The organism is Ruegeria sp. HKCCD6604 (assembly GCF_013110635.1).
Taxonomy (GTDB): domain Bacteria; phylum Pseudomonadota; class Alphaproteobacteria; order Rhodobacterales; family Rhodobacteraceae; genus Ruegeria.
Window position 1 is genome coordinate 1 of the sequence record NZ_WVQW01000005.1, and the last position, 56,889, is coordinate 56,889.

54 protein-coding genes (1 of these 54 only partly in view) are annotated in these 56,889 nt (G+C 59.1%); 18 read left to right on the plus strand and 36 right to left on the minus strand.

The features are described 5' to 3' along the window. The first annotated feature begins 246 nt into the window (after positions 1-246). Complete coding sequence (locus GS614_RS13030) at positions 247-1,008, plus strand: NAD kinase (protein ID WP_253285366.1); 762 nt, start codon at positions 247-249, stop codon at positions 1,006-1,008. A gap of 240 nt (positions 1,009-1,248) precedes the next feature. On the opposite strand, the gene GS614_RS13035 is transcribed toward GS614_RS13030, so the two are convergent. The 3 genes from GS614_RS13035 to GS614_RS13045 all read right to left on the minus strand — a co-directional run bounded on the left by GS614_RS13035 (position 1,249) and on the right by GS614_RS13045 (position 7,320). Continuing rightward, positions 1,249-2,700: an amidase family protein gene (locus GS614_RS13035; RefSeq protein ID WP_171726526.1), complete on the minus strand. Its 1,452-nt coding sequence runs from the start codon at positions 2,698-2,700 to the stop codon at positions 1,249-1,251. A 90-nt stretch (positions 2,701-2,790) separates the two neighbouring features. Then, a complete protein-coding gene (prpE, locus tag GS614_RS13040; RefSeq protein ID WP_171363076.1) occupies positions 2,791-4,680 on the minus strand; it encodes a propionate-CoA ligase PrpE in 1,890 nt (629 codons plus the stop codon). Between the two features lie 366 nt (positions 4,681-5,046). Next, positions 5,047-7,320, minus strand: a complete 2,274-nt coding sequence (locus tag GS614_RS13045; protein ID WP_171726527.1) for an NADP-dependent malic enzyme — start codon at positions 7,318-7,320, stop codon at positions 5,047-5,049. A gap of 185 nt (positions 7,321-7,505) precedes the next feature. Between GS614_RS13045 and GS614_RS13050 the strand changes: the two genes are divergently transcribed. The 7 genes from GS614_RS13050 (at position 7,506) to upp (ending at position 13,894) form a co-directional block, all read left to right on the plus strand. Beyond that, positions 7,506-8,210 (plus strand): hypothetical protein, encoded by a 705-nt coding sequence (locus GS614_RS13050; protein ID WP_171726528.1) that lies wholly within the window; start codon positions 7,506-7,508, stop codon positions 8,208-8,210. Then, entirely contained in the window at positions 8,173-9,276 is a 1,104-nt protein-coding gene (locus GS614_RS13055; protein ID WP_171726529.1) for a cupin domain-containing protein, read from the plus strand. The genes GS614_RS13050 and GS614_RS13055 overlap by 38 nt, the downstream gene beginning before the upstream one ends. Before the next feature lie 93 nt (positions 9,277-9,369). Continuing rightward, positions 9,370-9,762 carry a cytidine deaminase gene (locus tag GS614_RS13060; RefSeq protein ID WP_171329021.1) on the plus strand — a complete coding sequence of 131 codons (393 nt, stop codon included), beginning with the start codon at positions 9,370-9,372 and terminating at the stop codon, positions 9,760-9,762. A 4-nt stretch (positions 9,763-9,766) separates the two neighbouring features. Continuing rightward, entirely contained in the window at positions 9,767-11,074 is a 1,308-nt protein-coding gene (locus GS614_RS13065; RefSeq protein ID WP_171726620.1) for a thymidine phosphorylase, read from the plus strand. Beyond that, complete coding sequence (locus GS614_RS13070) at positions 11,071-12,282, plus strand: phosphopentomutase (RefSeq protein ID WP_171726530.1); 1,212 nt, start codon at positions 11,071-11,073, stop codon at positions 12,280-12,282. Before GS614_RS13065 ends, GS614_RS13070 begins: the two co-directional genes overlap by 4 nt. After that, positions 12,279-13,265: an adenosine deaminase gene (locus GS614_RS13075; RefSeq protein ID WP_171231995.1), complete on the plus strand. Its 987-nt coding sequence runs from the start codon at positions 12,279-12,281 to the stop codon at positions 13,263-13,265. The genes GS614_RS13070 and GS614_RS13075 overlap by 4 nt, the downstream gene beginning before the upstream one ends. Next, positions 13,262-13,894: a uracil phosphoribosyltransferase gene (gene upp, locus GS614_RS13080; RefSeq protein ID WP_152457415.1), complete on the plus strand. Its 633-nt coding sequence runs from the start codon at positions 13,262-13,264 to the stop codon at positions 13,892-13,894. The genes GS614_RS13075 and upp overlap by 4 nt, the downstream gene beginning before the upstream one ends. Before the next feature lie 6 nt (positions 13,895-13,900). On the opposite strand, the gene GS614_RS13085 is transcribed toward upp, so the two are convergent. Next, the gene (locus tag GS614_RS13085) at positions 13,901-14,914 is read right to left on the minus strand and encodes a hypothetical protein (protein WP_171613461.1); all 1,014 of its coding nucleotides are present in this window, start codon (positions 14,912-14,914) and stop codon (positions 13,901-13,903) included. Between the two features lie 147 nt (positions 14,915-15,061). On the opposite strand from GS614_RS13085, the gene GS614_RS13090 reads away from it, so the two are divergent. Further along, a complete protein-coding gene (locus GS614_RS13090; protein ID WP_171329013.1) occupies positions 15,062-15,997 on the plus strand; it encodes a DMT family transporter in 936 nt (311 codons plus the stop codon). 282 nt (positions 15,998-16,279) lie between these two features. After that, positions 16,280-17,053, plus strand: coding sequence for a Hint domain-containing protein (locus tag GS614_RS13095; RefSeq protein ID WP_367396931.1), 774 nt, complete (start codon positions 16,280-16,282; stop codon positions 17,051-17,053). 56 nt (positions 17,054-17,109) lie between these two features. Here GS614_RS13095 and GS614_RS13100 read toward each other — a convergent pair whose 3' ends face one another. The 8 genes from GS614_RS13100 to GS614_RS13135 all read right to left on the minus strand — a co-directional run bounded on the left by GS614_RS13100 (position 17,110) and on the right by GS614_RS13135 (position 24,841). Then, positions 17,110-19,311 (minus strand): 3-hydroxyacyl-CoA dehydrogenase NAD-binding domain-containing protein, encoded by a 2,202-nt coding sequence (locus GS614_RS13100; protein WP_171639854.1) that lies wholly within the window; start codon positions 19,309-19,311, stop codon positions 17,110-17,112. Continuing rightward, entirely contained in the window at positions 19,304-19,792 is a 489-nt protein-coding gene (locus GS614_RS13105; protein WP_171231990.1) for a cupin domain-containing protein, read from the minus strand. Before GS614_RS13105 ends, GS614_RS13100 begins: the two co-directional genes overlap by 8 nt. Then, positions 19,792-21,003: an acetyl-CoA C-acetyltransferase gene (locus GS614_RS13110; protein ID WP_171726531.1), complete on the minus strand. Its 1,212-nt coding sequence runs from the start codon at positions 21,001-21,003 to the stop codon at positions 19,792-19,794. Before GS614_RS13110 ends, GS614_RS13105 begins: the two co-directional genes overlap by 1 nt. Before the next feature lie 11 nt (positions 21,004-21,014). Further along, positions 21,015-21,653: a glutathione S-transferase family protein gene (locus GS614_RS13115; protein ID WP_171170346.1), complete on the minus strand. Its 639-nt coding sequence runs from the start codon at positions 21,651-21,653 to the stop codon at positions 21,015-21,017. A gap of 60 nt (positions 21,654-21,713) precedes the next feature. Next, a complete protein-coding gene (locus tag GS614_RS13120) occupies positions 21,714-21,926 on the minus strand; it encodes a hypothetical protein (RefSeq protein WP_152457422.1) in 213 nt (70 codons plus the stop codon). 53 nt (positions 21,927-21,979) lie between these two features. After that, on the minus strand, positions 21,980-23,761 hold the full coding sequence (locus GS614_RS13125; RefSeq protein WP_171726532.1) for an acyl-CoA dehydrogenase C-terminal domain-containing protein: 1,782 nt from the start codon (positions 23,759-23,761) through the stop codon (positions 21,980-21,982). A gap of 42 nt (positions 23,762-23,803) precedes the next feature. Next, on the minus strand, positions 23,804-24,205 hold the full coding sequence (locus GS614_RS13130) for a MerR family DNA-binding transcriptional regulator (RefSeq protein WP_152457424.1): 402 nt from the start codon (positions 24,203-24,205) through the stop codon (positions 23,804-23,806). 267 nt (positions 24,206-24,472) lie between these two features. Then, the gene (locus tag GS614_RS13135; protein WP_152457425.1) at positions 24,473-24,841 is read right to left on the minus strand and encodes a MerR family DNA-binding transcriptional regulator; all 369 of its coding nucleotides are present in this window, start codon (positions 24,839-24,841) and stop codon (positions 24,473-24,475) included. Between the two features lie 115 nt (positions 24,842-24,956). Between GS614_RS13135 and GS614_RS13140 the strand changes: the two genes are divergently transcribed. From GS614_RS13140 to GS614_RS13150, 3 genes are read left to right on the plus strand one after another with little or no spacing between them, the layout of a single operon-like run. After that, positions 24,957-25,376 carry a PaaI family thioesterase gene (locus tag GS614_RS13140; RefSeq protein ID WP_171119426.1) on the plus strand — a complete coding sequence of 140 codons (420 nt, stop codon included), beginning with the start codon at positions 24,957-24,959 and terminating at the stop codon, positions 25,374-25,376. 1 nt (position 25,377) lies between these two features. Then, positions 25,378-25,896 (plus strand): PaaI family thioesterase, encoded by a 519-nt coding sequence (locus GS614_RS13145; RefSeq protein ID WP_152457427.1) that lies wholly within the window; start codon positions 25,378-25,380, stop codon positions 25,894-25,896. Positions 25,897-25,898: 2 nt separating this feature from the next. Further along, positions 25,899-27,215, plus strand: a complete 1,317-nt coding sequence (locus tag GS614_RS13150; RefSeq protein ID WP_171119427.1) for an MATE family efflux transporter — start codon at positions 25,899-25,901, stop codon at positions 27,213-27,215. Here GS614_RS13150 and arsC read toward each other — a convergent pair. The 4 genes from arsC to GS614_RS13170 are packed head-to-tail and all read right to left on the minus strand — an operon-like array spanning position 27,212 to position 29,371. Beyond that, positions 27,212-27,553, minus strand: coding sequence for an arsenate reductase (glutaredoxin) (arsC, locus tag GS614_RS13155; protein ID WP_171206642.1), 342 nt, complete (start codon positions 27,551-27,553; stop codon positions 27,212-27,214). The two genes, GS614_RS13150 and arsC, sit on opposite strands and share 4 nt — an antisense overlap. Next, positions 27,550-28,608 carry a quinone-dependent dihydroorotate dehydrogenase gene (locus tag GS614_RS13160; RefSeq protein ID WP_171726534.1) on the minus strand — a complete coding sequence of 353 codons (1,059 nt, stop codon included), beginning with the start codon at positions 28,606-28,608 and terminating at the stop codon, positions 27,550-27,552. Before GS614_RS13160 ends, arsC begins: the two co-directional genes overlap by 4 nt. Continuing rightward, the gene (locus GS614_RS13165; protein WP_171726535.1) at positions 28,605-29,036 is read right to left on the minus strand and encodes a DUF1330 domain-containing protein; all 432 of its coding nucleotides are present in this window, start codon (positions 29,034-29,036) and stop codon (positions 28,605-28,607) included. The genes GS614_RS13160 and GS614_RS13165 overlap by 4 nt, the downstream gene beginning before the upstream one ends. Further along, a complete protein-coding gene (locus tag GS614_RS13170; RefSeq protein WP_171726536.1) occupies positions 29,033-29,371 on the minus strand; it encodes a DUF952 domain-containing protein in 339 nt (112 codons plus the stop codon). The genes GS614_RS13165 and GS614_RS13170 overlap by 4 nt, the downstream gene beginning before the upstream one ends. A gap of 107 nt (positions 29,372-29,478) precedes the next feature. On the opposite strand from GS614_RS13170, the gene GS614_RS13175 reads away from it, so the two are divergent. Then, positions 29,479-31,056, plus strand: coding sequence for a bifunctional UDP-sugar hydrolase/5'-nucleotidase (locus GS614_RS13175; RefSeq protein ID WP_171726537.1), 1,578 nt, complete (start codon positions 29,479-29,481; stop codon positions 31,054-31,056). Positions 31,057-31,118: 62 nt separating this feature from the next. Here GS614_RS13175 and GS614_RS22180 read toward each other — a convergent pair whose 3' ends face one another. Further along, positions 31,119-32,132, minus strand: coding sequence for a sulfotransferase (locus GS614_RS22180; RefSeq protein ID WP_253285367.1), 1,014 nt, complete (start codon positions 32,130-32,132; stop codon positions 31,119-31,121). Beyond that, positions 32,114-32,731, minus strand: coding sequence for a tetratricopeptide repeat protein (locus GS614_RS22185; protein ID WP_253285369.1), 618 nt, complete (start codon positions 32,729-32,731; stop codon positions 32,114-32,116). Before GS614_RS22185 ends, GS614_RS22180 begins: the two co-directional genes overlap by 19 nt. A gap of 94 nt (positions 32,732-32,825) precedes the next feature. Between GS614_RS22185 and GS614_RS13185 the strand changes: the two genes are divergently transcribed. Together GS614_RS13185 and mnmH are read left to right on the plus strand one after the other, a co-directional pair. Then, positions 32,826-33,491: an SOS response-associated peptidase gene (locus GS614_RS13185; RefSeq protein ID WP_171119432.1), complete on the plus strand. Its 666-nt coding sequence runs from the start codon at positions 32,826-32,828 to the stop codon at positions 33,489-33,491. Positions 33,492-33,538: 47 nt separating this feature from the next. After that, the gene (mnmH, locus tag GS614_RS13190) at positions 33,539-34,591 is read left to right on the plus strand and encodes a tRNA 2-selenouridine(34) synthase MnmH (protein ID WP_171726538.1); all 1,053 of its coding nucleotides are present in this window, start codon (positions 33,539-33,541) and stop codon (positions 34,589-34,591) included. Here mnmH and selD read toward each other — a convergent pair. From selD to GS614_RS13225, 7 genes are read right to left on the minus strand one after another with little or no spacing between them, the layout of a single operon-like run. Beyond that, positions 34,582-36,741: a selenide, water dikinase SelD gene (selD, locus tag GS614_RS13195; RefSeq protein WP_171726539.1), complete on the minus strand. Its 2,160-nt coding sequence runs from the start codon at positions 36,739-36,741 to the stop codon at positions 34,582-34,584. The genes mnmH and selD overlap by 10 nt on opposite strands. 5 nt (positions 36,742-36,746) lie before the next feature. Further along, the gene (locus GS614_RS13200; protein WP_152457438.1) at positions 36,747-37,133 is read right to left on the minus strand and encodes a Na+/H+ antiporter subunit G; all 387 of its coding nucleotides are present in this window, start codon (positions 37,131-37,133) and stop codon (positions 36,747-36,749) included. A gap of 7 nt (positions 37,134-37,140) precedes the next feature. Next, on the minus strand, positions 37,141-37,410 hold the full coding sequence (locus tag GS614_RS13205) for a K+/H+ antiporter subunit F (RefSeq protein ID WP_152457439.1): 270 nt from the start codon (positions 37,408-37,410) through the stop codon (positions 37,141-37,143). Continuing rightward, on the minus strand, positions 37,407-37,904 hold the full coding sequence (locus GS614_RS13210; protein WP_171119435.1) for a Na+/H+ antiporter subunit E: 498 nt from the start codon (positions 37,902-37,904) through the stop codon (positions 37,407-37,409). The genes GS614_RS13205 and GS614_RS13210 overlap by 4 nt, the downstream gene beginning before the upstream one ends. Then, positions 37,904-39,448 (minus strand): monovalent cation/H+ antiporter subunit D, encoded by a 1,545-nt coding sequence (locus GS614_RS13215; RefSeq protein ID WP_171726540.1) that lies wholly within the window; start codon positions 39,446-39,448, stop codon positions 37,904-37,906. Before GS614_RS13215 ends, GS614_RS13210 begins: the two co-directional genes overlap by 1 nt. After that, positions 39,445-39,804 (minus strand): Na+/H+ antiporter subunit C, encoded by a 360-nt coding sequence (locus tag GS614_RS13220; protein WP_152457442.1) that lies wholly within the window; start codon positions 39,802-39,804, stop codon positions 39,445-39,447. Before GS614_RS13220 ends, GS614_RS13215 begins: the two co-directional genes overlap by 4 nt. Then, positions 39,804-42,674: a monovalent cation/H+ antiporter subunit A gene (locus GS614_RS13225; protein ID WP_171726541.1), complete on the minus strand. Its 2,871-nt coding sequence runs from the start codon at positions 42,672-42,674 to the stop codon at positions 39,804-39,806. Before GS614_RS13225 ends, GS614_RS13220 begins: the two co-directional genes overlap by 1 nt. Positions 42,675-42,930: 256 nt before the next feature. On the opposite strand from GS614_RS13225, the gene GS614_RS13230 reads away from it, so the two are divergent. Beyond that, positions 42,931-43,371, plus strand: a complete 441-nt coding sequence (locus GS614_RS13230) for a rhodanese-like domain-containing protein (RefSeq protein WP_171614465.1) — start codon at positions 42,931-42,933, stop codon at positions 43,369-43,371. Continuing rightward, on the plus strand, positions 43,368-44,192 hold the full coding sequence (locus GS614_RS13235) for a PHB depolymerase family esterase (RefSeq protein ID WP_171613487.1): 825 nt from the start codon (positions 43,368-43,370) through the stop codon (positions 44,190-44,192). The genes GS614_RS13230 and GS614_RS13235 overlap by 4 nt, the downstream gene beginning before the upstream one ends. On the opposite strand, the gene mdoH is transcribed toward GS614_RS13235, so the two are convergent. The 11 genes from mdoH to cobM all read right to left on the minus strand — a co-directional run. Then, entirely contained in the window at positions 44,193-46,064 is a 1,872-nt protein-coding gene (gene mdoH / locus GS614_RS13240) for a glucans biosynthesis glucosyltransferase MdoH (protein WP_171726542.1), read from the minus strand. Then, the gene (locus GS614_RS13245) at positions 46,061-47,560 is read right to left on the minus strand and encodes a glucan biosynthesis protein (RefSeq protein ID WP_171726543.1); all 1,500 of its coding nucleotides are present in this window, start codon (positions 47,558-47,560) and stop codon (positions 46,061-46,063) included. The genes mdoH and GS614_RS13245 overlap by 4 nt, the downstream gene beginning before the upstream one ends. Further along, entirely contained in the window at positions 47,557-48,774 is a 1,218-nt protein-coding gene (locus tag GS614_RS13250) for an OpgC family protein (RefSeq protein WP_152457447.1), read from the minus strand. Before GS614_RS13250 ends, GS614_RS13245 begins: the two co-directional genes overlap by 4 nt. A 28-nt stretch (positions 48,775-48,802) precedes the next feature. Continuing rightward, entirely contained in the window at positions 48,803-50,173 is a 1,371-nt protein-coding gene (locus GS614_RS13255) for a tetratricopeptide repeat protein (RefSeq protein WP_171170373.1), read from the minus strand. A gap of 179 nt (positions 50,174-50,352) precedes the next feature. Then, positions 50,353-51,537, minus strand: coding sequence for a CaiB/BaiF CoA-transferase family protein (locus GS614_RS13260; RefSeq protein WP_171170375.1), 1,185 nt, complete (start codon positions 51,535-51,537; stop codon positions 50,353-50,355). Then, on the minus strand, positions 51,524-53,143 hold the full coding sequence (locus GS614_RS13265; RefSeq protein ID WP_171726544.1) for a thiamine pyrophosphate-binding protein: 1,620 nt from the start codon (positions 53,141-53,143) through the stop codon (positions 51,524-51,526). Before GS614_RS13265 ends, GS614_RS13260 begins: the two co-directional genes overlap by 14 nt. A 79-nt stretch (positions 53,144-53,222) precedes the next feature. Further along, a complete protein-coding gene (locus GS614_RS13270) occupies positions 53,223-53,681 on the minus strand; it encodes a DUF302 domain-containing protein (RefSeq protein WP_171206616.1) in 459 nt (152 codons plus the stop codon). A gap of 58 nt (positions 53,682-53,739) precedes the next feature. After that, positions 53,740-54,510 (minus strand): precorrin-6A synthase (deacetylating), encoded by a 771-nt coding sequence (gene cobF / locus GS614_RS13275; protein ID WP_171206615.1) that lies wholly within the window; start codon positions 54,508-54,510, stop codon positions 53,740-53,742. Then, positions 54,503-55,231: a uroporphyrinogen-III C-methyltransferase gene (gene cobA / locus GS614_RS13280; RefSeq protein WP_171206614.1), complete on the minus strand. Its 729-nt coding sequence runs from the start codon at positions 55,229-55,231 to the stop codon at positions 54,503-54,505. The genes cobF and cobA overlap by 8 nt, the downstream gene beginning before the upstream one ends. Beyond that, positions 55,228-56,550 (minus strand): cobyrinate a,c-diamide synthase, encoded by a 1,323-nt coding sequence (locus GS614_RS13285; protein ID WP_171726545.1) that lies wholly within the window; start codon positions 56,548-56,550, stop codon positions 55,228-55,230. Before GS614_RS13285 ends, cobA begins: the two co-directional genes overlap by 4 nt. Continuing rightward, a protein-coding gene (gene cobM / locus GS614_RS13290; RefSeq protein WP_171206612.1) for a precorrin-4 C(11)-methyltransferase crosses the window boundary here: on the minus strand, positions 56,537-56,889 show its 3' portion. Its footprint extends 442 nt past the window's final position; the window shows 353 of its 795 coding nt (coding positions 443-795); its start codon lies beyond the right edge, outside the window; it ends in the stop codon at positions 56,537-56,539. Before cobM ends, GS614_RS13285 begins: the two co-directional genes overlap by 14 nt.

Below are 56,889 nucleotides of genomic sequence, written 5' to 3' on the forward strand. Positions count from 1 at the left end.
GATCGAGCCAAAAAGCTCGGGATCACGATCAGAAAGGGACTGGGTGAAAAATCCGGTATCACGAAGATTGGCGTTCATGGGCGCTCCACATGGCTGGGTAAAAATCTTGCGGATTTCCTATCGGAAACGCCACATTTGCAAAAGGCTTAAAGCGACGATTTGGCCCGCTGCGGCGTCAAGACTGGCCTATCGGGGAAAGGTATGTTTGTTTCGGAACCAAATGTGCAGCACCGGAAACCGGAAAACATGAAAAAAAGAATCGCCTTTCTTGCCAGTGAGGTCAAAGTGGCGCAAACGGCCCGGGATGCTCTGGTGTCCAAACACGGTAATGCGGCGCCCCGCGATGCAGATGTTGTGGTTGCTCTTGGGGGGGATGGCTTCATGTTGCATACCCTTCACAACATGCAGCATCTTGATACACCGGTATACGGGATGAACCGTGGCACAATCGGGTTTCTGATGAACGCGTATCACGAAGACGACCTGATGGCCCGCCTGGAGGATGCCGAGGAAGAGGTCATCAATCCGCTGGCGATGCGGGCGATGGATCAGTCCGGAAAGCTGCACGAGGCGTTGGCGATCAACGAAGTGTCATTGTTGCGGGCAGGCCCTCAGGCCGCGCGGCTTAAGATCAGCGTTGATGGCCGCGAGCGAATGGATGAACTTGTATGCGATGGAGCGCTGCTGTCCACAGCGGCGGGGTCCACGGCGTATAACTACTCGGCACACGGGCCTATTCTGCCGATTGGCTCGGACGTTCTCGCGTTGACGCCGATCGCCGCATTCCGCCCCCGCCGATGGCGTGGTGCCTTGCTGCCAAAAATCGCGAAGGTACGGTTCGATGTGCTGGATGCGGACAAGCGACCCGTTATCGTTGCCGCTGATTCGGTAGCTTTCCCAGACATTGATTGGGTCGAAATCCGTTCCGAGCCTACGATTTCACATCGCATTCTTTTCGACCCCGGGCACGGTTTGGAAGAACGACTGATTTCCGAGCAATTCACATAAAATTGCGTCTCTGCGAGGATTTTTTGAAACTGTGTGAAGCAGTTCACAGGGAATCTATTGGCAATTGGCTAATGTGAAATTGCCCGGAGAACACGCCAAGGTGGGAGTGAGTGGCCACCTGAACGGCGTATTCGAATGATTGCGCAGATTTTGCGCTGGCGAGGGTGGGTGGTGCTACGCTCGTCATCAGAAATCCGGGCTTATTTTAGCAGTCGGGCCCCGGGTACAATGTCCCGGGGTCTATTTTTTGCAGCCGCCCTGCAACTCTGATTTTTCCCAAAGCGGCAAGCACATTTGCCCCACGCGTGCCTCGATTGCCGCGGCCGCATCCACCGCCAGATCTTCGCGCCAACGCTGTGCCGCAATCTGAACACTGATCGGCTGTGGGCCCTTAGGCAATTCAGCCAGCCGGGCCGGGACACATGCCGCAGGCAGGCCCAGAAAGTTCATCGCATAGGAATAAACGGCGCACCCCAGAACCTCATGCACTCCATCGGCGCCTTCGGTGTCCCGGTCAGGTTTGAAGAACGGTTGTGGCAGGAAAGGCGACAGCACCAAAGGGTAATCCTGCAAAAACAGGGACCATTCCCGCGCATAGTGGCTTCGTTTGGCCAGCATCTGAACCATCTCGGTTTCGACAATAGGCGGGAATTCCTGGAAATAGACCGCAAAGATGTTCTGAATGGTTTTCGAACCGGCCGCTTCGATATCTGACTGCAAGAGCGTGAGTACCTCGCCCATCAGCGTACGGTAACCGATCCGACCGCATTCAAATACATCGGGCGGGTCAATCTCTTGCACCACATAACCCGCATCGGTCAGTGCGTCCCGTGCCGTGTCGAGCGCTTTTTCCACCTCGGGGTGCAGGGCATAGCCGAATGTGTTCTTGGTGAAGGCTACCTTGACGGGCGCGTCGGGATCAGGACCACGCCAGGGCATCGGCACGTGAAACGGGTCACGCGCGTCGGCGGTGATCAGGCTGGGCATGGACAGATGCAGGTCAGCGGCCGACCGGGTAATCAGGCCCTGAACTGACATCGACTGCGCCAGCAAACCGCGTTCGACCTTCTGGCTTGGGTTCCATGCCGGGACACGCCCCAGCCCGGGTTTCACCGTCACGGCTCCGTTGGCCGCCGCGGGAAAGCGCAGGCTGCCGCCGATATCGTTGCCGTGGGCCAGCGCGCCGATTCCGGCCATGACCGCAGCGCCAGCCCCACCGGAAGAGCCGCCGGGCGAGATATGCCGCCCCCAGGGGTTGTGCGTACGGCCATACAACGGATTGTCCGTCTCGGCGCGGAAAGAGAACTCGGGCGTGTTGGTCCGCCCGACAACAACAGCCCCGGCCTTTAGCAGATTGCTCACAACCGGGGCGTCATCCGGTGCAATCACATCCTTCAATGCGACGACACCGTTGGTTGTGGCGTGGCCTTTTTGGTCAACGTTCACCTTGATCGTGACCGGCACGCCATGCAGCGGACCCGTCGGTTTGCCGCCAGCCCGCGCATTGTCCAGCGCTTCGGCACGTTCCAATGCTTGCTCGCGCAGGTCTTCCACAACCGCATTCAAATCCGGGTTGACCTCATCCATTCGCTCGATCGAGGCCCGAACCGCCTCGGTCGCACTCAGGTCGCCGCGTCTTGTCAGGGTGGTCAGGTCTGTGGCGCTGAGACGCCAGATATCGGTTTGTGTCATGGGTCCTCACTGTCTTAACGTGACAGTAGAGGGGCTGCTTCCGGTTGCAAGAGAAGACAAAAAAATGGGCGGCTAATGCCGCCCCTCGGGTTACTTGGCGTAACCGATTGTCTGCAAGGCCTCTTTGATCTCGTCAAGAATGGCTGGATCATCGATCGTTGCAGGCATTTTGTAGTCTTGACCGTCTGCAATCGACACCATCGTACCCCGCAGGATTTTACCCGAACGTGTCTTGGGCAACCTGTCGACGACGACGGCCAGTTTAAAGGCCGCCACCGGGCCTATCTTTTCCCGCACCATCTTGACGACTTCCTGAACCACGTCGCCATGATCCCGATCAGCGCCGGCATTCAGGCACAGGAACCCAACGGGCATCTGACCCTTTAGCTGATCCGATACACCGATCACCGCGCATTCGGCCACATCCGGGTGAGCGGCAAGCACTTCTTCCATCCCCCCGGTCGACAGACGGTGGCCCGCGACGTTGATGACATCATCGGTGCGGGCCATGATGTAAAGATATCCGTCCTCGTCGATCATACCGGCATCGCCGGTTTCATAATACCCGGGGAAATGTTCAAGATAGGATTTCCTGAACCGCTCCTCGGCGTTCCACAAGGTCGGCAGGGTGCCCGGAGGCAAAGGCAGTTTGACCGCGATGGCCCCCAGTTCGCCGGCTTTCATCGGGTGGCCGCCTTCGTCGAGAATTTGCACGTCATAGCCGGGCATCGGTTTCGCGGGCGAACCCAGCTTGATCGGAAGCTCTTCGATGCCCAGCGGATTTCCGGCGATGGCCCATCCGGTTTCGGTCTGCCACCAATGGTCGATCACCGGAACCTTCAGCGCATCCTGCGCCCAGATGATGGTGTCGGGGTCAGCCCGTTCCCCCGCCAGATACAGTGCCCGCAGATGAGACAGATCGTACTTGGCGATCAATTCGCCTTTGGGGTCTTCTCGTTTCACGGCACGGATCGCCGTAGGGGCGGTGAAGAAGCTTTTCACCTTATGTTCAGAGATCACGCGCCAGAAGGTTCCCGCATCAGGGGTGCCGACCGGTTTGCCTTCGAACACAATCGTCGTGTTGCCGTGGATCAGGGGGGCATAGCAGATATAGGAATGTCCAACGACCCAACCCACATCGGATGCCGCCCAGAATACATCACCGGGATCAACGTCATAGATGTTCTTCATGGTCCAGTTCAGCGCCACCAGATGCCCGGCAGTGGGGCGCACGACGCCCTTGGGCGCCCCCGTGGTGCCCGAAGTGTACAGGATGTACGCCGGATCGTTTCCGTCGACGGGAACACATTCCGCCGGTTCGACACCGTACTGGAACCCGTGCCAGTTGTAGTCGCGCCCTTCGATCAACTGAGCAACTTCCTGTTCGCGCTGAAAGATGACGCAGAAATCCGGCTTGTGCTCGGCAAGTTCGATGGCGCCGTCCAGAAGCGGCTTGTAGTGCACGACCCGGCCAGGTTCCAAACCGCAGGACGCCGCAATGACGGCTTTGGGTTTGGCGTCGTCGATACGGACCGCCAGTTCGTTGCTGGCAAATCCGCCGAACACAACGGAATGCACAGCGCCCAGACGAGCGCAGGCCAGCATCGCCTCAAGCGCCTCGGGGATCATTGGCATGTAGATGATGACGCGGTCACCTTTCTCGATGCCTTTCGCCCGCAGCGCGCCGGCAAGATTGGCCACGCGGTTGCGCAGCTCGACATATGAAATCTCGCGCTTGGTATGGGTGATCGGGCTGTCATAGATGATGGCGGTCTGCTCGCCGCGCCCGTTTACCACGTGGCGGTCCACGGCGTTCCAGCAGGTATTGACTCGTGCGTCGCTGAACCATTCATACAAAGGCGCGTTGTCGTCGAACAGAGCTTTGCTGGGTTCTTTGACCCAATCGATCCCCTTGGCGGCGCTCATCCAGAACGCCTCGGGGTCTTTCTTCCAACTGTCATAAACGTCCTGATACGCCATCTCGTCCTCCTCACAACGACTTGGTCTTTGTGTTAGGACCCAGAAAACTATCGGGCAAGCGAGTCAAATGACGACGCGTCAGTTTATCGCAAAATATTTGCAGTAATTCGCGCAACGACTTGCAAATTTTTGCAAACTTCTTTCTCACCATTGGATTTTCTGCGCCGAAGAGGCCATTTTGCAAACTTGCAAACTCGACCATGCAAAAGATCACGTCCAAGGCGAGTCGGCACAATGCCAATTCGCCATTCTTCCGCGTGCCCCAGGGTTCCCACGGAGATGCCACGACATATAGCCGTCAAAGTGTGAGAATTGTGTTAACCGCACCCCCGCGGGGGATGCGGTTCATGGTGTCGGGCAGCCGGTTTACCCGTAATGTGCCACCGGCGTCCCCGCGATGGCAGCCATGTTCAGCAATCCGCGTGCGGTAATGGATGGGGTGACGATATGTGCCTTGTTGCCCATTCCCATCAGAATGGGGCCGACTTCGATCCCGTCCGCTTTCATTTTCAGGATATTGCGCACGCCGCTGGCCGCATCCGCATGGGCAAAGATCAGCACATTTGCCGCGCCCTGTAGGCGTGAACCCGGAAAAATCCGCGCCCGAAGATCCGCATCAAGGGCCGCATCCAGGTTCATTTCGCCTTCATAGACAAAGTCGCGCGGTTTCTGGTCCAGGATGTCCAATGCGGCGCGCAGGCGTTTTCCCGATCCTTCCGCCTGATTGCCGAATTGCGACTGCGAGCAGAACGCGATCTTGGGTTCGATCCCGAATCGGCGAACATGCCGCGCGGCGCCAATGGTCGATTCGGCCAACTCCTCCGGCGTCGGCAATTGCCGGACATGCGTATCGGCGATGAACAGGGGGCCGTCTTCCAATATCATCAGCGACAACGCGCCGTGCGGGCGCAGGTCGCCGTCGGCCAGCACCTGTTCAACATAGTTCAGATGCCAGCGATATTCGCCGAACGTGCCGCAGATCATACTGTCAGCCTCGCCCCGATGCACCATGATCGCGCCAATGGCGGTTGTATTTGTGCGCATGATCGCCTTGGCCAGATCCGGGGTCACACCTCGGCGCTGCATGATCTGATGATACGAGCTCCAGTAATCGTAATAACGCGGATCGTTTTCCGGGTTCACGATCTGGCAGTCCGTGCCCGGGCGAATGGTCAGGCCCAGTTTTTCGCATCGGGATTCGATGACTTCGGGACGTCCGATCAGAATCGGTGTTTCCGTCGTTTCCTCAAGAATAGCCTGTGCAGCCCGCAGCACCCTTTCATCTTCGCCTTCGGCAAATACGATGCGACGGGATGCGACGGCTGCGGCCTCGAATACGGGGCGCATCAAAAGCGCCGACTTGAAAACAGACTGGTTGAGTTTTTCCTTATAGGCCTCAAGATCTTTAATGGGGCGCTTAGCGACGCCGCTTTCCATGGCTGCCTTGGCAACGGAAGATGAGACGACACCCACCAAACGCGGATCAAAAGGTTTCGGAATCAGGTAATCCGGCCCAAAGGTCAGTTGCTCGCCCTTGTAGGCGGCTGCCGCCTCGGCGCTTGTCGTCGCGCGAGCCATTTCCGCAATGCCGTCAACGCAGGCGATCTGCATTGCGTCATTGATCTCGGTCGCGCCCACATCCAGAGCACCCCGGAAGATAAACGGAAAGCACAATACGTTGTTGACCTGATTGGGAAAATCGCTGCGCCCCGTGGCGATGATCGCGTCCGGTGCAACCTCACGCGCGGCCTGAGGCAGAATTTCTGGCGTTGGGTTGGCCAGTGCGAAGATGATCGGACGATCGGCCATTTTCTGAACCATTTCAGGCTTCAGGACATTCGGGCCACTAAGGCCCAGAAACAGATCCGCATCGCCGATTACATCATCCAGAGTCCGCAATTCCGTTTTCTGCGCAAACTGCGACTTGTGCGGGTTCATATCCTCGGCGCGCCCCTCGTAGACGAGCCCGTGAATATCGCACAGCCAGATGTTTTCCTGTTTCACACCCAGTTTCACCAGCATGTTCAGGCAGGCAATCCCAGCAGCCCCGCCGCCGGTTGATACGACTTTGATGTCCGCAAAGGATTTCCCCGCCACATGCAAAGCGTTCTTGGCCGCGGCCCCGACGACAATGGCGGTTCCGTGCTGATCGTCGTGAAAAACGGGAATGTTCATACGCTCGCGGCACAGCTTTTCGACAATGAAACAATCCGGTGCCTTGATGTCTTCCAAGTTGATGGCCCCGAATGTCGGTTCCAGCGAGCAGACGATATCCGCCAGCTTTTCCGGATCAGGCTGGTCTACTTCGATATCAAAACAGTCAATGCCAGCGAATTTCTTGAACAGGACGGCTTTGCCCTCCATCACCGGTTTCGAGGCCAGCGCCCCGATATTGCCCAGACCAAGAACCGCGGTGCCGTTGGATACCACGGCGACAAGGTTGCCGCGCGCCGTGTACTTTTCCGCGTTTGCGGCGTCGGCTTTGATTTCAAGGCTGGCCTCGGCCACGCCGGGCGAATAGGCGCGCGCCAGATCGCGACCGTTGGCCATCGGTTTCGTGGCCTTGATCTCAAGTTTTCCGGGTTTCGGATGGGCGTGATAGTCAAGCGCGGCCTGTCGCAGGCTGGGGGTGTCAGACATTGAAGTTTCAGTTCCCTCTTAGAATTTGATTTAACATTAAACTATTCGTCCAAGCTTGGCTACGTTGCGTAATTTTGCCGACGTGGCGCAGTCGCACACCCGAAATGGGTTGAATTTTGACATATTTTTTTTACATCTAGGCAACTTTGCGAAACGAACAAACACTCAGGCAAGACGAAGCAGTAATGACTTTCAAGGCAAATGATCAGGTCGATGGCCTGTTCTCCGGTTCTGTGGCGGATACCGGAGTTGTGCGGCTAACCCTTTGGTTTGCGGTGCTGTCAAGTGTTGTGCTTCTTGGTGCTGTTGGCATCTGGCCAGAACAGGCACTGGTTTTCAATCAGGAAGGCGGGTTGTTTGAAACAATTTCCGCGGCGTGTTTGTTTGCAGCGGGTGTGGCCGCTTTGTGGCGATATCCGGGTGTCACCCGGCTGTATATCGGGCTGACATTACTGTTGTTGGGCGAGCGAGAGCTGGAAGCAGGCGTTTATCCTGAAGGCAGCTTGCCGTTCATGATCCTTGACGGGCTGGATTCGGTGCTGGACGTCACTCTGGTCAGGGTCTTGCTGGCCTGCGTTGTCCTGGGCGGTGTCATGTGGCATGGGATCCCGACGGGATGGCGTGCTGTCAAGCGGCGCGCGCCTTTTATGATCGTGTTCATTGCGGCCGGCTGTCTTGCCGTCATCGCTCAGCTTCTTGAAGAATTCACCGGGCTGCACGGCGAAGCTTTGTCGTCAGTTATGAAGGCGCGGCTTTTCGTGATGGAAGAAACGCTCGAGATGTTCTTTTCGATTGGCATTTTGGCCTCTGTTCTGATCGGATGGTCAAAATCGAGTTCTGACGAGACATCTCATGACAAAGACATCCGAGCCTTCCCGGACCCAAGCTGAATTTCGTTTGCCTACCCAGGAAATTCGAAACGACATCCCCTTTTATACCAAGGTGTTGGGGATGCAGATGGACATGATCTATCCCGCGGACGATCCGCGCGTCGCAGTGTTTTCAGGGCACGGTCTTCGGCTGCGGATTGAAAAAGACGCGCCCGAAGGTCCGGGAACATTGCGCATCCTGACAGATGACCCGGAAAGCTTTGCAGATGGCCAACGCGTTCTTGTCGCGCCGAATGGGACCCGGATCGAAATCGAAGAGCGTAACCCGCCGCTGGTGATGCCTGAAACAGTTCATTCCTTCGTGGTGCGCAGGCTCAAGGATCAGGCGCCATGGATCATCGGTCGGGCGGGGATGCACTATCGCGATCTGGTGCCGGATCGTCTGGGCGGATCGATCATCGCCAGCCATATCCGCATCCCGGACGGGGGGCCGGTGCCCGATATGGTGCATTTTCACAAAGTCGGGTTCCAGCTGATATTCTGCATTCATGGCTGGGTGGATGTCGTCTACGAGGATCAGGGAGAAAAAATGCGCCTGACCGCAGGGGATTGCTTTATCCAGCCGCCGGAAATTCGTCACCGCGTGCTCGAGGCGTCAGACAATGTTCAGGTTGTCGAGATAGGTGTGCCAGCGGAGCATGTCACGGAAATCGACCATGACATGCAGCTTCCCACGCCGCATTTTCGCCCGGACCGTGAATGGCAAGGGCAACGCTTTGTCTACAACCAGGCCAAGGATGCTGAATGGGTGCCATTCCGTCTTCCGGGTTACATCTGCCGCGATACGACAATTGCCGAGAACACCAAAGGGGTCGCTGGCGTCCAGGTCGTCCGCAAAGGGCAGGGCGATACCGAATGGGCCATTCACGATACGGACATTCACTTTACCTTCGTGATGGGCGGGGCGGTCACGCTGGAAGGCGAGGGGCGCGAGCCCTACCGGCTGGAGCAAGGAGACGCCTTTGTCATCCCGCCCGGGATGCGCACGCGTTTGTCCTCGCCCTCGGACAACATCGAGTTGCTGGAAGTCACCTTGCCCGGTACGTTCACGACAACACTGGGCTGACTGAAAAAAACTGGCTGGGGGCTTCAATTCCTCGGCCTTTTTACGTAACGATCCAAATTTCTGACCAGATGATCAAAAAAACGGGGAATCGCCATGTCGCTCAAAGACGCTGCCTTGTCAGTCCGCGAAAACGCCTATGCGCCTTATTCGAATTTCAAGGTTGGCGCAGCGCTTCGGGCTTCGACGGGTCAGATCTTTTCCGGGTGCAACGTTGAAAACGTGGCCTATCCCGAAGGCACTTGTGCCGAGGCCGGCGCAATCGCCGCGATGGTCGCCGCAGGAGAGCAGGAACTGACCGAGGTCTATGTGGTCGCCTCCAGCCCTCAGCCCGTGCCGCCTTGCGGTGGGTGTCGCCAGAAACTGGCCGAGTTTGGCAAGCGCGACGTGAAGGTTACCCTGGCAACCGTGGACGGTTCCGAATTCGAGACAACCATCGGGGATTTGTTGCCGGGCGCATTCGACGCGTCACACATGGAGGATGTCTGAACGCATGGATGCCCGCTCGATCATAGCAAAACTGCGCAGGCAGGAGGTGCCCGGTCGCGAGGAACTGATCTGGTTTGCGCAGGGGCTTGCGGATGGAAGCGTCAGCGACGCGCAGGCCGGGGCATTCGCCATGGCTGTCTGCATGGGCGGATTGGGCCCTCGGGGGCGTGCGGATCTGACGATTGCGATGCGCGACAGCGGTGACGTTCTGACCTGGGACGTGGATGGGCCGGTGATCGACAAGCACTCGACCGGAGGGGTCGGGGACAGCGTCAGCCTGGTTCTTGCTCCGGCGTTGGCGGAATGTGGGGCGTATGTCCCAATGATCTCGGGCCGGGGTCTTGGGCATACCGGCGGAACGCTGGACAAGCTTGAGGCGATACCGGGGGTCAGCACTCAGATCGGGCAGGACCGTCTTGCGCAGATTTTACGCGATACCGGCGCGGCCATCGTCGGGGCGACGGGCCAGATCGCGCCGGCAGACAAGCGCCTTTATGCAGTGCGGGATGTGACCGCGACGGTCGAGAGCCTGGATCTGATCACAGCGTCGATCCTGTCCAAGAAACTGGCCGCCAGCCCGGATGCACTGGTTCTGGATGTCAAAACCGGCAGCGGTGCTTTCATGAAAACGATGGAAGATGCCCGCAAATTGGCCACCGCATTGACCCAGACCGCAAACGCAGCAGGATGCCGCACGTCGGCGGTGATCACGGATATGAACCAACCATTGGCCCCGGCGTTGGGCAATGCCTTGGAAGTCGCGGAAGTGATGAAGGTTCTGACCATGTCGAATGCGTCCCCTTTGGCAGACATTTCCGCCGAGCTGGGGGGGGTCCTGCTGACCGATGCAGGAATGTGCGGAACGGTCGAGGAAGGGCGTGAGAAGATCTTTGAAATCATCCGTGACGGCCGCGCTGCCGAACGGTTCGGGCGCATGATGGCAGCGGTCGGTGGCCCGGTTCAGTTTGTCGATACCTGGGCCCGGTTCCTGCCTGAGGCGAATGTCATCCAAGAGGTTCCGGCCCCGCGGGACGGCTTCATCTCGGCCGCTGACGGAGAAGCTCTGGGTCTTGCCGTGGTTGCGCTGGGCGGTGGCCGTCAGGTCGAAAGTGATGAGATCGACCCCGCCGTCGGGATATCCAGTATTCTTCGGCTTGGGGATCGCGTGCCAAAAGGCACGCCGATTGCAGTGATCCATGCTGCTCGGGAAGATGCCGCGCGCCGAGCCGCGGAAACCGTGCTGAGCGCGATTGAGATCAGCGATACGGCTCCGACGCTTCCGGATCTGATCCACGAAAGGATCAGCGTATGAGCCGTGCATTTCTCGTCGTCATGGATTCCGTTGGAATAGGCGGTGCGCCTGATGCCGATCGTTTTTTCAATGGCGACGTCCCGGATAGTGGAGCAAATACGCTGGCCCATATCGCGCAGGCCTGTGCCGAAGGGCGGGCCGAAGACGGGCGCTCGGGCCCCTTGAACCTGCCGAACCTCGACGCGCTGGGTTTGGGTGCGGCTGCGCGGTTGGCGTCTGGGGACGCAATCCCCGGATTGAACGCGAAACCCAATGGGCTGTGGGGCTGCGCGCGCGAGCATTCGCCCGGCAAAGACACGCCCTCGGGCCACTGGGAACTGGCAGGTCTGCCGGTGCCGTGGGATTGGCACTATTTCCCGGATACGGTTCCGGTTTTTCCTGCGGACCTGAGCCGCGCAGCGGCCCAGGCCGCCGGGACCGAAGGCATCCTTGGCGATTGCCATGCCTCGGGCACGGCGATCATCGCCGAACTGGGTGCCGAGCATATGCGAACCGGCTGGCCGATTTGCTACACCTCAGCTGACAGTGTGTTTCAGATCGCAGCCCATGAGGAGAGTTTCGGACTGGACCGTTTGCTGGACATGTGCCGCGCACTTGCACCGCGCTTGCACGAGATGAAAGTGGGCCGTGTCATTGCGCGCCCCTTTGTCGGCTCGCCAGAGGCGGGTTTTGAACGGACTGCCAACCGCAAGGATTTCGCCATTCTGCCGCCCGCACCGGTTCTGACCAATTGGGTGCAGGATGCCGGGCGGAAGGTGCACGCGGTGGGCAAGATCGGCGACATCTTTTCCATGCAGGGTATCGACACGCTGCGCAAAGGGTCGGACGCTGAACTCATGCGGCACCTTTCAGATCTGGTGGATGACGCCGAACAGGGCAGCCTGACTTTTGCCAACTTTGTTGAATTCGACAGTCTTTACGGCCACCGCCGCGATATCAGCGGTTATGCCCGAGCATTGGAATGGTTCGATCACGAGATCGGCAAGTTTCTGGCCAGGCTGCGCCCCGGCGACTTGTTGGTGTTGACCGCCGATCATGGCAATGATCCCAGCTGGACCGGGACGGATCACACACGTGAACAAGTGCCGGTTCTGATTTCCGGGTCGGGCACGGGGCAGATCGGCCAGGTAGACTTTGCCGATATTGCCGCCAGCATCGCCCATCACCTGAACATTCCGGCGCAAGGGCCGGGAAGGAACTTTCTATGAGCGTCGCCGATCTGCCGAAAATAGAACTGCACCTGCATCACGAAGGCGCCGCGCCACCGGCATTCATACGTCAGCTTGCGCATGAAAAACGGGTGGACCTGAGCGGTATCTTCAAGCCGGACGGATCCTATGATTTCCGCGATTTCGCGCATTTCCTGAATGTGTATGAAGCTGCTTGCGAAGTCCTGAAGACGCCCGAAGACTTTCGGCGGCTGACATTGGCCATTCTCGAAGAAAGCGCCGAAAACGGTGTCGTCTATTCTGAGACTTTTCTGAGCCCTGATTTTTGTGGTGGCGGCGACCTGCACGCCTGGCGGGACTATCTGAACGCCATTCAGGACGCGGCGGACGAGGCCGAGCGCAAGTTTGACATCACCCTGCGCGGCGTCATTACCTGTGTGCGCCATTTCGGCCCCGATCAAGCCAAGCGCAGCGCCTATTGCGCGGCAGAGACTGCGGGCGACTGGATCACCGGTTTTGGCATGGGTGGAAACGAATCCGTTGGCACTCAGGGCGATTTCAAATGGGCGTTCGATTGCGCGCGCGAGGCCGGGTTGCGGCTGACGACCCATGCCGGAGAGTTCGGCGGCCCTGAAAGCGTGCGCGATGCCGTGCGCGATCTGGGGGTCGAGCGCATCGGACACGGTGTTCGCGCCCTCGAGGATCCGGACCTTGTTCGCGAACTGGTCGACCGGGACATCACTCTTGAGGTCTGTCCGGGATCGAATGTGGTTCTGGGGCTTTTCCCGGATTTTGCGACACATCCAATCGCGGCCTTGCGTGATGCGGGCGTGAAAGTCACCGTCTCAACGGATGACCCGCCATTTTTTCACACGACCATGCGGCGGGAATATGAAATGCTGAACGCAGCTTTCGGCTGGGAGGCCGAAGATTTTGCGGCCCTGAACGAAACCGCCCTAGAAGCGGCCTTTTGCGATGACGCCACCCGTGCGCGGGTCAAGAAAAGACTGGAGAAAACATGAGCGAACATCTGACCATCGTCGATCACCCTCTGGTGCAACACAAACTGACGCTCATGCGGGACAAGGGCACCTCGACCGCCGTGTTCCGGCAGTTGCTGCGCGAAATAACGCTTCTGCTGGCCTATGAGGTCACGCGCGAAATTCCGTTGACCACGCGCCATATCGAAACACCGATGGAAGAAATGGATGCACCCATTCTGGCGGGCAAGAAAATGGCGCTGGTGTCGATCCTGCGTGCTGGAAACGGGATGCTGGACGGTGTGCTGGAGCTTGTTCCTTCTGCGCGCGTCGGCTTTGTCGGTCTGTATCGCGACGAAGAAACGCTGAAGCCCGTGCAGTATTACTTCAAGGCACCCGAGAGCCTGAAAGACCGTTTGGTTATCGCGGTGGATCCGATGCTGGCCACCGGCAACAGCTCGGCCGCGGCGATTGACCTGCTGAAAGAGGCGGGGGCGACGGATATCCGCTTTCTGTGCCTGTTGGCCGCGCCGGAAGGTGTGGCGCGTATGAAAGAGGCGCACCCGGATGTGCACATCGTCACCGCCGCACTGGACCGCGAGCTGAACTCGAAAGGCTATATCATGCCGGGTCTGGGCGACGCGGGCGACCGGATGTTTGGAACCAAGTAAACCGGCTTACTCACCACATATGTTTTGCAGCCGGACCCAATCACGGTCCGGCAACACCTGTTCCAGTGTCCGGCCGGCCATGGGATCAGCCTCGATCAGGCCCAGTACTGATTCTCCGGTAATATCCTGAGCATAGGCGTAAGGGGTGGAAGGCAGGGCGCTTTGCGAGAACATCGCCAGCAAGTCTTCGTCCGGAAGGGAAGGTCGGGGCTGCGAGAGGACCTGTTCGGTATAGGTGTCGATGATCTCAGGTGTCAGTTCCCCGGTCGTCAACAGCCGGAAGGCCGAGGCCGCCCCGGTTCTGTCCAGCAGATCATCCAGCGGGTCGTTGAGCGCCGCCCGCGCGCGCTCTGCAACAACATAGCCTGCTGCGACAGCAGGGTCTTCGTGGTCTTCAACCAGCGCCCGGTTCAACAGAACGGTGCCACCCGGCAAGCTGAGGCTGTCCTGAACGCCGGCGGGCAGTATAACGATCTGCCGTACGCCCGTACGACTGGCCAAGCGATCCAGTGAAGCCTGCGCATCCACGGAAGAACAGGCCGGTCCCGAGACGCGCTCGATCCGACGCAGGATCGTGTCTCCGATTTCCTGTCGTTTGATTTCGGGCACGACCGAGACAACATGGTTTTGCAACGCACCGGGCAGCCAAAACAACAATACGGCCAGAACCGCAGCCGCGACGCCGCCGACGCTCATCCAGCGCAAACGGCCGGGATGGGGGCGCGAACGTTCGATGGCACGTTGCAGCCGATCGATCGCTTCAAGCATCGTGGTTTCGGATTCTCCCAGTTCCAGTGTCTCATCCGGATCACCGTCGGGGCAAAAAACAGCCGGAAAGGCACCGGGGTTCTGCCGTTCAAGCGCCGCCAAAGACCAATGCGTCAAAGCCCTGTCATTGAAATCGGAAATGGTTAGGGTCGCCTCGCCAATCGATACCACGACTTCGCGCCGCTGTTCATCGGGCGAAGGGCGCCACAGACCGGTGGCTTCGATCCGCTGGTACTGTTTCAGGGCCGTCATCTGGTTGGGGTCTGCTCGAAATTGTTTTGCAGCAGCTTAGCATGGTGAAAACGCCGTGCGCAAACCTGTTGCGCAGGTATTCCGATTTGTGCTGGATACCCGTCAGGAAAAAGATCGCCGATCTTTGATCGCAACAAGGGCACGGACATGCAGGCAGACACGACCACCTCTCCGGTGCTGGCTTCAGCCCTTATGGTAGCAGCAATGGCAATTATCGGCGTGATCGACAATGTTGTGATCCTGCTGGCCGAGACGGTCGGGCTGTGGCAATTCCATTTCATGCGGGCATTGCTGATGCTGCCGCTGATTGTCGGCCTGTCCCTTATGGGGCTGGGCAGGCTGAGGCCGCAACGGTGGGGGGCGGTCACCTTGCGCAGCCTTCTGATTACGACGGCCATGTTTTTCTATTTTGCGTCGCTGTCGATGATGCCGATTGCGCAAGCCCTGGCAGGGTTGTTCACCTCGCCGATTTTCGTGCTGCTGATTTCGTCCTTTGCGCTTGGGCAAAAGATCGGGCCCTGGCGCATTCTGGCTGTGCTGGTCGGTTTTTCGGGCACCCTTCTGGTATTGCAACCCAACCCGGTCGAATTTGACATGCGTTCGGTTTTTCCAATTGCCGCAGGTTTTTTCTATGCCTTGAGTTCGATCATGACGCGGACATATTGCGCGCGTGAAAGCACGGTTGCGATGCTGGCAGCCATGGTTATTACCCTTGGGCTGTCAGGGGCCGTGGGCGCCGCCTTGTTCACGGTTGCACCCGTTGCCACGCTGGACGGGCCGGATGGCTTTGTTACACGGGGTTGGGTCTGGGAAGTGGGGCCCGCGCTGCCATGGATTGTTGTTCAGGCCGTCGGGTCGACGATTGCGGTCTTCATGCTCATCAAAGCCTATCAGGTAGGCGAGACCTCTTACGTGGCCGTGTTCGAGTATTCGGTGATGATCTTCGGGCCGCTCTTTGCATTCGTCGCACTGGGTCAGACCCTCGATTTGATGCAGGTGTCCGGGATTGTCCTGATCGCGACGGCAGGGGTTTTGCTGGGCTGGCGGGCCAGGCGGTCATCCACCCAGCAGGAACTTGCCTGACACATACAACAGCGCATTGCCAACGGATTTTGCACGCTGAAACCTCAATAAGCAGGTTCATTTCAACGGATCAGGTGCAGATGGATTCGTAAGTTCCATGCATGCTGACCGTTTCGAAAATTGCACAAAAGCCTGTTCAAGCCTTGTGAGTGTTTACCAAATCGCCCTGGGAGCGCGCTGAGACGGCCCAAATTGGGCATAAATATGTCCGAAATAAGACAGTCCCGGTTTTTGATGCTAGCTGTTTTGCATAGTGAGTTTGTGCCAAAGGGGGTTAGGCACGTGTCTGAAGTTACGAGTATTTCTGTTTATCTTGATCAATCGTCCGATACTGATCCATCCGGTTTGAACCACGCGGTGAACGCGCGCCGTGGTGGTTTTTTGAACGGCACGAAGGTTGCGACAACAAGCGGGTGGAAACCGGTTGAGCGCATTGCAGTCGGCGATCTTGTCCGAACTCTGGATCACGGGTTCAAAGAGGTGCGCCGCATCTCGACCAGCGTCGTGGTCATTCCTGCCGAAGAGCGCCGTTCCGAGTATTTGCCGGTTTTCGTACCGGCACGCGCCGCGTATAACGGGCGCCCCGTTTGGCTGATGCCCGAACAGGGCATTGCTCTGAACCTGTCGCAGATTGATGCCGATGTCAGCGGATGTTCCGTCGTATCCGCAAGACTGCTGAATGGCGTGGGTCGGTTTATGTCGCAGGCACCGGGATCGTCGTTTGAGGTCCGTTCCCTGTTTTTCGACGAAGATCAGGTGATTTTTGTCGAGGGCGGCCTGCAAGCTTACTGCCCTTCCGGCCTGTTCAACATGCGCGGCAGGGTCAGCGGGGCTGGTTACGATGTCGCCGATGAAGAGACCGGCACAAAGCTGGTCAACCTGATTGCAAGCAGGGGAGATATGTCAGCCCTTGCCAACCCATTGGGTGCCCTGCCTGCACCCATTCCGCAGGAACCGATATTTCCGATCCGTCCGCCCTCTGGGGTCAGGCGGCCGGGTCGACCGGGGCGTCCAAACGCGCCGGTGCTGTTTCTGCGGCCCGAATGGCAGATCTAACCAAACACTGACAAAAACGATGCAGGCGCGTGATTTCACGCGCCTGCGTCACTGATTCAGGCAGCTTTTGCTTCTGGGTTGAAACGCCCGTAGAAGGTTTGACCCTTTTCTGCCATCTCACGCAGCAGCGGCGGGCAGGCAAAGCGTTCGCCATATTTCTCGGCCAGCTGATCACATCTTTCGGCTGCGTAGGGCGTGCCGATGATGTCGAGCCAGCTGAGCGGACCACCGGACCACGGCGCAAAGCCCCAGCCCAGAATGGCGCCCACGTCGCCTTCACGAATGTCTTCCAGCACACCTTCTTCCAGCGCCCGAACCGCTTCCAGAACCTGAGCGAACATCAGGCGCTCCTGTACCTCGATCAGGTCGGGCTGGTCTTTGGCAAGCGGATACTTATCCTGAAGACCCTTCCAGTATTCGACGCGCTTGCCTTTTTCGTCATAGTCGAAGAAGCCGGCGTTTGCCTTGCGGCCCAGACGGCCCTGTTCTTCCATCCAGAAGATCAGATCGTCCGAGGGGCTTTCCGGATAGGCATTGCCCATGGCGGCCTTGGTCGCACGGGCGATCTTGGCGCCCAGATCAATCGAGGTTTCATCGGTCAGCTGGATCGGACCAACCGGAAAGCCCAACTGACGTGCGGCGTTGTCGATCAGCACGGGGCTCACGCCTTCGGTGATCATCCGTGCGCCTTCGTTGATGTACGGAATGATGCAGCGATTGGCGTAGAAGAAGCGCGCATCGTTGACCACGATCGGCGTCTTGCGGATCTGGCGCACGTAGTCGAGCGCCTTGGCAACGGCGCGATCACCGGTTTCCTTGCCCTTGATGATCTCGACCAGCAACATCTTCTCGACCGGTGAGAAGAAGTGGATGCCGATGAATTGGTCGGGACGCACGCTTGCCTTGGCCAGATCGGTGATCGGCAGGGTCGAGGTGTTCGAGGCAAAGATGCAGTCCTCGGGGATGATTGCTTCGACCTTTTTTGTCATCTCGGCCTTTACGCCCATGTCTTCAAACACGGCTTCGATGATCAAGTCACACCCTTTCAGATGGTCCAGATCCGGTGTCGCCGTGATGCGGGCCAGCATGGCCTCTTTCTTTTCGGCCGTGACCTTGCCGCGCTTGATACCCTTGTCCAGATAGGTTTCGGTATAAGCTTTGCCTTTGTCGGCCGCCTCCTGATCGCGGTCGACCAGAACGACTTCCATGCCAGATTGGGCCGAAACCAGCGCGATACCGGCCCCCATCATGCCAGCGCCCAGAACGCCGATCTTCTTGACACGCTGATCGGGCACACCTTTCGGACGGACCGCGCCTTTTTCAAGCGCTTCCTTGTTGAGGAAAAGTGACCGGATCATCGCCGACGAGGACGGGTTCATAAGAACGTTGGTGAACCAGCGGGCTTCAATTTTCAAAGCGGTGTCAAAGTCGACCAGCGCGCCTTCATAGATCGCGCTCAGAAGGGCTTTGGCCGCGGGGAAGGCGCCTTGCGTTTTCCCATGAACCATGGCGCTCGCGCCCACGAAGGTCATGAAACCGGCAGGGTGGTAGGGCGCACCACCGGGCATCTTGTAGCCCTTCGCGTCCCACGGTTTCACCAGGTCGGCGTCCTTGGCATTCAGAACCCATTCCTTGGCCGCAGCGACCGGATCGTCGGCAACTGCGTCGATCAACTGCGCGCCCTTGGCCTTGGCCGGGTCCATCATCTTGCCTTCAAGCAGCACCGGGGCCGCCGCCATGGCGCCCACCATGCGGCTGTAACGGATGGTGCCGCCGCCGCCGGGGAAGATGCCCAGCAGGATTTCGGGCAGCCCGATCTTGGACTTTGGATTGCTTGTCATGACGCGGTGATGGCAGGCCAGTGCGATCTCGGTCCCGATCCCGGCGCAGGTTCCGTTGATCGCACAGGCGATGGGCTTGCCACCTTTCTTGGTCTTGGGGTCCATGCCCGCCAATTCCAGCTTGCGCAGGATGTGATGTCCGCCCATGACGAAATCAAACAACGCCTGCGCAGGTTCGTCCCCGGCTTCCTGACGGATGGTGGCCAATGTGTTCAGGTCCATTCCGCCGGCAAACGAGCCTTCCTTGCCCGAGGTAATGACAATACCTTTGATCTCGTCGTCGCTCAGGGCCTGATCAACCAGTTGGCTGACTTCTTGAAAAGCCTCGCGGGTCAGCACGTTCATGGATTTTCCCTGGGCGTCCCAGGTCACAAAGGCGACGCCGTCCGCGTCTTTGGTCAGAGTGAAATCAGTCATTGTCATCTCCAATCTGGTCAGCCGTCAGCGGGCCGCCGTCTTTCCGGGTGAAAGAGAATCCGTTCTCATCATCCTTCACCATCATGTCTATGTCGCTGTAATAGCCGGTCTCGGTCGGGGTCCGTGTGCCCACTACCAGAAAGGTCGCGGGCGCATCGGTCTTGTTCACAAGGTGGTGGCCATTGGCCTCACCAGCGGGCCAAGCGGCGCAGTCACCGGGCAGCATCTCATGCTCACCATCGTCATCGATCAGCACGCATTTACCGCTGAGCATGATGGCAAACTCGTCCTGCTCCATATGGTAGTGGCGCAGCGACGAGAGGCCCTGAGGCTCCAGCCGCACGATGTTGACCCCGTACTGGGTCAGCCCGCCCGCATCCCCGACGCGCTGCACGAAACGACCAGCGGTCGCCTCGGCCAGCTTGCCCGGATAGGACGAGCCCCCCTTGAACGGGATCTGAGAGAGATCCAGCTTGGGCATCAGACCCGCTCGATAATCGTTGCCGCACCCATGCCGGACGCAATGCAAAGCGTGGCCAGACCGGTTTCCTTGTCCTGACGCTCCAGTTCATCCAGCAAGGCGCCGATGATGATCGCACCGGTTGCACCCAGCGGGTGGCCCATCGCGATTGATCCGCCGTTGACGTTGACCAGCGCCGGATCGACGTCAAAGGCCTGCTGGAACCGCAGCACGACCGAAGCAAAGGCTTCGTTGACTTCGAACAGGTCCAGATCGCTGATCTTCATGCCGTTGTCGGCCAGGATCTTCTCGGTCACAGGAACCGGGCCGGTCAGCATGATGGTCGGGTCGGTACCGATCTTGGAGGTGGCCTTGATGCGGGCGCGCGGTTTCAGGCCGTATTTCTCGCCGAATTCCTTGTTTCCGATCAGCACGGCCGCAGCCCCATCCACGATGCCCGAGCTGTTGCCCGCATGGTGGATGTGATTGATCCGCTCAAGATGTGGGTATTTCAGCATCGCCACCTTGTCGAAACCGGGCATCTGCTCGCCCATCATCTGGAAGGACGGGTTCAACGCGCCAAGGCTTTGCATGTCGGTGCCCGGCCGCATGTACTCGTCGCGGTCCAGAATGGGCAGGCCGTTCTGGTCTTTGACCGTGATGATCGACTTTTCGAACCGGTTTTCCGCCCAGGCTTCCGCCGCGCGCTTTTGCGACTCAACGGCCAGAGCGTCCGCGTCATCGCGGCTGAACCCGTATTCCGTGGCAATGATGTCGGCCGAGATGCCCTGCGGCACAAAGTAGGTCTCCATCGCCAGAGAGGGGTCAACGGCAATCGCCGCCCCGTCGCTGCCCATGGGAACACGGCCCATCATCTCGACGCCACCTGCGATGTAGGCGTCGCCCGCGCCGCCCTTGACCTGGTTTGCGGCCAGGTTCACGGCTTCCATCCCGCTCGCGCAGAAGCGGTTGATCGCCAGGCCGGGGATCGACTGGTCCAGATCCGAGGCCAGAACCGCCGAACGTGCCAGACAGCCGCCTTGCTCCATCACCTGCGTGACGTTGCCCCAGATCACGTCCTCGACGGCGTGGCCTTCCAGGTTGTTGCGTTCCTTCATCGCGTTCAGGGTCAGGGCGGACAGACGTACCGAGGTCACCTCGTGCAGGCTGCCATCCTTGCGGCCCTTGCCGCGCGGGGTGCGCAGGGCGTCATAAATATAAGCTTCGGTCATGGGTCTTCTCCTCAAGCTCGATCCGACGGGTTGCCGGGCATCAGGTCATATGGGTGTTTCCAGCCGGGCTGTTCGGACAGGCGAGTCAGCCAGGCGTCGATATGGGGCCAGTCGGCGCGGTCAAAGCCGAATGGTTCAGGGTAATACAGATAGCCGCAGCAGCTGAGATCGGCGTTGGTCACGCCGTCGCCGACGATCCAGTCGCGGCCTTCCAAATGCGCGTTCAGCACCTGGTAGGCGGCCTTCAGGCGGCCCTGGTTGAAGGCGATCACATCCGGGTTGCGGTGCTGTTCGGGCAGAAAGTTGATCAGGAACCGGGTCAGGCCCGCCATCGAGCTGAGCTTGTGATTGTCCCACAGCACCCAGCGCAGGATGTCATAGTTCTCTTCCCGCGTTTTGCCGCCGAACTTGCCGGATTTTTCAGTCACGTAGGCCTGAATGGCACCGGATTGGGAGGTTTGAAAATCACCATCGACCATGAAGGGCGCTTCGCCCATCACGTTGATTTCCGAACGGAACTCGGGGCTTCGGGTGACGCCGTTGAAGAAATCGACAAAGACCGGTTCCCAATCGAGGCCAGACATTTCCAACGCCAGAGCGGCCTTGTAGGAATTGCCGCTTTCTCCGAAGCAGTGCAGTTTAATGGTCATGCAATCGCCCCTCCCGTGGCGTTTTGTGCGTCTTTTACCCTAGCTTGGCGGTTTTGGTGCCTAGCGCTTGCGCGCCTCCAACTCGGAATTGAAAAGACGCAATCGATGGGTAAGGTTGTCTTCATCAATGACGCTGTTGAAATTTTCGAACAGAAAAGACAGCGCTTCGCCTTCATCTAATCCTGCCTCACGGGCAAAAGCCCTGAGCTTTCGATAGCCGTCCTCGGTCATGGCGACCGGGAATCGGCGGGTCAGGCGAAATCGTTTTGGCATTGTATCTCCTCCGAAAACCGGCTCCGGGGCGGGACCCCGGAACCGGAGAAAGATCAGAAGTTTGCAGCCTCCAGCGCCATGACCGTATCTGCGCCGGTTTGAATGCGCGACAGATGCAACGCCGTGGCGGGCAGACGGCGGGCCATGTAGAAGCGGCCGGTGTTGATCTTGGTCTCGTAGAACTCTTTGTCCGACGTGCCACTGTCCAGCGCTTCTTGTGCGGCCTTGGCCATACGGGCCCACATCAGGCCCAGGCAGACATGACCGAACATGTGCATGAAATCGTAGGAACCGGACAGCGCGTTGTTCGGATTTTTCATGCCTTCCTGCATGAAATACATACCAGCCGCCTGCAGATCCTTGGACGCAGCCTTCAGCGGTTCGATGAAGGCTTTGTCATAAGCCTCGTTCTGGCCTGCGTTTTCCTTACAGAAGGTTTTGACCATGTCGAAGAAGGCCATGACGTGCTTACCGCCATCCTGCGCCAGTTTGCGGCCAACAAGGTCCAACGCCTGTACGCCGTTGGCGCCTTCATAGATCATGGCGATCCGGGCATCGCGGGTGTATTGCGACATGCCCCATTCTTCGATGTAGCCGTGCCCACCATAGACCTGCTGCGCCTGAACGGTCATGTCGTAACCTTCATCTGTCAGGAAGCCCTTGATGACCGGGGTCAGAAGCGAGATCAGCCCGTCCGCGTCTTTGTCACCCGATCGGTGGGCTTTATCGATCATGGTCGCGCCCCAAAGGATGAACGCGCGTGCGCCTTCGGTGAAGCTTTTCTGATCCATCAGATTGCGACGGATGTCAGGGTGAACGATCAGCGGATCAGCCGGGCCATCGGGGTTCTTTACACCGGTTACATCGCGGCCCTGCAGGCGGTCTTTGGCGTATTCCAGAGCGTTCTGATACGCCGCTTCGGCCTGCGACAGGCCTTGCATGCCCACACCCAGACGCGCTTCGTTCATCATGGTGAACATAGCACGCATACCTTTGTGCTCTTCGCCCAGCAGCCAGCCGGTGGCCTCGTCATAGTTCATGACGCAGGTCGAGTTGCCGTGGATGCCCATCTTTTCTTCGATCTTGCCGACCGAGACGCCGTTGCGTTCGCCCTGCGAACCGTCCTCGTTCACGATGAACTTGGGGACGATGAACAACGAAACACCTTTGATTCCCTCGGGGCCGCCGGGGATTTTCGCCAACACCAGGTGGATGATGTTATCGGCCATGTCGTGATCGCCAGCCGAGATAAAGATCTTCTGGCCCGAGATTTTATAGCTGCCGTCGCCCTGCGGTTCCGCTTTGGTGCGCATCAGGCCCAGATCGGTGCCGCAATGCGGTTCGGTCAGGTTCATGGTACCGGTCCATTCACAGCTGACCATTTTGGGCAGGTACTTGTTCTTCTGCTCGTCGGTTCCGTGCGCCAGAATCGCCGAGGCCGCGCCGTGCGTCAGGCCCTGGTACATGGTGAAAGCCTGGTTTGAGCCCGAGAACATCTCACCCACAGCAGTGCCCAACACATAGGGCATGTTTTGGCCGCCATACTCTTCCGGCATGTCGAGGCCAGTCCAGCCGCCTTCCTTCATCTGCTCGAAGGCTTCCTTGAACCCGGTCGGGGTGTACACAATACCGTTTTCCAACCGGCATCCTTCGGTGTCGCCGACAACGTTCAGCGGATGCAGAACATTTGTGGCAACTTTGCCGGCTTCTTCCAGAACCGCGCCGGTAAACTCGGCTTCCAGTTCGTTATAGCCGGGTATGTCCGACTCTGAGACATTCAGCACGTCGTGCAGGATGAACTGCATGTCTTTGGTTGGCGCGTTGTAAACGGGCATGTGAAGCTCCCTTAATTCATATGTCCGGATGACAGGTCGAGGTTACTCGGCTGCCTTCTTTTCCTGTTTCATCGAGGCGATGACTTTCTCGCCCCAGCGCAACTGCTCTTTCAGATCGTCGATGGCCTGCGTCAGCTCTTCGCGGCGCGCTTCCATGTCCTCCAGACGCTCGCACGCGATTTCATAGGTGCGGGTCATCTGTGTGACCTGCTGGTCGCCTACATGGTACAAATCCAGCAGTTGTCGAATTTCTTCCAGGCTGAACCCAAATCGTTTGCCGCGCAGGATCAGTTTGAGCCGCGCCCGATCACGCTTGGTGAACAGACGTTTCTGGCCTTCACGGATCGGGAACAGAAGTTCCTTGGCCTCATAGAACCGCAAGGTGCGTGGCGTGACATCATAAGTCTCGCACATCTCACGGATGGTCATCACATCTTCGGTCATTCGTCATACTCTCGTCACTGGCGTCATGAGATATGAGTTGCGCAGTTGGTACGCGCTTTACAACATGAGAGTGACGTTTACGTAATCCAGACGCTGCGTCATTTCAAAGTTGACGTAACATCCGGTCACGTAAGCACGGTCTGACGCAATTTTCTTTCCGTAGCGTCATGCGGAATTTCCCGCCAAAGCTGTCGCAATTGCGGAAACACCGCGCATCTGCTTGCGCAGATTCAGGGTGATCAATTCGATTTTTCGGATGGGGGGCGGCTATCCCAAGGACTTGGCCGTCTGGTCGCGCAGACGCTTGAGTTCGTCCATGGCTTCGTCCAGTTGCTGGCGCTGCTGCTGAAGCTCGTTCATCTGGCGATCCGCCATCTCGACGAAGGTGGCCATTTGCGCCTCATTGCCCTGATCTTCGTAGATCAAAAGCCATTGGCGGATCTCTTCCAGGGGGAAACCGAACTTGCGGCCGCGCATGATCAGCTTCATCCGCGCGCATTCGCGCGGGCCGTAAAACCGGGACCTACCTTCACGGTCCGGTTGCAAAAGTTCGATGTATTCGTAATAGCGCAGAGTGCGCGGGGTCACGTCGAACTCGGCGCACATCTCTTTGAATGACAAACGGTTGTTGGACATTCCCGATCTCCTTGTCAGCAACCTAGGCGGTCCCGATCCCAAGCGCAACAGGTGGGCTTGCCCTTTGCGGAAACAGCGGCTCATAAAGGACGGGCAGAGAACAGGACGCAAACCAATGGTCGACAAGACAGTTTTAGCCCGCCAGTTTATCGAGGCGATACCCCATGCGCGGGCATTGAACCTCAAGCTCACGCAGATCGGTGAGGGCGAGGCAGAGATCACGTTGCCCTACAATGAGGATCTGATCGGGGATCCGCGCACAGGGGTGATTCACGGTGGGGCGATTTCCACAATTCTCGACACATGCTGCGGTGCTGCTGTGATGAGCCACCCCTCGGCCCCCGGCGGGACAGCCACGATCGATCTGCGCATTGACTACATGCGCGCAGCGACACCGGGTCAGACGGTGACAGCGCATGCCGTCTGCTATCACATCACGCGGAACGTGGCGTTTGTACGAGCGACGGCTATGGACCATGACCAAGACCTGCCGGTGGCCACGGCCTCGGGGTCCTTTACGGTTGAGGGGAAATAACATGGCAAGACCTCGTCCCGAACCAATGCAGGTGGTCAAGCAGCGACGCGACGCAGCGTTGCGTGCGCTGGTTGACGGTGTCCCTTATATCCGATTTCTCAATATCAGCTTCGACCGGCGCGGGGATGAACTGACCGGCGTTCTGAACTTCGATGACAAGTTGATTGGCAACCCGTTCCTGCCTGCGATTCACGGCGGTGTAACCGCGGCATTCCTCGAAGTGACCGCTGTCATCACCCTCAGTTGGGAACATATGTTCCCGCGTATCGAAAGTGGCGAGATCGACGGAGAGGCCATTGTGACCGACCCGAATATCCGCTTTCCCAAGACCATCGACTTTACCGTCGACTATCTGCGCTCGGGCCTTCCACGGGACGCATATGCACGGGCCTTCATCAGCAGATCCGGGCGGCGGTACGCCTCGGTCCGGGTCGAAGCCTGGCAGGATAACCATGCGAAACTGTTTGCGCAGGCTTCCGGACATTTTCTGATGCCGCAACCTCCCAGAGACAAGAGCTGACCGTGCAGGACGCCTCGGCGCCCATCACGCACAGGCGGGTGCTGAAGATCGCGGTGCCCATAGTCCTGTCGAATGCCACCGTGCCGATACTGGGTGCGGTGGATACGGGCGTTGTCGGTCAGATGGGCGAGGCGGCCCCGATCGGGGCGGTCGGCATCGGGGCTGTGATCCTGTCCACAATCTATTGGATCTTCGGTTTCCTGCGGATGGGCACAACCGGGATGGCGGCGCAGGCACGCGGGGCAGGCGACACCGTTGAAACCCGGGCGCTGCTGATGCGCGGCCTGATCCTGGGAGGCGCGGCAGGACTGTTCTTTATCCTTGCGCAGGTGGCCGTGTTTGCGGGTGCATTCGCGCTTTCCCCGGCAAGCCCCGAAGTCGAAGCCCTGACCCGATCCTATCTGGAAATCCGCATCTGGGGGGCGCCTGCAACCATCGCGTTATATGCCGTTACCGGCTGGCTGATCGCCGTCGAGCGTACGCGCGGCGTGTTCATCCTTCAGGTCTGGATGAATGGGTTGAATATCGGTCTCGACCTGTGGTTCGTTCTGGGCCTTGGCTGGGGGGTCGAAGGGGTTGCCATTGCCACCCTGATCGCAGAATGGACCGGTTTGGCCTTGGGGGTGTGGCTTTGCCGGGATGGGTTCGCTGATGGAATCTGGCGCGATTGGGCTCGGGTTTTCGATGCCGCCCGGCTGCGGCGTATGTTGCAGGTCAACGGTGATATCATGCTGCGATCGGTTCTGTTGACCGGATCGTTCACGACATTCCTTTTTGTTGGTTCGGATCTGGGTGACGTGAATCTGGCGGCCAATCAAGTCTTGCTTCAGTTTCTTGAAATCACCGCCTTTGCGCTTGATGGGTTTGCCTTTTCCGCCGAAGCGCTGGTCGGAGGCGCAGTCGGTGCCAGAGACAGGTATCAGGTGCGTCGCGCCTCTGTCATGGCCTCGCAATGGGGTGTTGGGGGCGCGCTGTTGCTGGCTGCGGTTTTCTTTGTCGCCGGCCCGGCGCTGATCGACCTGATGTCAACTTCACCGCAAGTGCGTGAAGCCGGGCGCGAATACCTGTTCTGGGCCGCAATCGCCCCGGTGATCGGAGTGGCAAGCTGGATGTTCGACGGTATCTACATCGGTGCCACCTGGACCCGCGCCATGCGAAACGCGATGATTCAGTCGGTGGCGATCTATGTGGTCGCTTTGTTCATGCTGGTGCCTGTCTTCGGCAATCACGGCCTGTGGGCCGCGCTGATGGTTCTCAATATCGCACGTGGTGTGACAATGGGCTGGCGCTATCCCAAGCTTGAAGCCCAGGTGGCCTAGAGCAACGTCAACAGGTTTTCCGGCGGACGTCCGATGGCGGCTTTGTCTCCGGCAATTGCAAGAGGGCGCTCGATCAGGATCGGGTTTTCGGCCATGGCACGGATCAGGTCTTCGTCGGGCGAGGTTTTGGCCAGCCCCAGTTCCTTGAACCGTTTTTCTCCTGTGCGCATCATTTCGATGGGCGACAGCCCAAGCGCGGATTGCGCAGCGCGCAACTCGTCGATTGACGGCGCGTCTTCTAGGTACTTTCGAACGAAGACCTGCGCACCGTTTTCTTCCAAAAGCGCCAGACCGGCGCGGGATTTGGAACAGCGGGGGTTGTGCCAGTATTCGATCACAGCCAATCCTCTCGTTTGCTGCCGACGGCTTGCGATACGGTGTCAAAACCGTCACGCGCCAACAAGTCATCCAGCCCTTTGGCGATGTCGGCCGCCAGGGAAATGCCGCCATAAACCATTGCAGTATAGAACTGCACGGCCGATGCCCCGGCACAGATCTTGGCATAGGCCTGCTCGGCAGTGCTGATGCCGCCCACGCCGATCAGGGGGATATCCCCTTCCGTCAGTTTGCTCAGCTGAGCCAGTACGCGGGTCGACTTTTCAAACAGCGGGGCGCCCGACAAACCACCACTTTCGTCTTTCTGCGCGCTGCGCAACCCGTCGCGGGACAAGGTGGTATTGGTGGCGATCACAGCGTCCACCCCGGTTTCGCGTGCGACCTCGGCGATGTCCTGCAATTCCGCCTCGGTGAGATCCGGAGCGATTTTCAGGAAGATCGGCAGCCGGCGCGGCAGCGCATCACGTGTCTCGATCACACCGCTCAACAACGCGGTGAGAGCGGCTTTGCCCTGCAAATCCCGCAGCTTCTCCGTATTCGGGGATGACACGTTGACGGTTGCAAAATCCAGGTGTTCGGCACAATGGGCCAGCACTTTGACAAAATCGCCCGCGCGGTCTTCGCTGTCCTTGTTGGCCCCCAGATTCAGGCCGATGACCGCGTCTTTGGGGCGGTCTGCCAGCCGTTTCGCCATCACCTCCATGCCTTCATTGTTGAAGCCAAAGCGGTTGATGGCTGCCTTGTCCTCGGTCAGGCGAAAAAGACGGGGTTTGGGGTTTCCCGGTTGCGGGCGCGGCGTGACCGCCCCGACTTCGACAAAACCGAACCCGGCGCGGGACAGCGGGGTCAGAACCTCGCCGTTTTTGTCGAACCCGGCAGCCAGCCCGACCGGGTTCGGCAGGTTCAGCCCGGCAACGACGGTTTTCAGGCGCGGCGTCGTTACCGGCCCCGGTGCGGGTGCAAGCCCGGACTTCAACGCCTTGATCGACATCCCGTGGGCGGTCTCGGGGTCCATGCGGTGCAGGGCGGCAAGGCCCAGTTTCTCTGTCAGTTTCATCCGAACGTCGCCCCGGCTTCACCTGAACCGCATCGGATCAGGCGCGACGTTTCCACCGCCGCCTGACGGTGGATCACCGCCGCCCGATAGACCGGGTCAGTGACCATTTCCAGAAATGCATGTGCCGTCGGATAGCGGGCAATGAAAACGGAATCCCATGCCTCGTCCGCCGGTCCAATCAGGGTTGCTTCAAACACCCCACGCCAGAGGATGCGCGCCCCGATGCGTTCAATGATCGGAGCGGTTTCTGCCCCGTAGCTCCGATAGGCTTGCGCTCCGGTCAGCCCTGCATTCACCAGCTCATGCGCTGTTGGGTACTGCGCCTTGGCCCGAAACTTCACCAGATTGAGCATTTCGATCGGCATGTCCCGATCCAGAGCTTTGAAGGCCTCGAACTGGTCGCGGTCCGGGTCGATGTAAGATGTCATGTCATGTCCTCGGGAAACTGGTGCGTCGTGCCGTCAAAGGGCAGAGGGCGTGACCAGACGACATCGCTCATCCGGATCTGGCGATAAAGGTGCGGGAACAGCGCACCCCCGCGCGAGACCTCCCATTTCAGGTCGTCGCCCATCGCATCTGCGTCACAGGCCAGCAAAACCAGACCATCGACACCGGCAAAATGTTTGGCTGCGGTTTCAGCGGCTTGTTCAGCGGTGGAAAAGTGGACAAACCCGTCAGCGACATCAATCGGTGCGCCGTCCGAGGCACCCTGGTTCTGCAAGGCGGCCCACTCTTCGGCTCGGAAAATCTTGTAAATCAGCATACGGACCTGATGCCCCGCGCCGAAGATGGAATCAAGTCGGATTTCTTCTTTGACTCTCTGCCGTCATGCGCGCACGATCACCACAAATAACAACTGGGAGTACCATGATGCAGACCCGAATTTTGACTTCAGTCGCGGTTCTGGGCCTGACCGCCGGAGTTGCGGCAGCCGACTACAAGTTGACAATATTGCACACCAACGATTTTCATTCTCGTTTCGAGCCGATCAACAAATACGACAGCGGATGCGATGCGGAAGACAATGCCGAAGGAAAGTGCTTTGGTGGATCGGCGCGCCTGGTCACGGCCGTGAAAGACGCACGTGATCGTGCCGACAATTCGATTCTGGTGGATGGCGGCGATCAGTTTCAGGGGTCTCTTTTCTACACGTATTACAAGGGCAAGGTCGCTGCCGAGTTCATGAACAAGCTGGGCTATGACGCCATGACCGTGGGCAACCACGAGTTTGACGACGGCCCGGAAGTGCTGCGTGGCTTTATCGACTCGGTCGATTTCCCGGTCCTGATGTCCAATGCCGATATTCGCGACGAAGAGCTTCTGACCGACCACATCAAGAAATCCACCGTGATCGAGGTGGGTGGCGAACAGATTGGCCTGATCGGGCTGACGCCGATCGATACGCATGAACTTGCGTCGCCCGGTCCCAACGTGACCTTTTCAGACCCGGTACCGGCGGTGCAGGCCGAGGTCGACAAGCTGACGGGCGAAGGCGTCAACAAGATCATCGTGCTCAGCCATTCGGGCTATGGCGTTGACCAGCGTGTCGCGGCAGAGACAAGCGGGGTCGACGTGATCGTTGGCGGGCATTCGAACACCTATCTTTCGAATGCATCGGACAAGGCCGTGGGCCCGTATCCCACGGTGGTCAACGGTGTGCAGATCGTTCAAGCCTATGCCTACGGCAAGTTTCTGGGCGAACTGAACGTCACGTTTGATGACGACGGCAATGTGGTCGAAGCCGTTGGTGAACCTTTGATCATGGACAACACCGTGACCGAGGATCAGGCCGCATTGGACCGGATCGCCGAACTTGCTCAGCCTCTGGATGAAATCCGAAACAAGGTTGTCGCCAGCGCGGCCGAGGCCATCGAGGGGGACCGCTCTGTATGTCGTGTACAGGAATGCCAGATGGGCAATCTTGTTGCCGATGCGATGCTGGCGCGGGTTGCCGATCAGGGTGTACAGATTGCCATCGCGAACTCGGGTGGTTTGCGGGCGTCTATCGACCCCGGAGACGTGACCATGGGCGAAGTGCTGACCGTGCTGCCGTTCCAGAACACGCTGTCCACTTTTGAGATCAACGGGCAGACCGTTATTGACGCGCTGGAAAATGGCGTCAGTCAGGTGGAAGACGTGAAGGGGCGTTTTCCTCAGGTTGCTGGCCTGCGCTTTACCTGGGATCCCAGTGTAGCGCCGAACGAAGGGCGTATCATTGATGTGATGGTCGCCGAGGGCGATGGGTTTGTTCCGATCGACCCGAACAAAACCTACCTGGTCGTAACCAACAATTACGTCCGCAATGGTGGCGATGGGTATTCGATGTTCGAGGGCGATGACAAGAACGCCTATGACTTCGGTCCGGATCTTGCGGATGTAACCGCGGAATATCTGGCTGAAAACGCGCCGTACCAGCCTTATGTCGACGGACGCATCCAACAGAAGTGACCCTGTTTTTCGAAAAGGACAAAAGCCGCGTTGTTATGATGCGGCTTTTCCGCTTCTGCGGATTAACTGAAATCGTATTCCGGCCAAAGTTCCAGGTCAAAGCCGTCCAGCATCGGTTTGATCTGATCCGCGACCTCGCGCCAGCGCCCGATTGACTTGGTAGAGATCTTGTTGCGCACCTGATCCACGCTGGCCGTACGCACCTGTCTGGTGTTCTTTTCGGGGTGTACCATGGATTGGCACCACTCAATACCGCAAAACTCGGCAATGCGCTGGCTGTGGGTCAGGGGGTCCGCCACCAGATCTTCATAGGGCATTGTCAGAATGCGGTTTCCGAACAGCTTATCCCAATGAGACATGTAGCGGCGATACAGATTTGCGGTATGCGCGATCGCTTCAAGGTTGGATGTGTCGTTCATGCCTTCTGCCAGGAACCGCTTGATCCATTTTGACAAACCGACATCGCGTGGATCCCGCAGCATGTCGATGATCCGGGCATTCGGGAAGGCCGCAAGAATGAAGCCGACATTTTGATAGTTGTGCGGCATCTTGTCGACAAAGGCGATTGAATCCGTCGGAATCCCAGGCATCTGGTCCAGGTAGCTTTGGGCAATCGCCTTCGCGGCTTCTGAATCGAGCGACGTGCCGGACGTATAAAACTTGGCGGAAAGGTCGGTCATCAGCATCAGTTCACCGCAACCGGCGATACCGGGCGCAGAGCTCAGCATCATCTCCATCAAAGTGGTTCCGGATCGCGGCTGACCGATAATAAAAATTGGTACCGGCATACTGTTTTGCTCTGCACTGACCCGAGGCGACCCTTGAGGGAACAGGTCCAGAATATCGGATATTTTGTTCTCTTCGATTTCGGGGTCGTAGGGTAGAATACTCTGTTGGATTGCGTTTGCCTTTGCAAATTGCGGCAACGCCTTGGCCAAGCCTTCGCTTTTTTCGATCAGATGTGCCTTGGCAAACTCGAGCTCTTGTAAAGGTTGATCTGTCTGAGCGATGGCCTCGTTCAACGCAGGGATCATCTGCGGCACGTTTTCCTGTGCGGTCAATATTGCGGATTGCAAGAGGGCATTCGGGTTGTGGGGATCGGTTTCCAGGATGTTTTGCAGAACTTTGATCGCTTGGGCTCTGTCACCGGCCTGATGCAGACTGATGGCCATTTGCAATGCAATAGTTGTGTTCTTTGTGCCAACTCGTACGCGCGTTGGATATCCCGCGTGCTTTCATCGACAAAACCGATGCTTTGGAAGGCGCGGGCACGCTTTGAAAGCAATTCCGCGTTGTTCGGATCTGACGCCAGTTTGTGTGTGGTGAACTGGATGATGGATCGCCAGTTCTCCCCTTGGCGTTGTATTTCGTCGATGACTCTGGTGAGTTCCCGATTGTTGGGAAATCGTTCAATCTTTTTTTCTGCGTAGGTCAATGCCTGCAAAATTTGCCCTGTTTGCATCAAGGCGTTAGCCAGATTCTCGGCAAATTGCGGATCATCGGGCTTCATCCGCGAGGCTTCAATGAAATGCGGAATGGATTTCCTGTACTGCTTCATCTCGGTCAAAACGAAACCGGCGATGGCTTGGTAATCCGAGTCCTTCGGGAATTTCTTGATGCCCAATTGGGCCTTTTTCAGCGCCTGTGGAAGCTTGCCCGCATCCAAAAGGGCCATCGCTTTACTCTTGAGGGATTGCGTTTTTGGGTTTTCCGTGTGATCCCGTGAGATCCTGTGCCAGTATCAAGATTGTATCGTCGGTTGATTACCTATGTGCGGACGGTTTGCAATAACTCTTCCCAATGACGCGATGGCGCAGCTGTTCTCCGCGCGTCCGGCAAACGCGTTGCCGACCGTACCGAATTTCAATGTTTGTCCGACAAATCAGGTGCATGTGGTTCGGGGTGGTGACTCAGGTCGGCGTCTGGATGCGCTGCGTTGGGGGTTCTTGCCACATTGGTACAAGACGCAAACCGCCGGGCCTTTGCTGATCAACGCCCGCGCCGAGACTTTGGCGGAAAAGCCTGCCTTTCGCGATGCCTGCCGGTCGCGTCGCTGTCTGATTGCCGCAACGGGGTTCTACGAATGGACCAAGACGGACGAGGGAACGCGCTTGCCATGGTACATCCATCGTAGGGACGGCGCCCCCATTGCCTTTGCCGGGATCTGGCAGGATTGGGGGGTGGATGAAAACCGTCAGGGCACCTGTGCCATCGTGACGACGGCGGCCAACGAAAACCTTGGTACCATCCATCATCGGATGCCCCTGATCCTCGAACCCGAACATTGGTCATTGTGGCTGGGAGAAGCGGGAAAGGGCGCTGCTCGTTTGATGCAGCCGGGGGCAGAGGATGTGCTGACGTTTCATCGCGTTGATCCAGTCGTGAACTCGAACCGGGCCAGCGGACCTGATCTGATCACGCCTTTGCACGAGTGACGGCGTGCGGCCTTTTCTTTGCAGACGCGGCAAGCTAGACCATCGGCATGGCCCTGAATTTTTCTGATCTGACACAGCTTTATGCGCATGGTTTTGACACGGTCATCGATGTGCGCAGTCCGGCAGAGTTCGCTGAAGATCATCTGCCAGGCGCGATCAACCTGCCGGTTCTGAACAACGAGGAACGCGCCCGTGTCGGGACCATGTATGTACAGGAGAGTCCGTTTCTGGCGCGTAAACTCGGGGCCGCTTTGGTGTTCCGCAATGCGGCCAACCACATCGAGCAACATCTAAGTCACCACGAAGGCAGATGGCGCCCTCTGATCTATTGCTGGCGTGGCGGACAGCGTTCCGGGTCGTTCACATGGATGCTGCAACAAATCGGCTGGCGAGCCGATGTGATCGAGGGCGGCTATCGCACCTACCGCAGGCTGGTGAATGCGTATTTGTACGATGATCCGTTGCCGCATCGGTTGGTGGCGCTGGATGGCTATACCGGAACGGCCAAGACAGAATTGCTGGCACTTTTGCAGGCACGCGGGGTGCAAGTTCTTGACCTCGAAGCACTGGCCAATCACCGAGGATCTCTGCTGGGGGAAAGACCGGGCGGCCAGCCCAGCCAGAAAGCTTTTGAATCGGCCCTGGCAGGGGCGCTTTGTGCGATGAATACGGTGCGCCCAGTTGTCATCGAAGCGGAATCGTCCAAGATCGGCAGCCTGATATTGCCGCCCAGCCTGTGGAACGCTTTGTGCGCAGCCCCTCGGGTGAACATCACGGCTCCGCTCGAGGCGCGCGCCGCCTATCTCGTTCAGGCCTATGACGACATCCTGTCTGACGGCGACCGTTTGCGGGACCGGTTGTCGCCGCTGCGCTTTCATCGCGGGCACGAGGTCGTGGATGGTTGGATGCAGCTGATCGAAGCAGGTCAAAAACAGGTGCTGACCCAGGCCCTGATGGAGCAGCATTACGACCCGGCATACGCAAAGTCGCGGCGGTCCCGTTCCGTCAAGGTTCTGGCCGATATTGAGATCGCCGTTCTGAACGATGCCGGCCTGAGCAAGGCGGCCACCCGGATCGAAACCCTGCTGGATCAGTCCTGAAGGCGCAGTCCCGGTGCATCGGTGAGCTCGCCGATTGCCATGGCCGGATATCCGGCGTTCCTGAGGTCTTTCAAGACGGTTTCGGCACCCTTTGCCGCCACTGCGGCCAGCAGGCCGCCTGCTGTCTGCGGGTCGAATATCAGGGCGGCTTTGCCCGCGGCAGGCAGGGCAGGTGATATTGCCCGGTTGTCTGCAAAAAGGGTTGATCGAACACCCCGGTCCGTCAGTTCCTGCGCACCATCCATCAACTCCGCGGCATCCAAATCCATAATGGCCCCGCATCCGGAAGCGTCGCAGATACCTTGCAGATGTCCGGCCAGACCAAACCCGGTCACGTCGGTCATCGCATGGGCCCCGGCCAATATGCGGGCCGCCTTACCCTGCGGCTGCGCCATATGCCGGTAGGCTGCGGCGACCCAGGCACCGTTGGCCTGGCCTGCCATCTCGGCCGCCATGAGAACGCCGCTTCCTATGGGTTTGGTCAGGATCAGACAGTCGCCCGGTTGCCCGCCGGCCAGCGTAATCGGGTCGGCGTCGCACAGGCCGGTCAGTGTGAAACCGATTGTCATCTCGTCACCCATGGAACTGTGCCCGCCCACGATATCGGCACCGGCGTCCCGCATGACGTCTCCTGCGATCGACATGATTTCCGACATGGTACGGCGTTGCAGGGCAGCAGACATGCGCGGAAGGATGATCGTTGCCGTGGCAGCCTGAGGCGTGGCCCCCATGGCCCACACATCCCCCAGGGCATGTACAGCGGCGATGCGCGCCATAAGTGCGGGATCATTGGTAAAAGCCCTCAGGTGATCTGATGTCATGACCTGCCGAACCCCGCCCGTCTGAAGCAGAGCCGCGTCGTCGCCGGGCAGGGGGATGATATCCGGGCGAACGGGATCGGGCTGCGATTTCAGCGCCACCTGCAATGCTCCGCGCCCGACCTTGGCACCGCATCCGCCACACATCGGTTTTTCACCCAGCACCTCGACAAGCCCGGCGGCATGCGCGCGCGGCAGCGCGGGGGGCTTCATCTGCGGCAGGTCCCGGAACTTGTTCATGAAAGTCTGGTCGATGTGGTTCTTCCATTTCCACATCATCGCTCCGCTGTGGGACAACCCCAACCGCTCGCCCAGCGCTGATTTGCCGCCGAGCGAAATCAGCTTCAGGTAATCTTTCTGCGGGACGTACTTGCGCATCCGTCCAGCCCCCAGCGCCGCGCGCAGATTGTCGAACAGAACCGGTGCTTCGCGCACTGCATATACACCGGCTTTGGGTCTGGGATTGTCCGTCAGATGGGCGCAATCACCGGCGGCAAAAACCACGGGATCGCTGGATTGCAGGTAGCTGTTTACCCGGATGAAGCCATCCTCAAGGTCCAGCCCGGTCTTTTCGATCCAGCCATACGGGCGGGCTCCGGCCGCACCTGTCACGAAACCAGCCGGGATCTTGCGCCCGTCCTGCAATGCGACGTGATCCGAAGCGATCCGGCTGATCGCGGCGTTTTCGATCACCTCTACACCAAGATCCTGCATCGCACGGCGGATCGTCTCTGCTGCTTTGGGTCTGGTGGCCGTCAGGGCAAAGGCATTGTCGATCAGCGCAACCTGCGCTGACCGACCCTTGGCCCTGAGCGCATGAGCCATCGCCATGGCCAGTTCAACCCCGGCGACCCCACCGCCGATTACGACGACCGAGGCAGGGCCGCTGCCTTCCAGATAAGCAGCCCACTTTGCCGCGAATGGCCCCAGTGGTTTGGCTGGTACCGCATGTTCCGCAAAGCCGGGCATTGCGGGCATGTCCGAAGTGATCCCAACATTGACCGACGCCACATCGAAACCTACCGGAGGACGCCCGGGAACATGGATTTCCTGACGATCGGTATCAATTCCATCGACCGCGCCCAGAATGACGCGCGCGCCTGCGAAGCGGGCCAGTCTGACCAGATCGATGTCCAGCTCCGACCGGTCATAATGCCCGGCGACATAGCCTGGCAGCATCCCGGAATACGGGGCCGTCGGGCCGGGGTTTATCACGGTCACACGCGCCCCCGGCAACGGGTCCATCCCCCATTTGCGCAGCAGCAGCGCGTGGGTGTGACCTCCGCCAACAAGAACCAGATCGCGGGTCAGGGGCAGCGGAGGAGTATGCATCGGTTTCAATTCGCGCTATGATCCGGAACGTCTTCGACCTGCTCGACGGCGTGGGTGGCCCAAAGTTCATCCTCGCCGGCATCCGGCAGGTCTTCGGGTTTTTCATGCCGGTGTATGTGCCATTTTGCAATGAACAGGGCCGTGATCGGAGCGGTCAGGAACAGGAACAGAGTGATCAGCAGCTCGTGCAGGGACAGCTTTCCTTCCAGAAGAACAGAATGCACGATCGAAGCCAGAAGCACGCCGCCCACCCCCAAGGTCGTTGCCTTGGTCGGGGCGTGCAGGCGGGACATCGGGTCTTTCAGCTTGATCATGCCAAAAGACCCGACAAAGCCGAAGATACCCGAGACGATCAGGAAAAAGGCGATCAGCAGTTCCACGATGAATGTCATCCCGCCCTCATTCGATAATGTTGCCGCGCAACATGAAGCGCGCATAGGCCACGGTGGAAACAAAACCGAGCATGGCAATGATCATGGCGGCCTCGAAAAAAATCTCGGTCCCCTGATCCAACCCATATAGGATCATCAGGGCGATGGTGTTGATTACCATAGTGTCCAAGGCCAGAACCCGGGTGCCGACCCCGTCAGCGGTTATGATACGCCACAGACACATCATGATCGCCGCACCGAAACAGGCAAATGCAAAATAAATCGCGTAGTCGATCATTCGAAAATCTCCTTCAGGCGACGTTCATAGCGCTGTTTGATCTGGTCCCGCACGGCCTCGGGGTCGGGGGCATCAAGACAGTGCACCAGCAGATTATGCCCCTGAGCTGACAAATCACAACTGACGGTGCCCGGAGTCATCGTGATGGTGCCCGCAAGAACCGTGATCGCTTCGGGTGTGCGCAGTTCAAGCGGGACGCAGATCCAGTTGGGCTGGCGGTTATCATTGCGTTTGAACAGGATGATCCGGGCCACTGTCACGTTCGCAACCACGATATCCCAAAGCACCACCAGCATGTATTCCACAACCATTGGCCAGTTGCGAAGCTTGGGACGATCCGGCCAGTAGGGTTGCGTGACGAACGGAATGATGATCCCGAGGATCAGACCAAAGATCAAAGAGTTCAGCGAAGGCTTGTTCGCCAGCAGAATCCAGACAAGCGTCAGCAAAATCGTCAGGTGAGGGTGCGGGAAAATTCGGCGCAGCAGTTTCATCACTCTTCCCTTCCCAAGACAGCAGAGATGTAGTTTTCAGGGGTAAACAACTGCTCTGCGGTTTTGCTCGTGTACTCCAGGGCCGGACCCGCGAACAGGGTCAGCAGGACCAGACCTGCCACGGCCCCGAACACAGCCGTAAAAGCAAGGCCGGGTTGCGGTTCGGGGGCGGCGGGTGCAGACGCGTTTTCGCCTCCGGCGGTTTCATCGGTTGTGACAACCTCAGCGTCGTAGCTTTTCCAGAAAATCAGCGTCCCGGCACGGGCCAGCCCGACGATGGTGACGAATGATCCAATCAGGATAACGGCCCAGACCGAGGTGGCATCGGATGCATCACGCGAAGCGTCCAGAACCAAAAGCTTGCCAACAAAGCCGGACAACGGCGGCATTCCAGCCATCGCGATGGCGCCGACAAAGAACAGGGCAGCAATCAACCCGCTTTGCGGCATCGGCGGCTTGGGGGCTATGGCCCCTCCCTGCCGTTCCATGATCAGGTCAGCAATGAGAAACAGCAACGCGGTCGCAAGTGTCGAATGGAACACGTAATAAAGGGCGGCTGCCGTCGCGCCGGGCGTGAACTGCGAAATCGCGATCAGCAAAGTCCCCATGGACGCAATGGCGCAAAAGGCAACCATGCGGGCAATATGCTGCGATCCCAGAATGCCGACGGCACCGACGGCAAGCGTCAGCAGCGCCGCAGGTTGCAACCAATCGCCAACCAGACCCTGCGTGACTTCGACGTCGGGGCCGAAGGCCAGAGTGTACATTCGCAGGATCGAATAGGCCCCTACCTTGGTCATGATTGCAAACAGGGCCGCAACAGGCAGCGGGGCGTTGGCATAGCTGGCGGGCAGCCAGAAGTGCAGCGGCAGAACGGCAGCCTTGATGCAGAAGACCAGCAGCAACAGCACCGCACCAACCCGCAGCAATGCGGTATCTTCAGCCGGAATCTCCGCAACGCGCAGGGCGATGTCCGCCATGTTCAGCGTACCGGTCACGCCATAGATCGTGCCAAGGGCAAACAGAAACAGGGTCGACCCCAACAGGTTATACGCCACATACTGCACACCCGCTTTCAACCGTACCGCGCCACCGCCATGTGTCATAAGGCCGTAAGACGCGATCAGCAGCACCTCGAAAAACACGAAAAGGTTGAAGGCGTCGCCGGTCAGGAAGGCGCCACAGACGCCCATGAGCTGGAAATGAAACAGCGCGTGGAAATGCTTGCCCCGGTCATCCCAGCCCGAGGCGATGGCATAAAGCACGATCGGCAGGGCCAGCAGGGCGGTCAGCAGAACCATCATTGCGGACATGCGATCCAGCACCATGACGATGCCAAAGGGGGCGGGCCAGTCGCCAAGCTCGTACACCTGAATGACCCCGCCCGAGGCCTGAGCCGTGATTGTCAGCGCAATCCCAAGCAAAGCCACGACGCCCGCGACCGAGAAGATGCGTTGCAGGTCCAGATGGTATCGCAGGACCATGATGATGAATGGGGCCAGAATCGCGGGCAGGACGATCGGCGCAACGATCCAGTGGTTCATGCGTCATCTCCCGGCGCGTCAACACTGTCCTGGGCGGTCATGTCGATATGGTCATTCTTGGCAGACAGGTATGCGCTGAGCGAGATCATCACGATCACGGCTGTCATCCCGAACGAGATCACGATAGCCGTCAGGACCAGCGCCTGTGGCAATGGGTCGGTATAGGGGACGTCCTCGTACTTGTTCAGAACCGCTGGTGCGTTCAACGCCAGTCGTCCTGTCGCGAACAGGAAGACGTTCACCGCGTATGTGATCAGAGACAGGCCCAGAATGACCGGAAACGTCCGGCGGCGCAGGATCAGGAAGATCCCGGCAGCGGTCATGATACCGACGGCAGAGGCTACGAGCGCTTCCATCAGGCCTGCTCCTTCTCTTGTTGTTCTTCCGGAGGGTTGTCTCGCAGGGGGTTGATATCCATCGGGAATTCCTGTGCCATCCCCGGTTGCCACGCAAAGCGGGACAGGCTGTCCAATGCCAGCATGACCGCACCCAGAACCGCCAGGAATACGCCTGTATCAAACAGCATGGCGGTGGCCCATTCGAATTCCTCAAGCGGAGGCCAGTTGATGTAGCCGAAATCGCTGGTGAGGAAGGGACGTTCATTGAACCACGCGCCCAACCCGGTTGCCGCGGCGATCAGAACGCCCCAGCCGATGGTGCCGTGGTAATAGAACCTCTGCCGCTCGATGGCCCAAGTATAGCCGCTGGCCATGTATTGCATCAGATAGGCGATGGCGACGATCAGGCCGGCGATAAAGCCGCCACCGGGCTGGTTGTGCCCGCGAAAGAAGATGTACGCCCCGACCATCAGTGCGATCGGCATCATGACGCGGGTGACCACAACCATCATCAGCGGATGCGAATCCCCGGATTGCGGCCAATGCGGTTTGCGGTTCAGCAGATAGCTGCGGACATTTGTACCGAGAACGGATTCCGTCAGCGCAAAGATGATCAGCGCGGCGATGCCCAGAACGATGATCTCGCCAAAGGTATCAAAACCCCGGAAGTCGACAAGGATCACGTTGACCACATTGGTGCCGCCGCCGCCTTTGTAGGAATTGGCCAGATGGAACTCTGAAATCGTCGGGAACGCGAAATCGCGCATCATCATCGCGTAGATCAACGCACCGGTGCCAAGGCCCGCGACCACGGAAATCGCCGCGTCCCGCCAGCGCCGTGCCGCCGAGCTGTCCCAGGGCGTTTCGGTCGGCAGGAAGTTCAGCGACAGCAACAAAAGGATCATTGTCACCACTTCGACCGAGATCTGCGTCAAGGCAAGATCGGGGGCCGAGAGATAGTTGAAGGCAACCGAAACGATCAGGCCGACGACACCGATCAATACCAGTGACAAAAGACGATTCCGGTGGAACCACATAATGCCCAGCGTCGCACCTACAAGGCAGATCCAGCCAAGGATAGGAATGATCTGGGCCGGCAGCGGAACGCGGGTTTCAATGCCGATGGTTCCGGTCGAATACGCGTAATAACCCAGGCCAACGGTAAAGGCGACGAAGATGATCGCATAGCGGCTAAGGACCCCGTTGTGCATCTCATCCGTGATCCATCGGCTCAACCTGGTCAGCGCTTCTATGATTGCTTCAAAGATCTGCTTGGCTTCGGGGCGGGGCAGAGCGTTCCAGGTCTGCTCACCTCGTCTGTGCAACGCCAGCAGGAATAGACCACCCAGCGTGGCCACGACCGACATGTAAAGGGCCGGTGTGAAGCCATGCCAGAGTTTCAGCGAGTAATACGGAAGCTTCTCGCCGCCAATCACCGCGCTGGACACCACTGCGACCAATGGGCCGACAATGGCCGCGGAATAGAGGCCGATCAGGATGACAAGTACGACCAGGAACGCGGGCGCAATCCACAACCCAACGGGCGGATCATGCGGATGTGCCGGATAATCTTCCCGCTGAGGTCCAAGAAAGACGTGGCTGACGAAGCGGAAGGAATAAGCGGCCGAGAACAACGCAGCCAAAAGCGCCAGCCCCGGCACCAGGTAATGAGAGTTCAGCCATGTGGTGTGCACGGTTTCTTCAAGCATCATCTCTTTGGATAGGAAACCGTTCAGAGGCGGCAGCCCGGCCATCGAGAGGGCGGCAATCGTGCCGATTGTGAAGGTGATCGGCATCAGGTGGCGCAAGCCACCCAGTCTTTTGATATCGCGCGTTCCGGTTTCGTGATCCACGATCCCGGCGGTCATGAACAAGGCGGCTTTGAACGTTGCGTGGTTGATGATGTGGAACACGGCAGCGACGGCTGCAATTTTTGTGCCAAAGCCCAGCAGCATGGTGATGAGGCCAAGATGCGAAACGGTCGAAAACGCCAGCAGCGCCTTAAGGTCGTCCTTGAACAACGCGATAGACGCGCCAATCAGCATGGTGATCAGCCCCGTCGTGGCGACGATGTAGAACCACGCATCCGTGCCGGCCAGAACCGGCCACATCCGTGCCATCAGAAACAGGCCCGCTTTCACCATTGTGGCAGAGTGCAGATAGGCCGAAACCGGTGTTGGCGCGGCCATGGCGTGCGGCAGCCAGAAATGAAACGGGAACTGCGCCGACTTGGTGAAACAGCCCAGCAGGATCAGGATCAGCGCAGGCATGTAGTAGGGTGAGGCCTGGATCAGTTCTTTGTTCTGCAAAATGACGCTGAGGTCGTAAGACCCCACGATATTGCCGAGGATCAGCATCCCGGCAATCATCGCCAAACCGCCAGAGCCAGTGACAGCCAAAGCCATGCGCGCGCCCTGACGACCTTCGGGAAGGTGCTTCCAATAGCCGATCAGCAGGAATGAGCTGAGCGATGTAAGCTCCCAGAATATAAGCAGAAGCAGGATGTTGTCGGACAGGACAATCCCGACCATCGCGCCCTGAAACAGCAAAAGATAGGTAAAGAACTGCCCCATCGGATCTTCGCGCGACAGATAGAACCTTGCATAAAGGATGATCAGCAACCCGATGCCCAGGATCAGCAACGCGAACAAAAATCCCAGGCCGTCCAGCATGAAGTTCGCGTTCAGCCCCAGCCCCGGTATCCAGTCGAACCGGGCGGTCACGACGTCTCCGCGCATCACCGCAGGGATATGGATCAACAGGCCCATCAGGGCCAGGAATGTGGTCAACCCGGCGGCGGAGGCGGCTGCGTTCCGGCCTGCCCGGATCAGCAGGGCAGGAAAAACAGCGCCGAGAAAGGGAAGGGCCGCGATAAGGAATAGGGACAAGTGCGATACTCCGGTCTGGGCGGTCAGTGTGAAGCCAATTTTGTAAGGATATTTTCCCGACTGTCCAGATATTGTAACTTTTTTACAGAGTCCTATTGGCCCCATCAAAAACTCTGCAAGGATTCGAAAAAATAACGTGATCTTGATGCGGGTCGGGTTTTTCGACGCCCCGGTTTCTGACCATCTGTGATAGAACACATGTCAGCGAACAGGAGGCTGAATCTTGGCCGAGAAAGTGAACCTAGCCCGAAGATGGATGTTGATCGGCGCATGCGCGGCGATTGCAGGCGGGTTTGCGATCAGGGAATACCGTTTGATCCCCGAAGACCACGGCGGCGGCCGGATAACGGTCGCCGAGGCCCATGAGCAGGCCTCGAAGGGAAGCGTTCTGTTGATCGATATCCGCACGCCGCGTGAATGGCGCGCATCGGGCATAGGCGAAGGTGCCGTGCCGCTGGACATGCGGCGCCAGGATTTTGTCAAGGCGCTGACGGAATTGGCTGGCGGCAATCCGACGACCCCGGTGGCCTTGATTTGCGCGCGCGGCGTGCGCTCGGCACGCCTGAGCAACCGCCTGATCGAAGCTGGATTCACCAGTGTGATCGACGTGCCCGAGGGTATGTTGGGTTCGGCCGCAGGGCCGGGATGGGTTCGGGCCGGATTGCCGGTGCGCAAATATGATGAGGATGCAGGATGATCCGGGAATTCAGTCTGGCGTTGGCCTTGGCAGTGACCGGGCAAATCGCTTTCGCGGGGTGTGCCGGACAAGAGGATACCTGTGAGACACCCATGGGTGCCTATTACATCGAACTGCCCGACGCGGACAATGCGCCCATGGTGGTTTTCCTGCATGGGTATGGCGGCAGCGGGTCGGGCACGATGCGCAATCGCGGGATGGTCGAGCCGCTGCTGGAGCGCGGCTATGCGGTGATGGCCCCTGAGGGGTTGGAAAGGCCCGACCGGGGCGGCACCAAAAGCTGGAACTTCTATCCCGGTTTTGGTGAGCGGGACGAAACCGCCTTTCTGACCGAAGCGGTGCAAGACGCGGCACGGCGGTTTGGCATCGACGCTGACCGTGTCCTTCTGGGCGGGTTTTCCGCCGGAGCTTTCATGGTCAACTATCTGGCCTGCGAGAGCCCCGATACGTTTTCTGCCTATGTCCCGGTGTCCGGTGGTTTCTGGCGCCCGCACCCTGAAACCTGCAATGGTCCGATCCGCATGTTCCATACGCATGGCTGGACCGACAATGTAGTGCCGCTGGAAGGGCGCTTGCTGGGCGGAGGACGCTTTCAGCAGGGTGATATCTATGCGGGTCTCGAAATCTGGCGCGATGCGAACGGTTGTGTCGATCACAAACCGACCGGGTTCAGCACGACGGGTGATTTCATGCGCCGCCGCTGGACCACCTGTGCCGAAGGCAGCGCGCTGGAATTTGCTCTCTTTCCCGGAGGGCACACCGTTCCCGTGGGCTGGGCCGACATGATAATCGATTGGTACGAAGGGCTTCCCGGCAGTTGATCACTCGGCCGGGGTCATGTTGCCTTTGCCTTCGACCAGGCACTTCAGTTCATCGCGATAGCGGCGCGCTGACCGGGTAATGGCGGGTTCGCTGAAGTCTTCCCGCATTCCGACCATCTTGCGCGCGGCACCTGCCGAAACACCGCTGAGCGCAGACAACGGGATAGCCAGCGCCAGACTGATTGCGATCGGGGCCAGCCAGATCGACACCAGACCGGACAGGATACCGACACTCAGCGCCACTCCAATGACGGTTTCAAGCGCATGGCACAGGATCAGCGTTCGCAGACCATAGGTGCCACCGTCGCGGGCCTGAGGCGACCAGCCGCGCTGAATGCCGAAAGCCGTACGGAATACAGCGATCATCTGTTGCACCATCAGGATCGGAGCGTAAAGGATCGACAACAGAACCTCGGCCAGGAAAGAGGCAAGGAATTTGCGCCCGCCACCGAAATCCGCGTAGCGTACACCGCTCAGCGGCAGGGCCAGAACGCCCAGAACCTTGGGGGCCAACAGCATCGCGTACATGACCAGAATGATCAGCACGTGGCGGGTTTCCGACATCTCGGGCCATTGCGGGAACAGAGGATTGTCGGGGCTGAAATAATGCAGGACAGAGGCATCCTGACCCTGACCGATCAGCGCCCACATCAACAATAGCGCAAACCACAACGGGGACATCAGATAGCCGACCGCGCCGTGGAACATGTGGAATCGCGATACGGCACGGAATCCGGAAGAACCCAGCAATTTCAGGTGTTGCAGGTTGCCCTGACACCAGCGGCGGTCCCGCATGGCGTGATCGATGAGGGTCGGCGGTGTTTCTTCATATGACCCGCGAATACGCGGCAGAAATCGCACGGCCCATCCGGCGCGGCGCAGCAGGCCGGCCTCGACGAAATCGTGGCTCATGATCAGCTTGTCCTGACCGCTGAACGAACGCAGCTTGGGCAGGCCGGCGCTGGTGGCAAAGGCCTTGGTGCGGATAATCGCGTTATGGCCCCAATAGTTGCCCTCTTGCCCGCACCAACGGGCCAGACCTTCGGCAAAGGCGATGCCATAGACGCCATTTGCAAATTGCTGCATCCGGGCAAAGACCGACTGTGCGCCGATCAACTGCGGATAGCTTTGAATCAAGCCCGCACCCGGATCGCATGCCAGTGCATCGGTCAGGCGATGGATCGCGCGCCCGGTCATCAGGCTGTCGGCATCCAGCACCAGCATGGCATCCCAGTCCGCGCCCCAGCGGCTGACCCAGTCGGCGATGTTGCCGACTTTGCGGTCGGTATTCTGTTCGCGGCGGCGATAATACAGCTCGAGCCCGGGTGCCAGCGTGGTGCGCAGTGCTTCGACGCTGGCCTGTTCCTGCGCCGCAATCTCGGGATCGCGCGTGTCCGACAGAATGAACATGGCATAGTGGTGTTTGCCGCCGCGCGCCTGAAGATCCTCCAGCATGGTGCGGGCATTGCCCAACACGTTCCAGGGGACTTCATTGTACACCGGGGTCAGCAGGGCCACCCGCAGGGGTTGCGCCGCGGTCCGGCGCTCGGGCCGTTCCTGTTTCGCCAGCGACACCATGCCCAGCAAAACGGTGCAGACGGTGAAGGAAATCCAGAAAAAGTTGAACGAAATCAAAGCCAAAAGGATGGCTTCGACCACGTTTATGCCTTCCGCGCCGAACCAGTCGCACATGACCCACAGCAATGCCAGAGTGGCGGCCATAGCAGGCGAAAAAACCAGCGCGCGCCAGAATCCGGCAGAGGATTTGTGCTGACCGGAAGGCGCATCGGCATCCCGGAACCGTGCGCTGAAGTTCTGCGCCGGCATCGCCAGAGGCGCCTCGGGCGGCATGATATGCAGATCGTGGCTCATGCGGTCCATCGGTACAGCCAGACTTCCGAGGCAGGCTGTTTGTCTTTCAACAATTGCGCGCGCAACTCGACATGGTTGCGTTCGCCGGGCTGGAATGAAAACGCCAGGCGTGGACCACCGGTATCCGGGTTGCGCTGCAAGACGCCTTCCGAAGTTTCCGCATGTGGCGAATCCACAAAGACCGTGATTGCGCCCAGGTCCTCGAACAGTTCGCTGTCTTCAAAATCGACGACGGCCAGCCGGCCTTCGCCAAAGGTGTTCTCGCCCATCGCGGTGTTGATCACGCGCGGCATCGGTGTGCGCTGGGGTTCTTCCCCCCAGATCAGGCGATAGGACAGATCAACCTGACTGCCTGCCGCATAGGGCTCAGCGGGCCTCCAATAGGCGACGATGTTGTCATAGATTTCCTGATCTGCCGGGATCTCGACCAGCGTGACCGAGCCTTTGCCCCAGTCTTCCCGGGGCTCGACCCACAGGCCCGGGCGCTTGTGGTAATTGGCCTCGAGATCGGCATAGTCCGAAAACTGTCGTTTGCGCTGCATCAGACCAAACCCGCGCGGGTTTGTATCGACGAAGGATGAAACCTGCAATCGGGTCGGATTGGCCAACGGACGCCACAGGACCTCGCCCGCGCCATTGCGGATCATCAACCCGTCGCTGTCGTGCACAGCAGGGCGGAAATCGTCGAACCGGCTGTGGTTGGTCTGGTCGAACAGGAACATCGAAGTACCCGGAGCGATACCCACATGGGGCAGGTCTTCGCGCGGGAACAGCGTTGCCTCGACATCCATGATGCAATCCGCGCCCGCCGTGACATTGAAACGATAGGCGCCGGTCACGCTGGGGCTGTCCAACAATGCATGAACGACCATGTTGCGTTGGCCCGGTTCGGGACGTTCCAGCCAGAACCGGATGAACTCCGGAAATTCCTCGCCATCCGGGTCGCCGGTTTTCAACGCCAGACCCCGCGCGGACAGTCCGTAAACCTCGTGCAGGCCAATGGCGCGGAAATAGCTGGCCCCCTGCCAGACGCAGAATTCATCTGTCTTGCCGGGGCGGTGCATTTCAGTGCGCAGGCGCAGGCCCGAGAAGCCCAGCGTGTCATCGATCGGCAGTTGCGGCACGTCTTCGGACTTGTCGAACATATCCAGATCGAAGGCGACCGGCTTGGTCATGCCGTTCTCGACCGTTTCCACCTTGACAGTGCGTGGGAAATACAGGCCGGGGGTGAAGAAATCCACGTTGAAGGGCGTCTCGGTTTCATACCACAGCGCCCGGTCAAGCCGAAACCGGATGGAACGGTATTGCTGATAGGTCAGGTCCTGCCATTCTTGCGGTACCATCTCGCGTTCCACATAGGGGCGGCTGGCCAGATCGCGGGCCATCTCGATCACATAGTCGCGGTCAAAAGGCGTCTCACCGCCCGTCGCATAGGCGGATGGAGCGAAGGCCAAAGCAGTCGTCGAGACGAGGAATGCGCGACGGGTAAAATTCATTTCTTCGACTTCCAGGGTTGTGACTTGAACCAAGCTGCCAGATAGGCAACGCCGATGATCATCGCAAACCCAATCATGTTGGCGATAAAGACAGTGGCGACATCCCGCCCAGCCTGATCCAGCGCGACGCCGATCAGCCGGGCCGCGGCCATGGAAAACACGAAAACGGCAAGGGATTGCTGGCCGACCTTGGTGATAACGGCCAGCAGGAATTGCCAGATGCGTGCGCCCACACCATGACCCGTCGCGATCAGGCGGTGGCCGTGCTCGCCCGCTGCAACCCATCCCAGATAGGCCAGCGACAGAAAGTGGACATATCGAAGAAGGCCGAACTCGGTTTTGCCACGCAGCTCTTCGGTCAGGGGCCAGCCCTTGCGGATCACTGCGCCAAGCTCGGGTGCAGCCGTGTTGATCCAGGTGAAGACTTTCCATGACCCGAACGGGGCTGACAAAACGACAAAGGCAATCGCCACCCAGATCAAGGATTTCGACACGGGCGGGGCCGGAATCCAACCGCGCATGAAGGCGAAGCCGGTGAAAAACAGCAATTGCCATCCGAAGGGGTTGAAGAACCACTGGCGCTCGGACCAGGGTTCGGCGGGAAGGGCAAGCGCGCCGGTTTGGGCGATGAACCAGATGGCCACGCAAACTGCCGCCATCAGCCAGAAACTGACGCGGTAGAGCGCCATGTAAAGCGGCATCAGCGCCAGTACGACCAGATACATCGGCAGGATATCGAAGTAGTTCGGCACATAGGTCAGTGTGAAAATCCCGACCAATTGCGGGGCCGGGTCATTGAAGAAATGCTGAAGGTTCAACGACGAGACATAGGTTTTCTCGAACGCGCCGGTCTGATCCAACGCGGCCATTGTCATTGCAACAAAGAAGAACAGGGCAATATGCGCCCAATAGACCTGCCAGATGCGGTAGGCCACTCGGGCGGTGCCCATCCACCATCCTTTGCGTAGAAATGCCCCGCCAAACGCAATGGCCGAGGCCATGCCCGAGCAGAACACAAAAATCTCGGTAGCGTCCGAGTACCCAAAGCGGGCAGGAATCCACTTTGCCCAGGGATCGTTGGGAATATGGGCGATCAGAATGATGAACATCGCGATGCCGCGATAGAAATCCAGACGCGGATCACGCGCACTGGCAGGGGCTGCGGCCGGGGCCGCAGCGGGTACAAAATCAGAAGCGGGCGATATGGTCGCCATACGTTTTCTGTCCTTCTTGGTCTTCTTGTTATTCGGCGGGGACGCTTTGGACGTCACCGCTGTCGCGGGCCGCGTCGATCAGGGCGCGACGCGCGATGGCATAATTGTCTTCGCCCCCGGCGCGCTTGGCGCGACGGTCATCCAGAATGCGTTCCACCGCGTCCAGGCGACCAGCGCGCAGGCCGGAATCAATGGTAATGCGTTCAAATACATCACGTTGCGCGTGGCTGCCACCGGCCAGTTGCATGGAATCGCGCGCCGCCAGCAGATGATCAAACGCCGTTCCATAATGGCCGTCACCAAAGGCCTCCAGGCCCATGGCCGCAGCGATACCTGGGTCTGCCATGCGGCGGGTGGCGTCGTCGTCGGCGCGGGCCGCATCCTTGTTCATGCGGTTCAGCATCTTGGCCGTGGCATCGGCGCGATTGTCACCGGTAAGCGCCAGCAGATAATGCAGATCCGCAAAGATCAGACAGCCATCTTCCGTTCGTGCGGCACTCAGATCAGCCAGCTCTTCCCAGCGATTTCCGACATTCACGCCCTCAAGTTCAAGCCGCATCAGCAGCGAAGTACCGTTCGAGATGTCGCGATAATCGTCGGTTTTGTCCTTGCGGATGTGATTGTCATACAGCTCGATCACCTGATCGACCTGACCCAGATCCAGATGCATCAGCGCCTTGTGCCACCACACGTGGTACCGGAAGTTGTTGCAGTGGGCCCAGGCCGCCTCGCGCCCGGCCAGCCAGTCTAGGCCCAGCTGCGCATTGCCCGTCATCTCATGGACATGGGCCACCGCGTGCAGGCCCCAGGCATCATCGGACACCATCCACAGCGCCTGACGGCCCGCGATTTCGGCTTTTTCATAAGCGCCTGTTTCTTCCAGCGCGAAGGAATGACAGCCCAGCAGATAGCCGCGCCCGGGGTGGTCCGGTTCATAAACGGGCATCACCCGCTCGATCGAGCGGCGCATTCCGTTTGCATCACCCAGAACGAAGCGGGTCGCATGGCTTAGTTTCATCGCCAGAGTGTCCTGCGGATGGTCACGCAGAATCGCTTCGAATTTCTGAACCGCCTGTGCCTGTTGTCCGGCCAGATACAGGGCCAGCGCATCCACGTAGAGACGTTCGCGTTCAGTTGCAGGTTGACGTTCCATCGCCGCGTTGGCAGCAGCCAGCGCTTCGACAGCAACCGCCATCATCTCGCGCCGCCCAAGCAGCGCCATGAACAGACCTTTGACCGCTTGACCCAGCGCGAAGTCGGGCTCGAGTTCCAGCACTTTGCCCAAGTGCTGCGGCGTGACAGCGGCATGAGCCATGAACCCAAGCAGAACACCATTCCACGCTTCGACTGCCGCCGGCTGGGTCAGGGTGTTCATCTGTCCGAAAACGTCTTGTTTCATACTTGGGTCCAATCTGATTGCGATATTTGACACTGTTCGATGTACCAGAGTGTGCGAGAGGGACGTAACAGTATCGACGCTGCTCTCGAATTGGTGAAATGACGTGTGCGAAAAAGATGAAAAAAACCGCCGATTCAAGGGCATGTTTCAGCGACTTGCCGCCTAAATGTGCAAGTATTTCAATCCTCGAACGGGTTTTCGGCGCTCAGAACAGCCTCAGTATCGGCCCCACAGACCGGCGGGGCGTTACGATATGTTACAGGTGTCCGAGACAGGTTCAGAGGATTCCCGATCAGGTTGACCTGACCCGGCTGGGCCTGCATGGCAATCTGCATCTGTCTTGCGGCCACTTGTTCCGTGTTGAACACCTGATCCAGCGTCTGCACCGGGCCGACGGGCACTTTGACAGCCTCCAGACCGGAAATGACGGTCTGGGTGTCCAGCGCCTTCACAGCGGGGCGAAGAATCGAATTCAGCGCGTCACGATGCTCCAATCGGGCCGGGTTGGTCGCGAATCTCGGATCGTCTGCCAGTTCAGGAGCATTGATGAAGTTGCAGAGTTTTCTGAACTGGCCGTCATTTCCAACCGCGAGAATCACGTGCCCATCGGCGGTTTCGTAGACGTCATAAGGGACGATGTTGGGGTGCCCGTTTCCGCGTCGTTGCGGAACATTGCCTGACGTCAGATAGTTGACACCTTCATTGATCAGCCAGGCGATCTGAGAATCCACCAGCGCCAGATCGATCTGCTGGCCCTCGCCGGTCAAGTCGCGGTGGCGCAGCGCGGCCAGGATACCCACGGTTGCATACATCCCGCACATCACGTCGGCGATGCCAACACCCACCTTCATGGGCGCGCCCTCGGGGTCGCCGGTCAGCGACATGATCCCGCCATAGCCCTGCGCCATCAGGTCATAGCCAGGCTTGCTGGCATTCGGGCCGGTTTGGCCGTAGCCCGAGATTGAACAGTATACGAGGCTTGGAAACTCTTGCGACAGGGTGGCATAGTCCAGCCCGTATTTGGCCAGCCCGCCCGGTTTGAAGTTCTCGATCAGGATGTCCGCATGTGACGCCAAGCGCCTGATTTCCGCCTGACCCTCGGCCGAGGAGATATCCAGCGCGACGGATTTCTTGTTGCGGTTGGCAGACATGAAATAGGCGCTCAGATCCGAGCGGTTGCCCTCGGCATCGCTCACGTAGGGCGGACCCCATTGCCGCGTGTCATCGCCCCCGGTCGCCGGGTTTTCGATCTTGATGACGCTTGCGCCCAGATCGCCCAGAAGCTGTGTGCATGTTGGGCCTGCCAGGATCCGGCTAAGGTCCAGAACCTTGACACCCTTCAATGGGCCTTCAGATGCGGCCATCATAGCCTCCACGCTCAACTTCAGCAGCAATTACCGTAAATGTCTCAGCCTTTACAGCAGCTTCCAGTGCGGCGCGCAACTCTGCCCTGTTGCGAACCGTATGGCCATTGCCGCCAAAGGCCCGGCCCATGGCGGCAAAATCATGATGGCCGAAATCCACGCCCGTGTTGCGCATCTGTCGCTGGCGTTGTTTCAGCTCGATCAGGGCAAGGCTGGCATCCACGAAGACCAGAAAAATCGGGTTGCCGCCCATTTCAGCCGCTGTCGACAACTCGCCCGCAACCATCAGGAATCCCGCATCCCCCGAGAAGCTGATCACCGGGCGGTCAGGTTCGGCCAGTTTCAGGCCAATGGCCATGGGTACGGCACATCCCATCGTGCACAAAGCCGAGGACTGGATCAGCCCGCGTTCTTCGTTGCACGCCCACATCTGGCTCAGCAGAATGCGGTGTGCGCCGCTGTCGGCCGTGGCCAGTGTTTCAAGCGGCAGGACAGCGCGGGTTTCGGCAATGACGGCAGCGGGCCCCCAGCTTTCATCGGTGGGGAAGTCCTTTGCCAGCGCGGCTTTGATCTGCTCGGGTTCGTTGCCCGGCCATGTTTCACGGGCCGGGTTGCCTTTGGCTATTGCCTCCAATGTCTCGCCCGTGTGGGCAACAAGGTTCAATCCAGCTTGATGCATGTAGTGGTCGTTGACCACGGCAGAGATATCGATGACGCGCTTTTCTTCCGGATTCCAGATCTCACGCCAGCCGGGGCGCATTTCGATCGGGTCATATCCCAGGCACAATACCAGATCCGATTGTTCGATCAGAGGCACAAGATGCTTGTCAGCCAGCGGCGACAGCCCCGCGCCGCCCAGACAAAGCGCGTGATCCTCGGGCACGACGCCTTTGGCCTTGTAGGTCGTCACGAAAGGAATGCCAAAATGCTCCAGGAACGCCTGTACCACACTGCGCGAGTCGTCATAAAGGACATCCAGGCCGATGATGGCAATGGGGCGTTCGGCCTCGGCCACCCAGCGGCGGGCCTTTTCCAGGCATTCGCCACCGGGGCTGACCGGCGCAACCTTGGCCAGCCGGCGGCATTTCACGCCGGTAACAGGCGTGTCGGCAACCGAGATCGGGACATCGATATGAACCGGGCCCGGTCGTGGCTGCATGGCCAATGACACCGCCTTGTCGGCTATGATATCTGCGCCTTTGGCTGTCAGTGTAAAAGTGCCTTTGGTGATCGAGCGATAAACCCGGCTGTGATCCACGACCTGATGGGTATAGGTCAACGCTTCGTCGGCATCGACGCATCCGGTCAGAACGACCATCGGCACACGATCCTGCAAAGCGTTCGCCACCACATTGATCCCGTTCATTGCACCCGGACCCAGGGTGGCCACCAGAATCGCAGGTGCTCCGTCGCGATGATGAACGGCCTCGGCCATGAACCCGGCAGAGTTTTCGTGCTTGGTCAGATGAAAGGTGATCCCAGCCTTTTCCAGTGCGTCGACCAGGGTCAGGACCTCGCCCCCCGGCATCCCAAAGGCGTGACGACAGCCCGCTTCATAAAGACGTTGGGCCAGAAGATCCGCAGCGCGGGGCGAGGGGTCCTGCATCAGTCATGCTCCGAGAAAACTGTTTCGAAGCAGATTGCGGAGGACGCCTCTGGACGCAAGGCGGTTCACGGCAGTGTGACTATTTGACTGCGCGTTCAGCGATCGATTGAAACGTCGTGTCAAGCTCGGCGGCAATATTCAGCAGGTCTTGCCCACCTTCCGGGGCGTAAGGCGCAAAGACAAAGCTGGGGGTCTTGTAAGACAGGGTCGCCGTCCCGTCCTGGTTCTCGGTTACGTAAAACCGGATCGGAGCCTCGATCATCGCGTGGACCGAGGTCTCCAGAACCCGCACGGCGTAGTCATTGTTGAAGGCCCCGATCACGCGATTTCCGGGAATCGAAATCCCACGTGCTGCCGCCGCTTTGGTCGGGCCCGCCTGTGTCACGACGATCAACCCGTTTTCCTTGATCGCGGCTTTGGTTGCGTCAACCAGTTCTGCATACGGTTTCTGGGTTGGGTATACGGCCCAGCCCTCGGGCGCATTCTGAGCCCACAGAGGTGAAGCGATCAGGCAGAGCAGGGGAATGAGAGCTTTCATCAACGCGTCTCCGGTATCTTGCTTTGACCTGTGTGCCAGACTTGAGGGTTCTGCGCAGTCACGAATCCGTGTTCACCGCGCGCTGCTGCCCCCCGCGTTTCTTCAGCAAGTAGATATCCATGATCCAGCCATGGTCGGCTCGGGCGCGGGCGCGTGTGTCAAGGATCCGCTGCGCGACCTGGTCCAAAGGGCCGCTGATCAGCAGTTCTTCTTTCATGCCCACATAGGCACCCCACCAGATGTCAAAATCCGCCATCTCAAGGGATTGGAATGAGCATTCCCCATCCAGCATGACAGCAACTTTTGAGGCCCCTTCAGGCCACCCTTCATCCCTGATACGTCGCCCGGTGGTCACGACATAGGGCGCGCCCAGATCGTTGATCGGGATTGCATGAGCCGCAGTCAGCGCCTGTAAGGCGGTGATGCCGGGGATCACCTTGGTATTGGGGCGAGGGTCCAGCCGTGCCGCGATGCGCAGTGAACTGTCATAAAGCGACGGGTCCCCCCAGATCAGCAATGCAACATGCTGCGCCTCAGGGTGAGTGTCCATCGCTTCCTGCCAACGCAGGGCAATGGCGTCGTGCCACTCGTCGACACCGCGCAGATAGCCATCATCCGCCCGGCGTTTGGGGATGTCGAAATAGGCGATCTGCGGCGGGGTTTCCGTGACCTGCGCAATGATATCTTCGCGCAGGCCCGCCAGATCAGCTTTGTTTTCACCCTTGCGCGGGATCAGGATCAGATCCGCAGCCCGGATTGCTTGCGCGCCTTGAAAGGTCACATGATCCGGGTTGCCGGTGCCGATGCCAATCAGGCTCAGGTCAATCATCTTCGCACTCCGCCAGTGGCCCGTAAAGGATCAGGGCCGGAGCTGTGCCGATCTCGGATTTCAGCTGTTCGGCCAGGGCACCGATGGTGGCGCGCGTCAGCTTCTGATCCGGGGTCGAAACCGATTCAGCCATCAGGGCGGGCGTATCCAAAGGCAGGCCGTGTGAATGCAGCGCTTCTGCCAGAAGCGGGAAAGTACGTTTACCCATGAATACGACAGTGGTGGCCTGAGAATCGGCCAAGGCTGTCAGGTTCAGGTCGTCCGGCAACGCGCCACTGGCGTCATGTCCCGTCACGAACTGCACCCGCCGTGCGGTCAGACGACGCGTCAGCGGGATGCCTGCAGCAGCTGCGGCAGCCACCGCAGACGGTACGCCGGGGATGATCTCGAATTCAATGCCCGCATCACGAAGGGCAACAAGCTCTTCTTCAAGCCGCCCGAACATGCCGCCATCGCCGGATTTCAGCCGCACGACATGTTGGCCGGTCCGGGCGTAGTCCACTAGCAACCGGCTGACATGGTCCTGTTTGGGCGAGGGGCGACCAGCCCGTTTGCCTACGCCCACAAGGTCGGCGTCTTCGCGCGCGTGGCTCAGAATCGGCCCGCTGCTGAGGTCATCGAACAAAATCGCATCGGCTTTTTTCATCCTGTCGACGGCCTTCAGCGTCAGCAGTTCCGGATCGCCGGGGCCCGAGCCGATGAAAGAGACAAATCCGCTCATTCAGATGCCTCCGCAATCAGGTGAAAGAACGTACCGGTGACATTGCCCCGAACAGAGCCGGTCTGAGGTCCTTCTGCGCCTTCGGCATCGAACACACGGGCCAGCGGCGCGTCAGGCTGATCCACGATCGAGGAATAGTGGAACTCGTGCCCGCGCAGCGCCGTATTCTGTGCAAATCCCGGCATCGGGGCCAAGAGTTCCGCTTTGCGATAGCCCAGGTTGAATTTGCGTTTTTGGTACGACGTCACCAGCCCCAGCAGGCCAGCCATTTCATGCTGCACGCCATCCTTGTCGATCAGCGCATGACCCAGCGCCATATACCCACCGCATTCGCCATGCACAGGCCTTGTTTCCGCGTGCTTGCGCAGACCAGCGAGGAACGTTTGGGCAGCAGCCAACGTCCCGGCATGCAGTTCCGGATAGCCGCCGGGCAGCCAGACCAGATCGGCATCCGCCGCCGGCGCTTCATCGGCCAGAGGCGAGAAGGGCAGGATCTCGGCCCCAGCTGCGCGCCAGCCTTCCAGCAAATGTGGATAGGTAAAGGAAAATGCCGCGTCCCGTGCCAGTGCAATCCGCTGGGCCGGAGGGCACGGCAGCGCGTCTGACGATGGCCCAATGGGGCCTGAGGAAGCCGCCCGTTTGATCGCTTCCAAATCCACATGTTCGCGCAGAAATGTAGCATATCCCACAATGGCGCTTTCCAGATCCGGGTGTTCGACGGCCTGGATCAACCCCAGATGTCGCTCGGGGAGGGTCAGATCGCCTCGGCGCGGCAGCACGCCCAGAACCGGCAGGCCTGCACGTTCCATCCCCAGCCGGGTCAGGCGCTCGTGCCGGGGGCTGGCGCAGCGGTTCAGGATCACGCCGGCAAAGGGCAGATCGGGGTTGTATATCTTGAACCCCAGCGCTGTGGCTGCCGCAGATTGCGCCTGGCCGCCGACATCCAGCACTAGTACGACCGGCCAACCCATCCGTGCGGCAGTCTCGGCGCTTGACCCATGACCCAACTCGCCCGGCTTGGCCACGCCATCGAACAGGCCCATCGAGCCTTCGGCCACCACGATGTCAGCGCCTTCGGCCTGAGCTGAAATTGCGTTCAACAAAGGATCGCCCATTGCCCAACTGTCAAGATTGAACGAAGCCCGCCCAGCCGCTGCTCGGTGGAAGGCGGGGTCAATATAATCCGGTCCGCTCTTGAACGGTTGAACGGTCAGGCCATCCTCGGCCAGCGCTCGCAACAGGCCCAGCATGACCGTTGTCTTGCCCGTGCCCGAGGACGGTGCGGAGATCAGAAGGCCCGGAGGGTTAATCATCACCATGGCTCCAGCTCGACCAGGGGCTCTCGGCACTTTGTGGACGATAGCGGCGGTCGTAATCTTTCGAATAAAGGCAGCTTTCGTCAAAGCCTTCGCCCGCCAGGGCCGGACCGACCATGATCAACGCAGTCCGCGAGATGCTGTCATCCAGCGCCTCTTTGAGCGTTCCCAGCGTCGCGCGGATGATCCGTTCATCCGGCCAGCTTGCGCGATAGACCACGGCGACCGGACAGTCGGCCCCATAGGCCGGGGTCAGATCGGCAATGACCTTGTCCAGATTGCCGATGGACAGATGAATGGCAAGTGTCGCCCCTGTGCGTGCGAAATTCTCCAACGTCTCGC

What these genes read in the sequence shown, in the direction of transcription:
- GS614_RS13030 (WP_253285366.1), top strand. Translation starts at nt 247, where the DNA reads ATGAAAAAAAGAATCGCCTTTCTTGCCAGTGAGGTCAAAGTGGCGCAA.
- GS614_RS13035 (WP_171726526.1), bottom strand. Translation starts at nt 2,700, where the DNA reads ATGACACAAACCGATATCTGGCGTCTCAGCGCCACAGACCTGACCACC.
- prpE (WP_171363076.1), bottom strand. Translation starts at nt 4,680, where the DNA reads ATGGCGTATCAGGACGTTTATGACAGTTGGAAGAAAGACCCCGAGGCG.
- GS614_RS13045 (WP_171726527.1), bottom strand. Translation starts at nt 7,320, where the DNA reads ATGTCTGACACCCCCAGCCTGCGACAGGCCGCGCTTGACTATCACGCC.
- GS614_RS13050 (WP_171726528.1), top strand. Translation starts at nt 7,506, where the DNA reads ATGACTTTCAAGGCAAATGATCAGGTCGATGGCCTGTTCTCCGGTTCT.
- GS614_RS13055 (WP_171726529.1), top strand. Translation starts at nt 8,173, where the DNA reads ATGACAAAGACATCCGAGCCTTCCCGGACCCAAGCTGAATTTCGTTTG.
- GS614_RS13060 (WP_171329021.1), top strand. Translation starts at nt 9,370, where the DNA reads ATGTCGCTCAAAGACGCTGCCTTGTCAGTCCGCGAAAACGCCTATGCG.
- GS614_RS13065 (WP_171726620.1), top strand. Translation starts at nt 9,767, where the DNA reads ATGGATGCCCGCTCGATCATAGCAAAACTGCGCAGGCAGGAGGTGCCC.
- GS614_RS13070 (WP_171726530.1), top strand. Translation starts at nt 11,071, where the DNA reads ATGAGCCGTGCATTTCTCGTCGTCATGGATTCCGTTGGAATAGGCGGT.
- GS614_RS13075 (WP_171231995.1), top strand. Translation starts at nt 12,279, where the DNA reads ATGAGCGTCGCCGATCTGCCGAAAATAGAACTGCACCTGCATCACGAA.
- upp (WP_152457415.1), top strand. Translation starts at nt 13,262, where the DNA reads ATGAGCGAACATCTGACCATCGTCGATCACCCTCTGGTGCAACACAAA.
- GS614_RS13085 (WP_171613461.1), bottom strand. Translation starts at nt 14,914, where the DNA reads ATGACGGCCCTGAAACAGTACCAGCGGATCGAAGCCACCGGTCTGTGG.
- GS614_RS13090 (WP_171329013.1), top strand. Translation starts at nt 15,062, where the DNA reads ATGCAGGCAGACACGACCACCTCTCCGGTGCTGGCTTCAGCCCTTATG.
- GS614_RS13100 (WP_171639854.1), bottom strand. Translation starts at nt 19,311, where the DNA reads ATGACTGATTTCACTCTGACCAAAGACGCGGACGGCGTCGCCTTTGTG.
- GS614_RS13105 (WP_171231990.1), bottom strand. Translation starts at nt 19,792, where the DNA reads ATGCCCAAGCTGGATCTCTCTCAGATCCCGTTCAAGGGGGGCTCGTCC.
- GS614_RS13110 (WP_171726531.1), bottom strand. Translation starts at nt 21,003, where the DNA reads ATGACCGAAGCTTATATTTATGACGCCCTGCGCACCCCGCGCGGCAAG.
- GS614_RS13115 (WP_171170346.1), bottom strand. Translation starts at nt 21,653, where the DNA reads ATGACCATTAAACTGCACTGCTTCGGAGAAAGCGGCAATTCCTACAAG.
- GS614_RS13120 (WP_152457422.1), bottom strand. Translation starts at nt 21,926, where the DNA reads ATGCCAAAACGATTTCGCCTGACCCGCCGATTCCCGGTCGCCATGACC.
- GS614_RS13125 (WP_171726532.1), bottom strand. Translation starts at nt 23,761, where the DNA reads ATGCCCGTTTACAACGCGCCAACCAAAGACATGCAGTTCATCCTGCAC.
- GS614_RS13130 (WP_152457424.1), bottom strand. Translation starts at nt 24,205, where the DNA reads ATGACCGAAGATGTGATGACCATCCGTGAGATGTGCGAGACTTATGAT.
- GS614_RS13135 (WP_152457425.1), bottom strand. Translation starts at nt 24,841, where the DNA reads ATGTCCAACAACCGTTTGTCATTCAAAGAGATGTGCGCCGAGTTCGAC.
- GS614_RS13140 (WP_171119426.1), top strand. Translation starts at nt 24,957, where the DNA reads ATGGTCGACAAGACAGTTTTAGCCCGCCAGTTTATCGAGGCGATACCC.
- GS614_RS13145 (WP_152457427.1), top strand. Translation starts at nt 25,378, where the DNA reads ATGGCAAGACCTCGTCCCGAACCAATGCAGGTGGTCAAGCAGCGACGC.
- GS614_RS13160 (WP_171726534.1), bottom strand. Translation starts at nt 28,608, where the DNA reads ATGAAACTGACAGAGAAACTGGGCCTTGCCGCCCTGCACCGCATGGAC.
- GS614_RS13165 (WP_171726535.1), bottom strand. Translation starts at nt 29,036, where the DNA reads ATGACATCTTACATCGACCCGGACCGCGACCAGTTCGAGGCCTTCAAA.
- GS614_RS13170 (WP_171726536.1), bottom strand. Translation starts at nt 29,371, where the DNA reads ATGCTGATTTACAAGATTTTCCGAGCCGAAGAGTGGGCCGCCTTGCAG.
- GS614_RS13175 (WP_171726537.1), top strand. Translation starts at nt 29,479, where the DNA reads ATGCAGACCCGAATTTTGACTTCAGTCGCGGTTCTGGGCCTGACCGCC.
- GS614_RS22185 (WP_253285369.1), bottom strand. Translation starts at nt 32,731, where the DNA reads ATGGCCCTTTTGGATGCGGGCAAGCTTCCACAGGCGCTGAAAAAGGCC.
- GS614_RS13185 (WP_171119432.1), top strand. Translation starts at nt 32,826, where the DNA reads ATGTGCGGACGGTTTGCAATAACTCTTCCCAATGACGCGATGGCGCAG.
- mnmH (WP_171726538.1), top strand. Translation starts at nt 33,539, where the DNA reads ATGGCCCTGAATTTTTCTGATCTGACACAGCTTTATGCGCATGGTTTT.
- selD (WP_171726539.1), bottom strand. Translation starts at nt 36,741, where the DNA reads ATGCATACTCCTCCGCTGCCCCTGACCCGCGATCTGGTTCTTGTTGGC.
- GS614_RS13200 (WP_152457438.1), bottom strand. Translation starts at nt 37,133, where the DNA reads ATGACATTCATCGTGGAACTGCTGATCGCCTTTTTCCTGATCGTCTCG.
- GS614_RS13205 (WP_152457439.1), bottom strand. Translation starts at nt 37,410, where the DNA reads ATGATCGACTACGCGATTTATTTTGCATTTGCCTGTTTCGGTGCGGCG.
- GS614_RS13210 (WP_171119435.1), bottom strand. Translation starts at nt 37,904, where the DNA reads ATGAAACTGCTGCGCCGAATTTTCCCGCACCCTCACCTGACGATTTTG.
- GS614_RS13215 (WP_171726540.1), bottom strand. Translation starts at nt 39,448, where the DNA reads ATGAACCACTGGATCGTTGCGCCGATCGTCCTGCCCGCGATTCTGGCC.
- GS614_RS13220 (WP_152457442.1), bottom strand. Translation starts at nt 39,804, where the DNA reads ATGGAAGCGCTCGTAGCCTCTGCCGTCGGTATCATGACCGCTGCCGGG.
- GS614_RS13230 (WP_171614465.1), top strand. Translation starts at nt 42,931, where the DNA reads ATGTTGATCGGCGCATGCGCGGCGATTGCAGGCGGGTTTGCGATCAGG.
- GS614_RS13235 (WP_171613487.1), top strand. Translation starts at nt 43,368, where the DNA reads ATGATCCGGGAATTCAGTCTGGCGTTGGCCTTGGCAGTGACCGGGCAA.
- mdoH (WP_171726542.1), bottom strand. Translation starts at nt 46,064, where the DNA reads ATGAGCCACGATCTGCATATCATGCCGCCCGAGGCGCCTCTGGCGATG.
- GS614_RS13245 (WP_171726543.1), bottom strand. Translation starts at nt 47,560, where the DNA reads ATGAATTTTACCCGTCGCGCATTCCTCGTCTCGACGACTGCTTTGGCC.
- GS614_RS13250 (WP_152457447.1), bottom strand. Translation starts at nt 48,774, where the DNA reads ATGGCGACCATATCGCCCGCTTCTGATTTTGTACCCGCTGCGGCCCCG.
- GS614_RS13255 (WP_171170373.1), bottom strand. Translation starts at nt 50,173, where the DNA reads ATGAAACAAGACGTTTTCGGACAGATGAACACCCTGACCCAGCCGGCG.
- GS614_RS13260 (WP_171170375.1), bottom strand. Translation starts at nt 51,537, where the DNA reads ATGGCCGCATCTGAAGGCCCATTGAAGGGTGTCAAGGTTCTGGACCTT.
- GS614_RS13265 (WP_171726544.1), bottom strand. Translation starts at nt 53,143, where the DNA reads ATGCAGGACCCCTCGCCCCGCGCTGCGGATCTTCTGGCCCAACGTCTT.
- GS614_RS13270 (WP_171206616.1), bottom strand. Translation starts at nt 53,681, where the DNA reads ATGAAAGCTCTCATTCCCCTGCTCTGCCTGATCGCTTCACCTCTGTGG.
- cobF (WP_171206615.1), bottom strand. Translation starts at nt 54,510, where the DNA reads ATGATTGACCTGAGCCTGATTGGCATCGGCACCGGCAACCCGGATCAT.
- cobA (WP_171206614.1), bottom strand. Translation starts at nt 55,231, where the DNA reads ATGAGCGGATTTGTCTCTTTCATCGGCTCGGGCCCCGGCGATCCGGAA.
- GS614_RS13285 (WP_171726545.1), bottom strand. Translation starts at nt 56,550, where the DNA reads ATGGTGATGATTAACCCTCCGGGCCTTCTGATCTCCGCACCGTCCTCG.